We start from the raw sequence: 57,671 nt of genomic DNA, 5'->3' as shown, positions 1-57,671 counted from the left end.
ACCGCTGATTGGCGGGTTTGTAGAACGTCACCGCAAAATGATCGGCAAAACCGACCAGACATCAATTTTGCTGGTGGTGTATTCGGCATTCAGCGAAGCCGTCACGCAGGGGATCTGGCATCAGGTGGGCATCGGATCGTTGCTGTTTATCGTGGTGGTCAGCCTGGTTCTGCTGGCGCTGATTCTGGTTATCAATACTTACATGGCGCGCTGGATGGGATTCAGTAAACCGGATGAAATCACCATTGTGTTCTGCGGCTCGAAGAAAAGTCTGGCGAACGGTATTCCGATGGCCAATATTCTATTCCCGGTCAGCGCGATTGGCATGATGGTGCTGCCGCTGATGATCTTCCATCAGGTTCAGCTGATGACCTGTGCGGTGCTGGCGAAAAGGTATCAGAAGAAACAGCAGGAAATGGCGCTGGAAAAAGTGCCGGTGACAGACTTGTAGAAACAGAAAAGGCGCTGATATCAGCGCCTTTCTTCATTTTGAGGGCTGACGTTAATCGTCAGTACCACCTAAACCTGGCCCGTTGCGACGCAGCGGATTAATCAGGCTTTGCAGCCCTTCGCTTTTGATGGTCAACGTCAGCTGCATCAGCTCACCGAGTTTGCCCTGCGGAAATTCATCCTTACGGGCGAACCACAGCAAATACTCTTCCGGCAGGTCAATCAGCACCCGCCCGGCATATTTGCCAAACGGCATCACCATGTTGGCGATTTGGATAAGATCTTCTTTTTCCATCGCTTATTCACCCAGCAGGCGGATCATCTCCGCTTCGTCGATAACGGCAATTCCCAGCTCCTGCGCTTTCGCCAGTTTGGATCCGGCCGCTTCTCCGGCGATCACCAGATCGGTTTTTTTCGATACGCTGCCGGAGACTTTCGCTCCCAGCGCCGTCAGGCGGTCTTTGGCCTCATCGCGCGAGAGGACAGACAGAGAACCGGTCAGCACCACAGTTTTACCGGAGAACGGGCTGTCGATTTCCTCAGGTACAATCACTTGCACTTCGGGCCAGTGAATGTTGATTTCCGGACTGAGAAGCTCGTCGATCACCTGCTGGTTATGCTCTTCCGACAGGAAATTCACCACGTGCTTCGCCACCACGTCACCGACATCCGGCACGGTTTTAAGAGAATCAATATCCGCCGCTTTCAGCGCCTCTACAGAACCGTAATGCGCCGCCAGATTGGCCGCCGTCGCTTCACCCACTTCGCGAATACCGAGCGCATACAGGAAACGCGCGAGCGTGGTTTCTTTGGCTTTTTCCAGCGCATTCACGACGTTCTGTGCGGATTTCGGCCCCATGCGATCCAGACCGGTGAGTTTGCCGGCCGTCAGGCGGAACAGATCCGCCGGATTCTTGACGTACTCTTTTTCCACCAGCTGATCGATAATTTTATCGCCCATGCCGTCAACATCCAGTGCGCGGCGGGAAACAAAATGCTTTAACGCTTCTTTGCGTTGCGCACCGCAGATCAGACCGCCGGTACAGCGGGCCACCGCTTCGCCTTCCACACGTTCGACGTCGGAATTACATACCGGACAATGTGTCGGAAACACGACTTCACGGGCATTTTCCGGGCGTTCGTCCATTACCACCCCGACGACCTGCGGGATCACGTCACCAGCACGGCGGACAATCACCGTGTCACCAATGCGCAAACCGAGGCGTTCGATTTCATCCGCGTTGTGCAGGGTTGCATTGCTGACCATTACACCGGCGACCAGCACCGGTTCCAGACGCGCCACTGGCGTAATCGCACCAGTACGGCCAACCTGAAACTCGACGTCTTTTACCAGCGTGATTTGTTCCTGCGCCGGGAATTTAAACGCCGTCGCCCAGCGCGGCGCTCGCGCCACGAAGCCCAGCGTTTCCTGAATATCGAGCGAGTCAATTTTCACCACCACGCCGTCGATATCGAAACCGAGCGTCGGACGGTCAGCTTCCACCTGACGGTAAAATTCGAGCACGTCTTCGCTGCCGGTGCAGACCCGTACACGATCGCTGACCGGTAATCCCCAGGCTTTCAGCTGTTGCAGGCGTTCATAGTGGCTGCGGGGTAATTCACCGCCGTCCAGCACGCCGATGCCGTAGCAGAAGAAGGTCAGCGGACGTTTGGCGGTAATGCGCGGATCGAGCTGGCGCAGTGATCCGGCGGCGGCATTTCGTGGATTAGCAAATACTTTGCCCCCGGTACGGCGCGCTTCTTCGTTCATCGCTTCAAAACCCGGCTGCGGCATAAACACTTCACCACGCACTTCAAGCCTGGCCGGAATATTGTCACCCTGCAAACGCAGCGGGATGGCGCGGATGGTGCGCACGTTGGCAGTAATGTTCTCGCCGGTCGTGCCGTCACCGCGTGTCGCGGCCTGTACCAGTTCACCGTTTTCGTACAGCAGGCTGACGGCTAAACCATCGAGCTTCAGCTCACAGCAAAACCTCAGCGGCTCAGCGGTTTTTAGCCGATCCTGAACGCGCTTGTAAAATGCCAGATAGCTGTCTTCATCAAACACGTTGTCCAGCGACAACATTGGCACCTGATGTTTCACCTGGCCGAATTCAGACAGCGGTGCAGCCCCTACGCGCTGCGTCGGTGAATCGGCAGTAACCAGTTCAGGATGCGCCGTTTCCAGCTCACGCAGCTCACGCATCAGACGATCGTATTCGGCATCAGGCACTTGCGGTGCATCCAGAACGTGGTACTGATATTCGTGATGGCGCAACTGAGTGCGTAAATGATTGATTTGTTCTTCGATAGTGGCCATGACTCACCGTGGAGATAAAAAACCCCCGCAAGCGGGGGTCTTGAAAAGGGGGATGTCACAACTGCCTGAGTCAGGCAGTTGCCTCGAGGACCTCACGGATCCGCGCTTTATAGGTTTCGAGCTTCTGCGGCGTAATCATACGACGCTCATCGTCGAGCACCATCGCACCGACATCGTCTGCAATACGTTGTGCAGACTGCAAGAGCAGTTTGAAGTTCTGATGCGCATCGCCGTAGCAAGGCACCATCATGAACAACGTAATCCCAGGCGTCGAGAAGTCGGACATATTGTCAGGATCGAAAGAACCCGGTTTGACCATATTTGCCAGACTAAACAGCACAGGGCCACTGCCTGCAGGGCTGACATGACGATGGAAAATATTCATGGCACCGAACTGGAAGCCGGACTGAAGCACGCTGTTAAGCAACACTTCACCGCCAATCGCACCCCCCTGATGCGCTGCAACATGCAGCACCAGAACCGTCTCTTTCAGTTTGGCTTTTTCTGCCGGCGCTTCTGGCTCAGCAGGGGCAAACGGTGAGGGTTGAGGCTCTGCTTTTGCCGCAGGTGCTGCGTCCGCATGAATTTCCTGCGGAGGAACCGGAGCCTGCGCTCTCTGTGGCGCTGAAGGGGCGAAATCAACCGCAGGTTCACGGCGGGATCCGGTTTCAGGTTCAGCAGCAGAATACCCGCTTAACAACGGATCCTCTTGCACGGCATGATGTTGAGGCTGAGCAGGCTGCTGCACACGTGCAACAGGCGCTGGCTGCGCAGGGGGTGCCTGCGGCTGACGTGGCGGTGCAGACTGTTCTGGTTCATCGTACTGACCAAAAGTCGGCTCGTCCTGAGAATGAGCAGGACGCACGCGCACCTCTCCCACTCCATCGACAAAATCGTCAGACGGAGACGGGTCCCGTTCTTTTTTCATACGTTTAGCTGGACGATCGCGAAACAGCGAAGAGCGTTCTTTACGGCTGGTCCACAAACCGTGCAATAACAACGCTATTATGGCGATCGCGCCAACAACGATTAATATCAGACGCAAATCCTGCATCATTGCTATCTCTGTTGTTCTAATTCATTGCCACCACGGCAAACATATACATGTTTAACTCTATTTGCCCACGTAGATAAGTGCAAGTCTGGACACTACTTTCTGGTAATAAACATCATAGTTGCACCTTTTTTTGCTGCTTTTTCAGCCAATACGCGGCTAGCCAGTAGAAAATCATACCGATATGATAGTCCATGTCATTCAACTCAGAGAGAAAATTTCTTTTATGACTTCATCGCAAAACGCCGCAACCCATAACGGCGTGCATTATTTCAAACAGGGCTGGACGCTCATTTCCTTATCCGGAATACGACGTTTTGTGATTTTACCCCTCGCGGTCAACATCATTCTGATGGGCGGTGCCTTTTGGTGGTTGTTCACAAAGCTTGGGGAATGGATCCCGGCGATGATGAGCCGCGTGCCCGGCTGGCTAAGCTGGCTGGATTATCTGATCTGGCCGGTTGCGGTAATTTCTGTGGTACTGGTATTTAGCTATTTCTTCAGCACGATTGCCAACCTGATCGCCGCCCCGTTCAGCGGCTTGCTCTCAGAACAGCTCGAAGCGCGGCTGACCGGAAAAGCACCGCCGGATACCGGCATCTGGGACATCATGAAAGACCTGCCGCGCATCATGAAACGCGAATGGCAAAAGCTGGCGTATTACATTCCGCGCGCGCTGGTGCTGTTTGCGTTGTACTTCATTCCGGTGATAGGGCAAACCGCCGCGCCGGTGCTGTGGTTCCTGTTCAGCGCCTGGATGGTCGTTATCCAATACTGCGACTATCCTTTTGATAATCATAAAGTGAGTTTTGCCGACATGCGCCGGTCGCTCGGCAAAAACCGCATCGATAACATGCAGTTCGGCGCGCTGGTCAGCCTGTTTACGATGATACCGGTATTGAATCTGGTGATCCTGCCAGTGGCGGTGTGTGGCGCAACGGCGATGTGGTGCGACCGCTACCGTTCGGTGTACGTCAGAAATAATCTGGACATCAACCCGACACGGGGATAAGCGCCGCAGGCAGTTGTTTTTATTGCTTTTTATCGCCACAGCCGCGTTATGCGGCTGTTGGCTTAGCTTGACTTTTGCTTCTCAAACTTATTTCTTAATAACCTATCGATATACCAAATACCAAAAGCTTACTTCACTGGAAAAGCCGTTCGCGTATGCTTTTCTGATTCCCACTAATTTCATAGTGTTGAAAGCTTCACACCGTGGATATTTCATACAGTTAAAGGACGGGTTATGAGCAAGATCTATGAAGACAATTCATTAACAATCGGCCATACGCCACTGGTTCGCCTGAACCGCATTGGTAATGGTCGGATCCTGGCTAAGGTCGAGTCGCGTAACCCGAGCTTCAGCGTGAAGTGCCGTATCGGTGCCAACATGATTTGGGACGCCGAAAAACGCGGCATCCTGACCAAAGATATCGAACTGGTGGAACCGACCAGCGGCAACACTGGCATCGCACTGGCGTACGTCGCGGCCGCGCGCGGTTACAAGCTGACGCTGACCATGCCGGAAACCATGAGCGTTGAACGTCGTAAACTGCTCAAAGCGCTTGGCGCCAATCTGGTACTGACCGAAGGCGCGAAAGGCATGAAAGGCGCGATTGCTAAAGCTGAAGAAATTCAGGCCAGCGATCCGCAGCGTTATTTAATTCTTCAGCAGTTCAGCAATCCGGCGAACCCGGCTATCCACGAACAAACTACCGGTCCTGAAATCTGGGAAGATACCGACGGCGACGTGGACGTGCTGATCGCAGGCGTTGGCACCGGCGGTACCATCACCGGCACGGGCCGTTATCTGAAAAGCAAAAAAAGCAGCGTGACGCTGGTAGCCGTTGAGCCTACGGACTCCCCTGTTATCACCCAGACGCTGAACGGCGAAGAAGTGAAACCGAGCCCGCATAAAATTCAGGGCATCGGTGCCGGCTTTATTCCGGGTAATCTTGATTTAGACCTGCTGGACCGTGTGACGTTGATCACAAATGACGAATCCATTCAAATGGCACGCCGTCTGATGGAAGAAGAAGGGATTCTGGCCGGGATTTCTTCCGGTGCAGCAGTAGCCGCTGCGGTTAAATTGTCCGAAGAAGCGGACTTTGCTGATAAAACCATCGTCGTGATTTTACCGTCCTCTGGTGAACGCTATCTGAGTACCGCATTGTTTGCTGATTTATTCACTGAAAAAGAATTGCAACAATAATGCTACATCGCTAAAAACGCTCAAAAAAGCACCTTAACGGGTGCTTTTTTGTGGGCTACGTCAAACTTTACACCACTCTGTCATTGATTTTACCCGCCAGTTTTAGTATTTAACCGGACAATTATTTCGGTGCGCGAAATTAATCACTTCCATCCTGCCTCCCGCTGAATCGATTTACCGATTTGTTACATGAGGGAAAAAGACGGCATAATGGGGTGATAACAGGAAAGCCTAGATCTAGGGCAAAGAGTTTTGTCGCAGAGTGCGGTATTTTCTCTTTTCTGTTGCATCAGAACCAGCCCCTGAACCATAGTCAGGCGCGAATCTCTCAGGCCAAAGTGAAGCTAATACGCTAAACTTTAGCTCCACAACATTACTTTAATAAGTTGGGGAAACAACAATGTTCCAGCAAGAAGTTACTATCACTGCACCAAATGGTCTGCACACTCGCCCTGCAGCACAATTCGTGAAAGAAGCGAAAGGTTTCACTTCTGACATTACCGTGACTTCTAACGGTAAAAGCGCCAGTGCTAAAAGTCTGTTCAAACTGCAAACTTTGGGCCTGACCCAAGGTACCGTTGTGACCCTCTCAGCTGAAGGTGAAGACGAGCAGAAAGCCGTTGAACACTTGGTAAAACTGATGGCAGAGCTCGAGTAACAACAAGCCGCTCTTATATCGTTTAAACCAGTCAAGAGAAAGGTAGGGTTATGATTTCAGGCATTTTAGTATCTCCCGGTATCGCTTTCGGCAAAGCACTTCTGTTGAAAGAAGATGAAATTGTCATCAACCGGAAAAAAATCTCTCCTGATCACGTTGATCAGGAAGTTGAACGTTTCCTCACTGGCCGTGCGAAAGCGTCCGCCCAGTTGGAAGTGATCAAGACCAAAGCCGGTGAGACCTTCGGTGAAGAGAAAGAAGCCATCTTCGAAGGCCACATCATGTTGTTGGAAGACGAAGAACTTGAGCAGGAAATCATAGCCCTCATCAAAGACGAGCATGCCTCTGCTGACGCAGCTGCTTTCTCTGTCATTGAAGGCCAGGCGAAAGCCCTGGAAGAGCTTGATGATGAGTACCTGAAAGAACGTGCGGCTGACGTGCGTGATATCGGTAAGCGTCTTCTGCGCAACATTCTGGACATGGCGATTGTCGATCTGAGCTCCATCCAGGACGAAGTCATTCTGGTTGCGACAGATCTGACACCTTCAGAAACAGCACAGCTGAACCTGAACAAGGTACTCGGCTTCATTACTGATTTGGGTGGCCGTACTTCTCACACCTCAATCATGGCCCGCTCACTGGAACTGCCTGCTATCGTGGGTACCAGCGACGTGACCAAACAAGTCAAAAATGATGACTATCTGATCCTCGACGCCGTAAACAATAAAATCTACGTCAACCCGACGGCCGATATTATTGACGAGCTGAAAGCGGTTCAGAACCAGTACATCTCTGAAAAAGACGAACTGACTAAACTGAAAGACTTGCCGGCCATTACACTGGACGGTCATCAGGTTGAAGTCTGTGCCAACATCGGTACCGTGCGTGATGTCGCCGGTGCAGAGCGCAACGGCGCTGAAGGTGTCGGCCTGTATCGTACTGAATTCCTGTTCATGGATCGTGACAGCCTGCCTACCGAAGAAGAGCAATTCCAGGCCTATAAAGCCGTTGCTGAAGCGATGGGTTCACAAGCTGTTATCGTGCGTACCATGGACATCGGCGGTGATAAAGACCTGCCGTACATGAATCTGCCAAAAGAAGAAAACCCGTTCCTGGGCTGGCGTGCAATCCGTATCTGTCTGGACCGTAAAGAAATTCTTCACGACCAGCTGAAAGGGATCCTGCGTGCTTCTGCTTTCGGTAAACTGCGCATCATGTTCCCGATGATCATTTCTGTAGAAGAAGTGCGTGAACTGAAAGCAGAACTCGAGATGCTGAAAGTTCAGCTGCGCGAGAAAGGCCAGGCATTCGATGAAACTATCGAAGTTGGCGTGATGGTTGAAACACCGGCGGCTGCCGTGATTGCTCACCATCTGGCAAAAGAAGTCGATTTCTTCAGTATTGGTACAAACGATCTTACCCAGTATACTTTGGCTGTGGATCGCGGTAACGAGCTGATCTCTCATCTTTACAACCCAATGTCTCCGTCTGTGCTTGGTTTAATCAAGCAAGTTATTGACGCATCTCATGCTGCCGGTAAATGGACAGGGATGTGCGGCGAGCTAGCCGGTGACGAACGTGCTACACTTCTTCTATTGGGCATGGGATTAGACGAGTTCAGCATGAGTGCTATCTCAATTCCACGCATCAAGAAAATTATTCGCAATACAAACTTCGAAGATGTGAAAGCGCTTGCAGATGAGGCTCTGGCTCAACCTACGGCGCAAGAGTTGATGAACCTGGTTAACAAGTTCATTGAAGAAAAAACACTCTGCTAATTGCGCGATGCTGTAAAGCTGCCCAAATTAATGCTTAGGAGAAGATCATGGGTTTGTTCGATAAACTGAAATCATTGGTTTCTGATGATAAAAAAGACGTTGGCACTATTGAAATCGTAGCGCCAATCTCTGGTGAAATTGTCAACATTGAAGATGTGCCAGACGTTGTTTTCGCTGAGAAAATCGTCGGCGACGGTATTGCAATCAAGCCAACTGGCAACAAAATGGTTGCTCCGGTTGACGGCACTATCGGTAAAATCTTTGAAACTAACCATGCTTTCTCAATCGAATCCGACAGTGGCATCGAACTGTTTGTTCACTTCGGTATCGATACGGTGGAACTGAAAGGCGAAGGCTTCAAACGCATCGCTGAAGAAGGCCAACGTGTGAAGAAAGGTGATTTGATTATCGAGTTTGATCTGGCTCTGCTGGAAGAGAAAGCGAAGTCTACCCTGACTCCGGTTGTCATCTCTAACATGGACGAGATCAAAGAGCTGATTAAACTGACTGGTAGCGTGACTGTGGGCGAAACCCCAATCATCCGCATCAAGAAGTAAATCGCTCAGCGATAAAGAAAAACGGCGCTAAGGCGCCGTTTTTTATTGCCCAAAATATCTCTCCCCCAAAATAATTCGAACATCAGGAAGGTGTCAAACGCATCTGCAGCGTGAATTATGACGGGAGATCAGATTTTCCAGTGCGGAACCTGGAGACTAATCACCAGGCCGTGCGGCTGTGCATTTCGGGCATCGACTTTGCCTTCGTGCGCCACCATCACTTTACGGGTGATTGCCAGCCCCAGCCCGTAACCTTTGCCTGACAACGGCGACTTCACGCGAACGAACGGGTCAAAGATGCTCGAGAGCTTGTCTTCTTCCACACCCGGCCCCTGATCGGCTACTTCAATCTGCAAAAAGTCTTCAAGATGGGCCAGCGAAACGGTAATCGTCTGGCCGCGCGCTGAGAAACGCAACGCGTTGCGTACCACATTATCAACTGCACGACGCATCAACTCCGCGTTCCCTTTCACAGTGTAATCCGCGTCATCCGGTGTTTCAGGGTGCATAGCAATTTCCACACCCGGTAACTGCGCTTCATAACGTGCATCATTGACCACCGCTTCGACCAGCCCGAACAGATCGAAATATTCTTCGTCAGGAATTTCGCTGCTTTCTGTTCGCGAAAGCGCAAGGAGTTCACCGATCATCTTATCCAGGCGCCCTGCTTCATGCTCTATGCGGCTCAGAGACGTTTCCACGTTCGACGGATTCTGCCGCGCCAGACCAATCGCCAGCTGCAATCGGGCCAGCGGCGAACGCAACTCATGCGACACATCGTGCAGCAGTTCTTCGCGCGCTTTCACCAGCACCTGTAAACGTTCCGCCATAGAATCGAAATCACGCGCCACTTCAGAAAGCTCGTCATGACGTTTCCCCATACTGGAGAACAGCCGCACAGACAAGTCACCCTGCGCCACGCGTCCAAACGCTTTACGCATTTGCAGCATCGGCCGTGTCAGGTTCCACGCCAGCACGGCGCTGAACAGCAATCCGCCCAGCCCGCCGAGCCACAACAGCGGCGGCGGCATGTTCAGCAGATCTCTGTGACGTTTTGGCCGGTACTCATGCATCAGCCCCTGCACGTCGTAACGCAGGCGATAGCCTTGTCCGTCCGGTCCCTGAACAAATTCGACGACTTCATGGGGAATTTTGCCCGGTTCCAGATCCTGGACGCCACTCCCCTTAGCGGGCAGCAGTGAAGGGGTGACCGAGAAGAGTTTGCGATCGCTTTCCGGCCAGTTGGCCATCATGTCATTGAGCGCGGGCATTCCACCGGTGTGCAGCATCGAGACGGCCGAGTTGATTTGCAACTTAACAAAACGCCGTGCGATACCACTTTCCGGCGGTTCATGCGGATTATAGAAGGCGAATACCACCCAAAGACCCTGGGTGATGGCAACGAAAGTAAACCAAAATCCTAAGAGGATTTTCCAGAACAACCTTCCGCGCATACGTTTATCGGATCCGGTAACCAATACTGCGCACCGTCTCAATAGTCAGAATATCACCACCGTCCAGTGACCCCAGTTTTTGACGAATATTACTGATATGCACGTCAATGCTGCGGTCGTATGCTTCACGCGGACGCCCCAGACCTTTTTCGGACAATTCATCTTTGGACACAACACGCTCCGGGGAACGTAACAGCAGCTCAAGCAAGTTGAATTCGGAAGCGGTCAGATCAAAAGGCACACCGCGCCATTCGCTGCTGCGGGTGGCAGGATTGAGCGTCAGATCTCCGTAGTTGACCGATGAGGAATCTGAGTGTGATTCCTGCTGTTCTTCTACCCGGCGCAGCACGGCACGCAGACGGGCGACCAGCTCCCGTGGATAGCACGGCTTCGGCATGTAGTCATCCGCGCCCATTTCCAGACCAATAACGCGATCGATGTTGTCGCCTTTGGCGGTCAACATGATGATCGGCAGACGGCTGTTTTTACGCACCTGACGCAGTACATCAATACCGCTCATGTCCGGCAACATAATGTCGAGGATCATCGCGGTATACTCGCCAGACATGGCCCCCTCCACCCCGGCCTTCCCGGTCAGCACCAGAGAAGCGTCAAAGCCTTCGGCAATAAGGTATTCGCTGAGCATGGTGCCTAATTCGAGATCGTCATCGACTAACAAAATTTTCATTATTTTTCCGCCTGGCTAAAATTCTGGTCATTTTTACCACTAAGCCTGCATTGCGCAGCCGCTTTTACTCTAATTTTACATTCTACAGATGAATATAGGATCAGAGATCAAAAACGCCAGTCGATAGATAGCGATCGCCGCGATCGCAAATAATGGCCACGACCACGCTACCAGGGTGGTTTTTTGCCACACGTAGTGCCCCCGCCACGGCACCGCCGGAGCTGACGCCACAGAAAATACCTTCATCACGCGCCAGTGCGCGCATGGTATCTTCGGCCTCAGTTTGGCCCATGTCCATAACTTCATCGACCAGTTCAGGTTTGAAAATGCCCGGCAGATATTCCTTCGGCCAGCGGCGAATACCCGGAATACTGCTTCCCTCGGAAGGTTGCAGGCCGACAATCGTGACACCCGCACTTTGGGTGCGCAAATAACGGCTGACGCCGGTAATGGTACCGGTGGTGCCCATGCTGGAAACGAAATGCGTTACGCGCCCGTGAGTTTGCTGCCAGATTTCCGGCCCGGTGGTGGTGAAATGAGCCAAGGGATTGTCCGGGTTGTTGAACTGATCCAGCACTTTGCCCTGCCCCTGCTTTTCCATGTCCAGCGCCAGATCCCGTGCGCCTTCCATCCCCTGCGCCCGGCTCACCAACAGCAACTCTGCGCCGTAAGCCCGCATTGAAGCCTGACGTTCGAGGCTCATGTTTTCAGGCATCAGCAATTTCAGCTTGTAGCCCTTCAGCGCGGCAATCATGGCCAGTGCAATTCCCGTGTTTCCGCTGGTGGCTTCAATCAGCGTATCGCCGGGGCGAATTTCTCCGCGCTTTTCCGCCTGCTCGATCATGAACAGTGCCGCACGATCTTTTACCGATCCGGCCGGGTTATTGCCTTCCAGCTTGACCCAAATCTCGCTGTCCAGACCTTTGGTCAGGCGCTGTAATCTCACCAGAGGGGTGTTACCGATAAATTTTTCGAGCGTACTCACGGGGCTGGCCTTATATCAAAAAGAACTATTGACTGAGAAAAAACGCATAAACAGATATCAGACGAGAAAAAGGGCGGCCCGATGACCGCCCTGTAAACGTGCTGATTAAAAAATATCAGGCACTCTTCGCTAACGCAACGGGTTGCAGTTGTTGATCACCGGCATACAGGCGTCCATTAAGGCCCCCGACGTAGAATCGATCGCCGCGCTGCGGCACGTTGACGCCATAGGTTTGCGTAAGCACAACGGAAAGTGGTTCGTCATGCCAGCCTTCGGCCTGCACGATAAGCTGCCAGAAATGTCCGCGTGGGCTGACTTCCAGTACTTTCACCGGCAGCGGGCAGCGGGCATTACTTTGCGCTGTGATTTCCATCTCCCACGGGCGCAGGAACAGATCAACCGGCCCCTGATGCAGCGGCGGGTTTTCCAGCGGCCAGTGGTGCGCACCGACGTACAGCTGCGAGCCGCGGATGTCACCGCTGATTTTATTCACTTCGCCCATAAACTCGAGTACGAAACGGGTTGCCGGTTCGCGCCAGATTTCTTCCGGAGCCCCGACCTGTTCAATATTGCCCTGGCTCATCACCACCACGCGGTCGGCAACTTCCATCGCTTCTTCCTGATCGTGCGTCACGAACACGCTGGTAAATTTCAGTTCTTCATGTAACTGACGCAGCCAGCGGCGCAGCTCTTTACGCACCTGCGCATCCAGCGCACCAAAAGGCTCATCGAGCAGCAGGATTTGCGGTTCCACGGCCAGCGCACGCGCCAGTGCGACACGCTGTTTCTGGCCGCCGGAAAGCTGGGCAGGATAACGGTTGGCCAGATGCGCCAGTTGAACCATCTCCAGCAATTTAGTGACTTTTTTCTTGATCTCTTCAGCGTTCGGACGCTCGCGACGCGGCAGCACGGTCAGACCAAAAGCGATGTTGTCGAACACCGTCATATGGCGGAACAGTGCGTAATGCTGAAACACAAAACCGACCTGGCGGTCGCGGGCATGAAGACGCGTAACGTCTTTGCCGTGGAAGCTCAGATGGCCAGCACTCTGATTTTCCAGTCCGGCGATAATGCGCAGCAACGTGGTTTTCCCTGAGCCCGAGGGCCCGAGCAGCGCAACCATTTCTCCGGAAGCAATATCGAGCGAGATATCATTAAGCACTTTCGTGCGACCAAAATATTTGTTGATACCGTTAATTTCAATGCTCATGACTTTCCTCCCGCTCAAGACGGTCGTTGTGGCGCTTCAGACGCCATTGCAGGCCGCTTTTCAGAAACAGTGTAACGATGGCCATCAGGGTCAGCAGCGCTGCGGCAGTAAACGCGCCTGCGGTGTTGTAGTCCTGATGCAGTAATTCAACCTGTAATGGCAGCGTATAGGTTTCGCCGCGAATCGATCCGGACACCACCGAGACAGCGCCGAATTCCCCGATAGCGCGAGCGTTGGTCAGCACTACGCCATACAACAGTGCCCAGCGGATATTCGGTAATGTCACGCGGCGGAACATCTGCCAGCCGGAAGCACCGAGTAATACTGCGGCCTCATCTTCGTGGCTGCCCTGGCTGAGCATGACCGGCACCAGCTCACGGATTACAAACGGGCAGGTGACAAATACCGTGACCATCACCATGCCTGGCCACGAAAACATAAACTGAATATTGTGCGCGTCCAGCCAGCCGCCCAGCGGACCGTTGGTGCCGTAGAACAACAGATACAGTAAACCGGCGACCACCGGCGAGACCGCAAACGGAATGTCGATCAGCGTCAGCAACAGCTGGCGGCCGGGGAAGTTAAAGCGCGCCACCAGCCAGGCCAGTAGCGTGCCGAAAATCAGATTGACCGGCACGGTGATAAGCGCCATCAGCACGGTCAGCCAGATGGAGTGCAACATGTCGGAATCCGACAGGTTCTTCCACACAGCGGCAATACCGTCGGAAAACGCCAGCACAAAAATGCTGATCATTGGGATCACTAACAACAGGATACAAATCAGCACACCAGTGCCAATCAGCGCCCATTTCACCCAGTCGATACGCTGGCGGGATGCGCCCGCAAAAGCCGGAACATCAGACATTATTGGCCTCCCAGACGACGGCCGTAGCGGCTTTGTAATGTATTAATGGCGAACAGCAGAATCAGTGAAGCCGCGAGAATGACCGAGGCAATGGCGCTGGCCGCCGGATAATCAAATTCCTGCAAGCGGATAAAAATCATCAGCGACGTTACTTCAGTTTTCCATGCAATATTGCCGGCGATGAAAATCACTGCGCCGAATTCCCCAAGGCTGCGGGTAAACGACAACGCCGTACCCGCCATCAGCGAAGGCATCACTTCCGGCAACACCACGCGACGAAAACTCTGCCAGCGCGATGCGCCCAGTGTTTCGGCCGCTTCTTCATATTCAGGGCCTAACTCTTCCAGCACCGGCTGAACGGTACGCACCACAAACGGGATGCTGGTAAATGCCATCGCCACCGCGATACCAAGCCAGGTATAAGAAACTTTAATATCAAAATGCGCCAGCCACTGGCCGTAAAAACCGGTAGTAGAGAACAACCCCGCCAGCGTCAGTCCCGCTACCGCAGTCGGTAACGCAAACGGCAAATCCATCAGGCCATCGATCAGGCTTTTACCCGGAAACTCATAACGTGTGAGGATCCACGCCATCAGCATGCCAAACACGCAGTTGAACAGGCTGGCCACGCCCGCCGCCAGCAGCGTCACTTTGTATGCGGCGACAACCTGACCGTTAGTTATCACATCCCAATATTGCGACAGCGTCATTTGTGACAGCTGCATCACCAGCGCGCTCAGCGGTAAGAGCAGCACCAGACACACGAACAGCAGGCTGCTGCCGAGGCTCAGGGTGAATCCGGGTAATACGCGTTTGCTCGACAACAACATTACTTGTGACCTTGCTCTAACAGTTTATCCAGCTCACCGCCGGTACTAAAATGGGTGTCCATGACCTGTTTCCAGCTGCCAAACTGGTCTTCTACTTTGAAGAGTTGGGTGTCCGGAAACTGCCCTTTCGCCGCGGCCATCGCCGTTTTGTCATACACGCGGTAGTTAAAGCTGGTGATAATTTTCTGCGCCTGCGGACTCCACAGGTAATTCAGGTAATCTTTAGCCGCTTTCCCAGTGCCATTTTTCTCGACGTTTTTATCGACCCACGCCACCGGGAACTCAGCAAGAATGTCCACCGGCGGAACAATAACTTCGTATTTATCGTCGCCGTACTGTTTGCGAATGTTGTTCACTTCGGATTCGAAGCTTATCAGCACATCACCCAGACCGCGTTCCACAAACGTCGTGGTCGCGCCACGACCACCGGTATCAAAGACCTGCACGTTTTTCAGGAAGCTCGCCATTTTGGCGCGGGTTTTTGCGGTGTCTTTTTTATCTTCAATATTAAAAGCACCCCAGGCGGCCAGATAGGTATAACGGCCATTGCCGGAGGTTTTTGGATTCGGAAACACCAGTTTCACATCGGCACGGGTTAAATCATCCCAGCTGTGAATATTCTTCGGGTTGTCCTTACGCACCAGAAACGCCATGGTGGAATAGAACGGCGAGCTGTTGTTCGGGAGACGTGTTTGCCAGTCGGCGGGGATTAAATCACCACGATCGTGGAGGATCTGCACGTCCGTCACCTGATTGTAAGTGACCACATCGGCCTTCAGGCCCTGCAAAATCGCCAGTGCCTGTTTGGATGAACCGGCGTGAGATTGTTTAATCTCGAGTTTGTCGCCATTATTTTGCTCAGCCCACTGTTTCTGAAACGGAGGATTCAGCGCAGCAAACAGCTCGCGGGAGACATCATAAGAGCTGTTCAGCAATTCGGTGGCGGATGCCGCGCCGCTGGCCAGCAACATCGCCATCACGGAACCTTTCAGCACGTTGCCTCTAAACCACGCTTTACCCAACCCCGTTTCTGCAAACCCGATAGTTTTCATGCTTAGCCTTAGGTGAGTGAACCGATATGCGACGCTGATAAATGCCGCTCAATATCACACAGTGTATTTATAACTGAGGGTCAGGCTGTAACGGTTTTATATACCATTTAGTGATTTTCAAGCATGAAAAGCTATAAGGCATTAACAATCGAGGGGACAAACATGGCGGGCAATAAGGATGAAAGGAATACAGCGCGCCCGGAACGGACGCGCGGGGAGAATTTACAGCGCCAGCAAACGCGTCAGGGAAGGTGCGAAATAATAGCTGCCGGTCACCGGTCGGGTGAAGCGCAACATGGCGTCGCGTTTACCGTCCAGGTCGCCAAACATGCTCAGCAATTGTTTCTCAATGTTCCACAACCGCGCGCAATAACTGATGAAGTACAAACCATGCTCGCCGCTGACGGTGCCGTACGGCAGGCTCTGGCGCAGGATCTTCAGGCCTTTGCCCTCTTCTTTCAGATCAACGCGGCTGACGTGAGAGGTGTCCGGACGCGTTTCTGAATCCAGCTCTTCGTCGGTCAGCTTGGTACGGCCAATCACCTCTTCCTGCTGTTGCACGGAGAAGCGCTCCCACTGCACCAGATTGTGTTTCCAGCGCTGGACCATCACGTAGCTGCCACCGGCATCAACGCTGCCTTCAGGAATGATCGCCACCTGCGCACGGGCATCGGCTTTCGGATTTTCAGTCCCATCGACAAAACCGCTGAGATCGCGCTCTTCGATTCCGCGAAAACCGTGGGTTTCCTCTTCTACCACAATAGATGTCCCGAAGGCTTTCAGCGCTGCCTGCGCCAGCGCAAAGTTCACGTCATGGCGGAGAGACTGAATGTGCAACAACATATCGCGCTGCGTGGCCGGTGCCAGCCCTTTACCGAGCGGCACGAAAGATTTCAGTTCGTCCGCGCCCTGATTACCGGAAAGATCGCGCCAGACGTCGTGACCAAATGCCACCACAGCGCCGAGATGTTGATCAGGAAACTTTTGCTGCAACTCTTCGAGCGCAGCAACAAATGTCCGGCAGCCCTGCCGGAGCGCATCCAGGTCGCCCTGAGCTTTCGCTTCTATGTAAATGGCGAAACGGCAATGTTCGGGCAAAATGCCGCTCTGAACCTGAGTCATGTTTTCATCCTCGTTAATTTGACCGGCGATATCATACCGGATGTCAATAAAAATGCCTTGCGCGAAGGCAAGGCATTGAGGATTTAGTGAGGCAAAAATTCAGGCTTTACTGCGCAGTTGCCGCCGCAGGATCCGCGCGCCAGATAATTTTGCTGACCTTCCAGTCTTTGAGTGAATCATCCGCAGGCATCAGAGAATCCGGGCCGTGCCAGATGCCGCTGAACACGTAGCTGACGTGCGTGCTTTGTGGCGCTTTACACTCAATGTTTTGAGCATCATCGCCCTCACCTTTCACGCACACATCGAACGCCTTGGTGTAAAGATCGCTAAACGGCGTACCGATTTTGACACCCCATTCGCTTTCCACTTTAGGATCCACCACGTCAACACGCTGCACGGAACCCTTCGGCTCGCCGCTGATTGACATTTTCACGTCTTTATCATTCATCGCCTGAAAGAAGCTCAGCATTTTACCGTTGCTCATCGACATGCCGCTGCGCAGGGTGTAATCACCATCGAGCGCGTCTTTAATGGCCTCTTCTGTCAGCGGCGTGCTGGCGGTTATCTCGCCGACACCTTTGTCGGACACGGTCAGGCTGCTGCCGAACCAGTTAAGCGGATTGAAAGATGACCAGGACACGCTCGGCATCGACATATGTGACATTGACGAACAGCCGGTGAGGATCAGAGGCAGCGCCAGCAACATCGGGCGAACCTGTAGGCGAACAGTCATTCAGTACACTCCTTGACGGCCCGTTCCCGTTGGCCGGTGCGGCCTGACGGATAAACCGGCAGCATAAAAATGGGATATTTTTCAGTTATCAGCTTTTCAACATCAGCGCCAGTTCGAGTGCTTTCTTTATGTAAAAGTTCAAAAGCTTCACACCAGCCGTCGCGCGGCATCAAAACAGGCGCGCAGACGGCGGCTCAGCAGCCAGTACGCCAGCGCGGCGGCATCGAGCAGTGCCAGCACGATATCGACACCCGAAATCATATCAGTACTTTGCCACAGCCCGAGCGCCTGCAACGCGAACGTCACGAACATACCTGCCAGCAATAACCAGTAACCGGCCTGCCAGATTCGCGGAAATAAATGACGACGGCCGCTCAGCAGAAAAATCATCGCGGGCGGCAGGCCGAGCAAAATGCCTGACCAGAAACTGCGGGTATCAGGATAGAAAAGCGCCAGCAAATCGCTGCCCTGCTGACGCGACGCGCCTGCCATCACAAACAGTAACCAGGTCCGCGCCTGTAAAATCAAAATCGTCCAGAACCACAGCGGCAATCGCAACATACCGTGGTCGTTATAATCATCCGGGTTCATAAAAGAGGACAACGTTCCTGCATATTAAGGGAAATTAAACAATAATCAGGGCAGCTTAAGAAACCGTTAAGAAGACTCTGTTTTAATGGTTCTCAACGCAGCAACACATCGAAAAGATGCCATAGTTGCTGACACTCACCAGAAACAGTTAATTAAGGAAGACCTATTATGATGAAGAAGATCACTCTGGCAACCCTCATCGCACTTTGTTCAGCGACTGCCTTTGCACAACAGACCGGCGGCTTTAACGGACCTTCGGCGCAGGACGCTCAAACTCAGGCCGCACCGCAGGGCGGATTCACCGGAACCACCGCCCTGAGCACGGTGAAAGATGCGCAAACCATGAAAGACGATCAGTGGGTGATGCTGGAAGGTTTTATCGATCAGCGCATCGACCATGACAAATACATTTTCCGCGACAGCACCGGCACCCTCAACGTAGAGATTGATGGCAAACGCTGGCAGGGACAGAACGTATCGCCAAAAGATAAAATCCGCATCGAAGGTAAAGTCGATAAAGACTGGAACTCTGTAGAAGTGGACGTCAAAAGTGTAAAAGTGATCAAGTAATCACGCCCTGACGTAAAAAAGCCCCGACGGTGAAAGCTGTTGGGGCTTTTTACTGAATGCCTGAGGGGATCAATATTCCTGATCTTCGATCAACCGTTTTCCCAGCAATAACGTATCTGAAATCTCATAGCCGAGCTTTTCGTACATACTGACTACCGCATCGTTTTCAGCCCGCACCATCAAATTGATTTTCGGACAACCGCGCGCGATGAGTTTCTTTTCCAGACGGTTCACCAGCGCATTGGCTATGCCGCGCCCGCGATAATCCGGATGAACACCGAGATAACCCGCCGATCCGCGATGGCCGTCGTAGCCGCCCATCAGCGTGCCAACCACTTCCCCGCCGACTTCCGCTACCAGGAAAAACTCCGGGCTGTGGTTAATTTTACGCTCAATATCCAGTTCAGGATCATTCCACGGACGCAACAGATCGCAGCGCTCCCATAAGGTCAGTACTTCTTCGAAATCTTCTTGACGGTATACGCGAATTTCCATCACTGTCGCCACGGGTAATAAAGGGATAACCTAATTATCGCGTGATCTGTTTGATACGCAACATCAAAATCTAAAATTGTGTGTTTTATAACCGCAACTTATCGGTCGCTTTCATCCCCCCGGCAGAGAATTAATCATTACCCTGAGAAATATTTGCGCGGCAATATATTCATTCGCGACACAAAATTCATAAAAAGTAATAGTTCTCAGATCGAAACTATAAAAAAGATACTCTATAACATAGGGCATTCTGCACTTATTCTGACGGTAATGGACTGATGTTAAACCCTCTGAACAAATTTCTGCATTTCCAGCCTCTGCCTGCTGCCGCTACCCGTCGCCAACTGTTGTTGTCCGGCCTGGGTCTGGCCATTGCCGCTTTTGGTTCCCGCTCCGCCAGCGCCGCGCAGCAAGAACACATCACCAAATCAGCTCCGGCACCCAAACCACCCGGCGCCAAAAAGCTGGTGATGATTGATCCGGGCCACGGCGGGATTGATTCCGGTGCCGTCGGCCATGAAGGCTCGGAAGAGAAACACGTGGTGTTGGAAATCGCCAATTACGTGCGTGCAATCCTCGGTGAGCAGAGCCATATTGAAGTCAAACTGACCCGCGATTCTGATCACTTTATTCCGCTGTACCAGCGCGTCGAGCTGGCGCACCAACATCAGGCAGATCTGTTTGTGTCGATCCATGCCGATGGCTACACCAGCCCGAGCGCATCCGGCGCCTCGGTGTTTGCCCTTTCAAATCGCGGAGCCAGCAGCGCGATGGCGCGATATATGTCGAAAAAAGAGAACGACGCCGATCTGGTCGCCGGGGCGAAATATGCCAAAGAAGACAATAATTATCTGCAACAGGTTTTATTCGATCTGGTACAAACCGACACCATTAAAAACAGCCTGACGCTCGGCCACCACGTGCTCGACCGCATCCGTCCGATCCACCATCTGCACAGCCAGCAGACCGAACAGGCGGCATTCGCGGTACTGAAATCTCCGTCTATTCCGTCGATTTTGGTGGAAACGTCGTACATCACCAACCATCAGGAAGAGCAACTGCTGAGCACCACGGCGTTCCGTAAAGAGATTGCGCAGGCGATTTCACAGGGGATTATCAATTTCTTCAGTTATTTCGATGCCAACGAACGCAAACCCCGCTGATCTGCCAACCTGAGCACAAATCACGTTATACTGACCTCCTATTTTTTGATTCAGCGCCCGCAAGGCGCTGAATGTCTTTTCAGTCAACGTCTGCGAGTTTGCCCGTGAGCCAATCGATTCCCGACATCCAGCAAGTTAAAACCTTCCTGCTCAAACTGCAGGAGCACATTACTGAGCAACTGGCAGCCGCCGACGGTCAGGGCCAGTTCGCTGAAGATCAATGGGTGCGCGAAGAAGGCGGCGGCGGCCAGAGCCGGGTGTTAACCGACGGCGCAGTCTTCGAACAGGCGGGCGTCAACTTCTCGCACGTGTCAGGCGCCACGCTTCCGGCCTCCGCCACCGCACACAGGCCCGAGCTGGCAGGACGCAGCTTTCAGGCGATGGGTGTTTCGCTGGTCATTCATCCGCTGAATCCTTACGTGCCAACCAGTCATGCTAACGTGCGTTTTTTCATTGCTGAAAAAGACGGTGAGGCGCCGGTGTGGTGGTTCGGCGGTGGATTTGACCTCACGCCTTACTACGGATTTGAAGAAGACGCACGCCACTGGCACCTGACGGCGCAGCAGCTTTGCCAGCCATTTGGCGACGACGTTTATCCGAAATACAAAAAGTGGTGCGACGACTACTTCTTCATCAAACACCGCAGCGAGGCGCGCGGCATCGGCGGCCTGTTCTTTGACGATCTGAATACCCCTGATTTCGACACCTGCTTCGATTTCATGCAGGCCGTGGGCAACGGCTTTACCGACGCCTATCTGCCGATTGTTGAAAAACGCAAAGCGCTGCCGTGGGGCGAACGTGAGCGTCAGTTCCAGCTCTACCGTCGGGGCCGCTATGTGGAATTCAACCTGGTATGGGATCGCGGCACGCTGTTTGGCCTGCAAACCGGTGGCCGCACGGAATCGATTCTGATGTCGATGCCGCCGCTGGTTCGCTGGGAATACGGTTATCAGCCAGAGGCGGGAAGCCCGGAAGCCGCGCTGTACAGCGATTTCCTGCCGGTGCGCGACTGGCTGGCTGACGGAGACCAACAATAATGCAAATCTGGGTCGACGCCGACGCCTGTCCGAACGTCATAAAAGAGGTTCTGTTCCGCGCCGCCGAGCGCACCGGGATGATGGTGACATTGGTGGCTAACCAAATCATCCGAACACCGCCGTCCAAATTCCTGCGCACGCTGCGGGTCGAGGCCGGTTTTGACGTCGCCGATAATGAAATCGTCCGGCGCACAGAGCCGGGAGATTTAGTGATCACCGCCGATATCCCGCTGGCGGCTGAAGTGATCGAAAAAGGTGGCGTCGCGCTGAATCCGCGCGGCGAACGTTACACCACGGAGACCATTAAAGAGCGCCTGAACATGCGTGATTTCATGGACACCATGCGCGCCAGCGGCGTACAGACCGGCGGACCGCCTGCGCTCAATCAGCGCGACCGTCAGCAATTCGCCAATGAACTGGATAAATGGCTGCAACAGGCCAAACGCTAAATCCGGTCGGGCAAACCGATTTACCCTACACATTAAAGGAATAAGAAATGGTCAAAAAGATTATCCTCGATTGCGATCCTGGGCACGATGATGCTATTGCGATGTTGCTGGCGCACGGAAATCCGGAGATCGAGCTGCTCGCCGTCACTACGGTGGTCGGCAATCAGACACTGGAAAAAGTCACCCGCAACGCCTTAGCAGTGGCGCGGGTCATCAACCTGACCGGCGTGCCATTTGCCGCAGGCGCGACCCGCCCGCTGGTGCGTCAGGTGGAAATCGCTGATGAAATCCACGGTGACTCAGGCCTCGATGGCCCGGTTTTACCGGAAGCCGCCATTACCCTCGAACCGGTTCACGCCATTGATTTGATCATTGATTTGATCATGGCGCATCCGCCGAAAACCATCACACTGGTGCCGACCGGTGGTTTGACCAATATTGCGATGGCGGTACGCAAAGAGCCGCGCATTGCCGAACGCGTCAAAGAAGTGGTGCTGATGGGCGGTGGTTATCACGTCGGTAACTGGAGCGCCGTGGCAGAATTCAATATCAAAATTGACCCGGAGGCCGCGCACATCGTCTTTAACGAAAAATGGCCGCTGACCATGGTAGGGCTGGATTTAACCCATCAGGCGCTGGCGACGCCGGAAGTTGCGGCACGCATCGCCGCCGTCGGTACGCAACCGGCAAAATTCGTCGGCGAGCTGCTCGATTTCTTCGGTCTGAGCTACAAGGACAGGCAAGGCTTTGATTCCCCGCCGGTGCATGACCCCTGCGCCGTGGCTTATGTGATTGATCCGAACGTGATGACGGTGCGCAAAGTGCCGGTAGATATCGAGCTGACCGGTACGCTGACGCTGGGCATGACCGTGGCAGACTTCCGCGCCCCGCCGCCGCCTGATTGCCATACCCAGGTTGCGGTAAAACTCGATCATCAGCGTTTCTGGGATCTGATCGTCGATGCACTTGAGCGGATCGGCGAAGTGAAATATTGACATAATGATGTTTGAGTTAGATAAGAAACTGTCAGCAGCGGTGAAAACCGGCAGATCGTAAAGACGCCGTGAAATCATCCCTGATGGCTCGAACCGCGCCATCCATGGCGCGGACGCTTTACTCTTCTGCCTGTCTTCAACTGTGGGGATTGGACTTAGTAATCTGATAGGCTTCCTCCGGGACGCCCTTTTGCTTATTTAACAAAACTTATAGTGGCTCTGTTTGCGCCTCGACCACCGCCAGTGCCACCATATTTACAATGCGTCTGACCGAGGCAATTGGCGTCAGAATATGCACCGGTTTCGACACCCCCATCAGCACCGGCCCGACGGTCACCCCTTCTGAACTGGAAACCCGCAACAAGTTATAACTGATACGCGCCGACTCCATGTTTGGCATGATCAGGATATTGGCAGCCCCTTTCAGCGGGCTGTCTGGCATGATGTCCTGACGGATACTTTCCACCAGTGCGGCATCGCCGTGCATCTCTCCGTCGATTTCCAAATCTGGCTCACGGGCGTTCACCAGTTCCAGGGTTCTGCGCATTTTCAACGCCGCCGGACTGTCAGAGGTGCCGAAACTGGAGTGCGATAACAACGCGACTTTCGGCTCGATACCGAAGCGCCGCACCGTTTCGGCCGCCATCAACGTGATTTCCGCCAGCTGTTCCGCCGTCGGATCGTCATTGACGTAGGTATCGGCGATAAAGGTGTTCCCGCTCGGCAACAGCAGGGCATTCATCGCCCCGGCAACGTGTGCGCCTTCGCGGAAACCGAACACGTTTTCCACAATGTCATAATGCTCATGATAAGTGCCGACGGTGCCACAAATCATCGCGTCGGCTTCGCCACGCAGCAACATGATCGCGGCAATCAGCGTCGGGTTACCGATCACCGCACGGCGGGCCTGCTCCTGTGAGACGCCGCGCCGTTTCATCCGCTCATAATATTCGCGCCAGTATTCGTTAAAACGCGGATCGGATTCATTATTCACCACTTCAAAATCTCTTCCCGCCTCAAGTTGCAGACCGAGTTTTTTGATGCGCATCTCAATGACACTCGGCCGCCCTACCAGAATCGGTTTCGCCAGCCCAAGGGAAATCAGCTCCTGCGTCGCCTGCAGTACGCGCTCCTCTTCCCCTTCGGCCATCACCACGCGTTTGGCGTCTTTTTTGGCCTGTGAGAAAATTGGCTTCATAAACAGATTGGTTTTGTAGACAAACTCCGACAACTTCTCAATGTAAGCATCAAAATCGGTGATTGGACGCGTCGCTACGCCGGAATCCATCGCCGCTTTAGCGACTGCCGGGGCAATTTTCACGATAAGCCGCGGATCGAAGGGCTTAGGAATGATGTACTCAGGCCCAAAAGACAACTCTTCTTCCCCATACGCCGAAGCCACCACGTCGCTTTGTTCGGCCATCGCAAGGTCGGCGATCGCATGCACGCAGGCCAGTTTCATTTCCTCATTGATGGTGGTCGCACCAACGTCCAGCGCCCCGCGGAAAATGAACGGGAAGCACAGCACGTTATTCACCTGATTTGGATAATCCGACCGGCCGGTGCAGATAATCGCGTCCGGGCGCACAGCTTTGGCCAGGGGCGGCAGGATTTCCGGTTCAGGGTTAGCAAGCGCCAGAATCAGCGGATCTTTGGCCATGGTTTTCACCATGTCCTGCGTCAGCACGCCCGGCCCGGAACAGCCAAGGAAGATATCAGCCTGCGGGATCGCATCAGCCAGCGTGCGCTGTCCGTTATCTTCAATTGCATAGGCCGCTTTCGTTTCGGCCATATTCTCTTCGCGACCCTGATAAATCACACCGCGTGAATCGCAGGCTGTGATGTTATGGCGTTTCAGCCCCAGCGCCACCAGCAAATTCAGGCAGGCGATGGCCGAAGCCCCTGCGCCTGAAACCACCAGCCGCACATCTGAAATATTTTTCCCGACCACACGCAGGCCGTTCAGGACCGCCGCGGTACAGATAATCGCGGTGCCATGCTGATCGTCATGGAACACCGGAATGTTCATACGTTCGCGCAGTTTTTTCTCAATGTAGAAACATTCGGGCGCTTTGATGTCTTCGAGATTGATGCCGCCGAACGTCGGCTCAAGCGCAGCGATCACGTTGATCAGTTTGTCCGGATCCAGTTCATCTATTTCGATATCAAACACATCAATACCGGCGAATTTCTTAAACAGCACGCCCTTGCCTTCCATCACCGGTTTACCTGCCAGCGCCCCGATATTGCCCAGCCCGAGCACCGCCGTACCGTTAGAAATTACCGCCACCAGATTGCCTTTAGCAGTGTATTTATAGGCCGCCAGCGGGTCTTTTTGGATTTCAAGACAAGGAGCCGCCACCCCGGGAGAGTAAGCCAGCGCCAGATCGCGCTGCGTTGCAAGCGGTTTAGTGGGTGAAACCTGTATTTTTCCGGGCACGGGGAATTCGTGGAAATCAAGCGCACTTTGTTTCAGTTGTTCGTCCATCGTAGGATCCTTTTTGTGTTTCTTATTTTTTGTAGGGGTACAGACCGGGAAACCCGCAACATTTGATTCACTCACGCTTTCAGTTTTCCCGCACAACAGTATAGATAACCTGCCACGACAGAGGGCGAAGCACGACCAAAACTTGCGCGTTACATTGATTACTTTTCGTTCGCGGAAGACGTCTCGCAAATTTCGACTAAGCTTAAAGTTCCCCCTTGCGCAACACAGGTTGAAAGTTCAGCCTTGCGTAGGCTTTTGCTTTTTCATTGCTCTGACCCATTACAACAATCAGAGAAAGCGCATTCAAATTGTTAACAGAATGATGCAGGGTAGTAGCCCTGTGAAAAGAGACCACGCTTCTCTTCTCGTATCATTTTTCTTCCTAAGGAGATGTTGAAATGAACCAGTTAGACGCCCTCAAAAAGCTAACGACTGTCGTTGCCGACAGCGGTGATATCGAATCCATCCGTCATTTCGAACCGCAGGATGCCACCACCAATCCATCCTTAATTCTCAAAGCCGCCGACCTGCCTCAGTATCAAAACCTCATCAAAGACGCGCTGGATTACGCACGTAAAAAAGGCGGCAGCAAAGAGGAGCAGGTGATCAACGCCACGGACAAGCTGGCGGTGAATATTGGTGTCGAAATTCTTAAAAGCGTCCCCGGCCGCATCTCGACAGAAGTCGATGCGCGTATGTCCTTTGACAGTGAAAAGTGCCTGACCAAGGCGCGTAAATTGATTGGTTTGTATCAGGAACAGGGGATTGATAAATCCCGCATTTTGATCAAATTGGCTTCCACCTGGGAAGGCATCAAAGCAGCAGAACAGCTGGAAAAAGAAGGCATCAACTGTAACCTGACGCTGCTGTTTTCTTTTGCTCAGGCACGCGCCTGCGCCGAAGCCGGTGTATATCTGATCTCCCCGTTCGTTGGCCGTATCTATGACTGGTACAAAGCCAAAGAACCAAATGCGACGTATGACGTGGAAAAAGATCCGGGCGTTAAATCCGTTCGTGAGATCTACAAGTACTACAAAGCGCAGGGCTATGAGACCGTCATCATGGGTGCCAGCTTCCGTAAAGTGGAACAAATTCTGGCACTTGCCGGTTGTGACCGCCTGACCATCTCACCCAACCTGCTTGAAGAGCTGAAAGCCAGCGATGCGCCGGTGGAGCGCAAACTGCAACCGTCATCTGCTTCGGGCAGCAAGCAGCCTGCGCCGCTGACTCAGGCCGAATTCCTCTGGGAACATCATCAGGATGCCATGGCCGTTGATAAACTGGCCGAAGGTATCCGCCAGTTCGCCGTCGATCAGAAGAAACTCGAAGATGTACTGTCTGCTCAACTGTAATTTCACCCACTGAAATTCCAATGGCTGCTGCCTGCTGGCGCGGCCATTCATTCACCGGAGAAAAATATGCCTTCTCGTAGAGAGCTAGCGAATGCTATCCGTGCCTTAAGCATGGATGCGGTGCAGAAAGCGAATTCCGGCCACCCCGGCGCACCAATGGGGATGGCGGATATCGCTGAAGTTCTGTGGCGCGATTACATGAATCACAACCCGACTAACCCGCACTGGGCCGATCGCGACCGCTTTGTGCTGTCCAACGGTCACGGTTCGATGCTGATTTACAGCCTGCTTCATCTCACCGGCTATGACCTGCCGATGAAAGAGCTGGAGAATTTCCGCCAGCTGCATTCCAAAACGCCAGGCCACCCGGAATACGGCTATACGCCGGGCGTTGAAACCACCACCGGTCCGCTGGGTCAGGGCATCGCCAACGCCGTTGGTTTTGCTATCGCCGAACGCACGCTGGCCGCGCAGTTCAACCGCGAAGGCCACGATATCGTCAACCACCACACCTACGCTTTTATGGGTGACGGTTGCATGATGGAAGGGATTTCCCACGAAGCCTGCTCGCTTGCCGGCACCATGAAACTCGGCAAACTGACCGCGTTTTATGATGACAACGGGATCTCCATCGACGGCCACGTGGAAGGCTGGTTCACCGATGACACGGCCAAACGTTTCGAAGCGTATGGCTGGCATGTGATTCGCGGTGTTGATGGCCAGAACTCTGACGCCATCAAAGCGGCGATCGAAGAATCCCACAAAGTCACCGACCGTCCTTCCCTGCTGCTGTGTAAAACCGTCATCGGTTTCGGTTCGCCAAATAAAGCAGGCACGCACGATGCGCACGGCGCTGCTCTGGGCGTGGATGAAGTGGCTGCCACCCGCAAGGCGCTGGGCTGGAACTACCCTGCCTTTGAAATTCCGCAGGACATTTATGCCGCCTGGGATGCCAAAGAAGCGGGTAAAGCGAAAGAAAAAGCCTGGGATGATAAGTTCGCGGCTTACGCCAGCGCTTATCCTGATTTGGCGAAAGAGTTTAAGCGCCGCGTGAGCGGTGAGCTGCCGGAGAACTGGGAGGCCGACGCGCAGAAATTCATCGAAGGTTTACAGGCTAAACCGGCCAACATTGCCAGCCGTAAAGCCTCGCAAAACACGCTGGAAGAGTTCGGTAAAATACTGCCTGAATTCCTCGGCGGTTCTGCTGACCTTGCGCCAAGTAACCTGACCATGTGGTCCGGCTCTAAATCGCTGGGTGATGATCTGGCCGGTAACTACATTCACTATGGCGTGCGTGAGTTCGGCATGACGGCTATCTCCAACGGGATCGCGCTGCACGGCGGATTCCTTCCTTACTCGGCGACCTTCCTGATGTTCGTCGAATACGCCCGTAATGCGGTGCGTATGGCATCACTGATGAAGATCCGTAACGTGTTCGTCTACACTCATGACTCCATCGGTCTGGGCGAAGACGGCCCAACGCACCAGCCGGTCGAGCAAATGGCCAGCCTGCGCGTGACGCCAAACATGAGTCTGTGGCGTCCGGCGGATCAGGTTGAGTCTGCCATCGCGTGGAAATACGCCATCGAACGTAACGACGGCCCTTCCGCGCTGATCTTTTCCCGCCAGAACCTGACCCAGCAACCGCGAACTGCGGAGCAGTTGGCCAACGTGGCGCGTGGCGGTTATGTGCTGAAAGATTGCGAAGGCAAGCCTGACGTCATTCTTATTGCCACCGGTTCTGAAGTGGGTATTACCGTCGAAGCCGCCGATAAACTGGCCGCAGGCGGGACCAAAGTACGCGTGGTTTCGATGCCGTCCACTGACGTTTACGACAAACAGGACACGGCATATCGTGAATCTGTGCTGCCGAAAGGCGTCACGGCGCGACTGGCGGTGGAAGCTGGTATTGCGGATTACTGGTACAAATACGTTGGCCTCAACGGCGGCGTAGTCGGCATGACCAGCTTCGGCGAATCGGCTCCGGCAGAACAGCTGTTCAAAGAGTTCGGCTTTACTATCGATAACGTTGTCGCCAAAGCGCAGGCGTTGCTGCAATAACGTCGTCGCCTGACATACCCCCTCCCAGCCTCCCCTTTCGCAGGGGAGGAGCAAATTCAAAACCGGCTGGGTCTGCTCCCTCACCTGCTAAGGGGAGGGCCGGGCTGGGGGCATCATTGCAAACACCTTGCATTTTTCAGGGCTAAAATCCCTTCGCTTTGGTCTTGCTCTAAATCCCTCGCTCCGGTAAAGTCCCGCCCCTTCTTTGGCATGGGGATCAGTGATGTTTATTGGATTTGACTACGGTACAGCGAATTGCTCAGTTGCGGTGATGCGCGACAATAACGCCCAACTGCTGGCGTTAGAAAATAACGATCCTTATTTACCCTCCATGCTTTGTGCGCCAACTCGCGAAGCGGTCAGCGAATGGCTGAACCGTCACGGACAGGTGCCAACGGGCAGTGATGAAAATCTGGCGCTGCTGCGTCGCAGTATCAGCTTTAACCGCGAGGAAGATATTCCGGTTAACGCCAACAGCGTGCAGTTTGGTTTGCAGGCGCTCGCCACCTATATGGAAGATCCGGAAGAGGTGTACTTTGTCCGCTCACCGAAATCCTTCCTGGGCGCAAATGGCCTGAAGCCGCAACAAATTGCTCTGTTCGAAGATCTGGTCTGCGCGATGATGTATCACATCAAACGTCAGGCAGAATCCGTATTACAGCACACCATTGAGCAGACCGTTATTGGCCGCCCGATCAACTTCCAGGGTATGGGCGGCGATGACGCCAACCGTCAGGCACAGGGCATTTTGCAACGTGCCGCAGAACGCGCCGGTTTCCGCGATATCGCTTTCCAGTTCGAACCGGTAGCAGCAGGGCTGGATTTTGAGGCGACGCTGACAGACGAGAAAACAGTGCTGGTGGTAGATATCGGCGGTGGTACCACCGACTGTTCGGTATTGCTGATGGGGCCACAGTGGCGCGATAAGGCTGAACGTCAGAACAGCCTGCTCGGCCACAGCGGTTGCCGCGTGGGCGGGAACGATCTGGATATCATGACGGCGTTCAAACTGTTGACGCCACAGTTCGGCATGGGCAGCGAAACCCACAAAGGTATCGCGATCCCCGCACTGCCTTACTGGAATGCGGTAGCGACTAACGACGTCCCTGCTCAAATCGATTTTTACAGCGTCGCCAATGGCCGCATGCTGCGTGATTTGATCCGCGATGCCGCACAGCCGGACCTCATCAAACGTCTGCTGAAAGTTCAGCAACAGCGTCTGAGCTATCGTCTGGTGCGCGCGGCGGAAGAGAGTAAGATTGCGCTCTCCGAACGCGAAAGCGTCACGGCGGCAATGGACTTCATCGAGGCGGGTCTGGCAGAGACTATCAGCCAGCAGCAGCTGAGCGAAGCTATCGCACAGCCGCTGGAGCGCATTCAGGAACAGGTGAATCTGGCGCTGGCGAGCAGCGACATTAAGCCGGACGTGATTTATCTGACCGGTGGCAGCGCACGTTCTCCTCTGCTGCGGGCCGCGTTGCAGGCACAATTGCCGGGCATTCCGCTGGTCGGTGGCAACGACTTTGGCTCTGTCACCGCCGGTCTGGCGCGCTGGGCGCAAACACTGTTCCGTTAAGCGCAAGATTGCCGACACTTTAGTACTAAATAAAAACCGCCTGATTTCTCCTGGCGGTTTTTTTATTTCGGGAACGGCGTTAATTACCAGGCGCTGGCGTCATTTAGCGTCTGAATATCCGCCTCATCGAGTTTCAGCGTCGCGGCCTGCGCCAGCTCATTGAGCTGTTGCAAAGAGGTCGCGCTGACAATCGGAGAGGTAATGCTCGGGCGCGCAATCTGCCATGCTAACGCCACCTGCCCCGGCAGCACGCCGTGCTTCTCAGCTACCTGGTCCAGCCCTTTAAGCACTTTTAAACCCCGATCGTCGAGGTAGCGCTCAATCACGCTTTCGCCACGCTTACTTTTGCTGGCATCACCTTTGGTGCGGTATTTCCCGGTCAGGAAGCCGCTGGCCAACCCGTAGAAGTTGATCACACCGACACCGTGTTCCGTGACGACTTTTTCCAGCGCTTCTTCATACACTTTGCGGTCATACAGGTTGTACAGCGGTTGTAGCGTTTCGTAACGCGCCAGTCCGTTGTCCTTGCTGACTTTCAGCGCTTCAGCCAGACGCGGTGCGCTGTAGTTAGAAGCACCGATGGCCCGTACTTTACCTTCTTTGATTAACGCATCGAACGCTGCCAGCGATTCCGCCAGCGGTGTATCAGCATCGTCGTCATGGGACTGATAGAGATCGATATAGTCCGTTTGCAGACGTTTCAACGATGCTTCAACCGCCTCTTTGATATAGCGCGGCGACAGGCCGACTTTGCCTTCGCCCATAGGTTTACCGACTTTGGTCGCCAGAACTATCTGGTCGCGCTTACCCGTTTTCTTCAACCAGTTGCCGATAATCGTTTCAGATTCGCCGCCGTGATTACCATCGACCCAGCGGGAATAGACGTCGGCGGTATCGATAAAGTTCAGGTTATTATCCAGCAAGGCATCGAGCAGGCTGAAAGAGGCGGGCTGATCGACTGTCCAGCCAAATACGTTGCCACCAAAAGTCAGCAACGGTACCTGAATACCTGAACGGCCTAATTCTCTTTTACTCATCACACTCTCCCTATAACGGTCAGTTTAAACTTGCTTCGCGTGCAAACGGTTTGTGATTCAAGGTTAACCTTAGCATTTTGATATAAAATGAGTGGCTTACCGTCCGACCTTTTTGTCATAAGTCATTTCAAAAATGTTGAGAAGATTGAGAAGGACTCTCCTTATTTCCTCCATTTTCTGCCGGAGCATTCTGGCTACACTGTGGGTCTGGCCTGTTGACGGTTGCCGTCACCAGGCCGCGACAATGATTGTACTGATGCGATAACCCGATGAAATCTGAAAATACTGAGACTGTACCGCCCTCCGAGCCGCTGCCGCCTTCTGTGCGCTGGCAATTGTGGATCGTCGCGTTTGGCTTTTTTATGCAGGCGCTGGATACCACCATCGTCAACACTGCGCTGCCGTCGATGGCCCTAAGCCTCGGCGAAAACCCTCTGCACATGCATTCGGTGGTGGTCGCTTATGTTTTGACAGTCGCGGTGATGCTGCCCGCCAGCGGCTGGCTGGCGGATAAAGTTGGTGTCAAATGGGTGTTCTTCTCGGCCATCGTGCTGTTCACCCTGGGTTCGCTGCTCTGCGCACAATCTGACAGCCTGCGCGAGCTGGTGATGTCCCGCGTGGTACAAGGGATTGGCGGCGCGATGATGGTGCCGGTCGGGCGGCTGACGGTGCTGAAAATCGTGCCGCGCAGTGAATATATGGCGGCGATGACCATGGTGACATTACCCGGTCAGGTCGGCCCGCTGCTTGGCCCGGCACTCGGGGGTTTTCTGGTGCAGTACGCCAGCTGGCACTGGATATTTTTGATCAACCTGCCGGTCGGCATTGCCGGTTGTATCGCCACATTGATGATCATGCCCAATTACAAAATGCAGACACGCCGCTTTGATATCAGCGGGTTTGTGATGCTGGCGGTATGTATGGCGACCCTGACGCTGGCGCTCGACGGCAGCCGTGGCCTCGGGCTGACGCCGCTGGAATTACTGCTGCTGGTAGTGGTTGGATTTGGCGCGCTCGGTATCTACTGGATGCACGCACGCGGTAATTTGTCCGCCCTGTTTTCACTGCGTCTGTTTCACACCACGACGTTCAAAATCGGCCTGACCGGCAGTTTTCTGGGTCGCATTGGCAGCGGTATGTTGCCGTTTATGACGCCGGTCTTTCTGCAACTCGGCATGGGCTTCACACCCTTTCACGCCGGGCTGATGATGATCCCGATGGTGCTCGGTAGCATGGGAATGAAGCGCGTGGTAGTCCGGCTGGTCAATCAGCTCGGCTACCGTTCTGCGCTGGTAACCGCCACGCTGTTGCTGGCGCTGATTACGCTTATCTTCCCGCTGGTGGCGATTTACGGCGCGGTGTGGATGATCCCAATTGTGCTGTTCTTCCAGGGGATGGTGAATTCACTGCGTTTCTCGTCGATGAATACCCTGACGCTGAAAGACTTGCCGCCGCGCCTTGCCAGCAGCGGCAACAGTTTGTTGTCGATGATCATGCAGCTGTCGATGAGTCTGGGCGTCAGCGTCGCGGGTATCCTCATCGGCGTTTTCGCACATCAGCAGGTAGACGTCGGCAGCGGCGCAATGCATACCGCGTTTCTCTACTGCTATATGTCGATGGCGGTGATTATCGCCCTGCCGGCCTGGGTCTTTTCCCGCGTGCCGGCGGATGCCCAGAAAAATGCCCTTATTGACCGTCGTCGCGCGGCGGCCAGCTCTCCCGATCCAATGAGAAAATCATGAAACCAGGAATTACCGCCAAACTGTTCATGGCCATCTTCTGCACCTGTGCGCTGGTGTTAATCACCATGAACTGGGGCGTGCGGATGAGCTTCGAGCGCGGCTTTATTGATTACATCCGCCAGAGTAACGAACAGCGCGTCGAACTGCTGGCCGACACCTTGCAGGAACAATATAAACAGCACGGTAGCTGGGAGTTTTTAGAAACTAACGACCGGCTGATCTATCAGCTGATGCGCTCATTTGAACAAAACAGCAGTCCGAGAATGCCACCACAGGGATGGCGAACAAAATTCTGGATCCTCGACAGTCACGATCGGCGGATCGGCGGATACGATCAGCCGGTTCCGCCTGATTTGCAGAGACCGCGCCGCGTGATGACTGTCAACGGCGTAGTGATTGGTTCGGTGATTTCGACCCCGGCTGAACGCCTGACGCGCGACGCAGACATCAACTTCGAGCGTCAGCAAAGCCGCACCAGCTGGATGATTGTCGCCTTTACAGCACTTCTGGCCGCCGCCGTCACCTGGCTGTTATCGCGCGGTATGCTCGCGCCGGTTAAACGGCTGGTCAACGGCACCCATCAGCTGGCCGCCGGGGATTTCAGCACCCGTGTGGAGGTCGACAGTGAAGATGAGCTGGGAAAACTGGCGCAGGATTTCAACCAGCTGGCAATGACGCTGGAAAAGAACGAACAGATGCGTCGGGCGTTTATGGCCGACATCTCCCATGAGCTGCGCACCCCGCTGGCAGTGCTGCGTGGTGAACTGGAAGCGATGCAGGACGGCGTGCGAAAAATGACGCTCGGCTCGCTGGAATCATTGCAGTCGGAAGTATCGATTCTCACCAAGCTGGTGGATGATTTACACCAGCTTTCCCTTTCTGATGCCGGAGCGCTGGCGTACCGCAAAGTCGATACCGACGTCGTGCATCTGGTGCAGCTGGCGAAAGCCGGTTCGCGGGATCGTTTTCACAGCAAGCAGTTAACGCTGATCAGCAAACTGCCGGAAAGCGCGGAGGTGTTCGGTGATCCGCAACGCCTTTCGCAGCTTTTCAATAATCTGATGGAAAACAGCCTGCGCTATACTGATCCCAACGGCGGGCTGGAAATTCTGGGCGAAATTCGTGATAAATCGCTGATTCTGACTTTCCAGGACACTGCACCAGGTATCAGCGATGAACAACTGATCCGCATTTTCGAACGTTTTTATCGCACCGAAGGCTCGCGCAACCGCGCCAGTGGCGGCTCCGGTTTAGGTCTGGCGATTTGTCAGAATATCGTCGAAGCACATGGCGGGCAGATAAGCGCCAGCCACTCTCCCGCAGGCGGCGTGCGTATCACGGTCGTCCTGCCGCTTTCTGTTCCACATGGACCGAGAAACTGATGAACGATTTAGTAGCATCCGGCCGCGCGCCGTTAAAAATCTTGATTGTGGAAGATGAGCCGAAACTGGCTCAGTTGCTGATCGATTATCTCGACGCGGCGGGTTATGTCACCCAGTGGCTGCCTGACGGCCACGACGTGATAACTCAGGTCAAAACCAGCCCGCCGGCGATGATCTTGCTGGATCTGATGCTGCCGGGCAGCAGCGGACTGTCGATCTGTCGTGACATCCGCCAGTTTTCCGACGTGCCGATCATGATGGTTACGGCGAAAACCGAAGAAATTGATCGCCTGCTGGGGCTCGAAATCGGGGCGGATGATTACATTTGCAAACCGTACAGCCCGCGTGAAGTCGTGGCACGCGTCAAAGTTATCTTGCGCCGCTGCGTGCGTCCGGACGAAAACATCACCAAAAGCCACGGCCTGCATATCGATGAAGCGCGCTTTCAGGCATCTTTTCAGGGGCATGAACTGGAGCTGACGCCAGCAGAATTCCGCCTGCTGAAAACCCTGTCGGTAAAACCTGGCTATGTGTTTACCCGTGAAGTGCTGCTCAATAATCTCTACGATGATTACCGCGTAGTCACTGACCGCACCATCGACAGCCATATCAAAAATCTGCGCCGCAAGCTGGAGTCGCTGGACGGCGAGAAAGCCTTTATCCGCGCGGTCTACGGCGTCGGTTATCGGTGGGAGGCGGAGCCCTGCCACCTCGCCTGACGCGCAAAGCCGTTCTTTCCAGGCCGACAGTTCAGTTTTGTAAAGTTGCTGAAAGTCTGTCGGCCAGTTCACATTTCATGCCTTAACTTCCTCTTATCGCCGCGAAAGATTCTCCTTTAACTACACTTAGCTGTGGAAAATAACCCCCTTGCTGGAGATAACCTTTATGGCGACTGGTCACTATGATCTGAAAAAAGCGAAGAATGGACAGTTTCACTTTAACCTGAAGGCCGGGAACGGAGAGATTATTCTCACCAGTGAAATGTATGCCAGTAAAGCCTCGGCAGAAAATGGCATTACGTCTGTGCAAAACAACGCGCCACATGAAGAACAATACGAGATAAAACCGTCAAAAGACGGGCAATTTTATTTTGTGCTGAAAGCCAAAAATCATCAGGTGATTGGCGTCAGTGAAATGTACACCACTGAAAGCGCGGCCAGAAAAGGCGTACAGTCAGTGGTGAAAAACGGGGCGACAGCCGACATCCGCGATTCAACCCAACAACCCGCCTGATGCCTTTTACTGAGGTTGTCGCATTTCCTGCGGCACCCTCAGAAGCCAAAAATTGATCTGACCCCGTAAAACCCCAAATACCCACACTAACCGGCTGCTTTTGATCAACTCAGACGTTACAATTCTGGCCTTTCGTCGCCCCGCATCCGGGACGGCCCTGACTTGTGATCAGACTGAGATTGACTATGTTGACCCCCGACGCTTTTGTTCCTGAACTGCTCTCCCCAGCCGGTTCCCTGAAAAACATGCGCTATGCTTTCGCCTACGGCGCAGACGCCGTGTACGCCGGACAACCCCGCTACAGCCTGCGCGTGCGTAACAACGAATTTAACCACCAGAATCTGGAAATCGGCATCAACGAGGCTCATGCTCTGGGTAAAAAATTCTACGTGGTTGTCAATATCGCGCCGCACAACGCCAAGCTGAAAACCTTCCTGCGCGACCTGCAACCGGTTATCGACATGGGGCCGGACGCACTGATCATGTCCGATCCGGGTCTTATTATGATGGTGCGCGAAGCGTTCCCGCAGATGGATATTCATCTGTCGGTACAGGCCAACGCGGTGAACTGGGCTACAGTGAAATTCTGGAAACAAATGGGGCTGACTCGCGTGATTTTATCGCGTGAACTGTCACTCGAAGAAATCGCCGAAATCCGCTCACAGGTGCCGGATATGGAGCTGGAAATCTTCGTTCACGGCGCGCTGTGCATGGCCTATTCCGGCCGCTGCCTGCTTTCCGGTTACATCAATAAACGGGATCCGAATCAGGGCACCTGCACTAATGCCTGCCGCTGGGAATACAAAGTTCAGGAAGGTAAAGAGAACGATATCGGCAGTATTGTGCATCAGCACGAGCCGATCCCGGTGCAACAGGTGGAAGCTGTGGAACCCACTCTGGGCATCGGTCAGCCGACGGACAAAGTGTTCATGCTGGAAGAAGCGCTGCGTCCGGGCGAATACATGAGTGCGTTCGAAGATGAACATGGCACCTACATCATGAATTCCAAAGATTTGCGCGCTATCCAGCACGTCGAGAGCCTGACCAAAATGGGCGTCCATTCGCTGAAAATCGAAGGCCGTACCAAATCCTTCTACTACTGCGCCCGCACCGCGCAGGTGTATCGCCGCGCTATCGACGACGCCGTGGCCGGTAAACCTTTCGATCCAACACTACTGACCACGCTGGAAGGCCTGGCGCATCGCGGTTATACCGAAGGTTTTCTGCGCCGCCATACGCACGATGCTCAGCAGACATATGAGTACGGTTTCTCAGTCAGCGACCGTCAGCAGTTCGTCGGGGAATTTACCGGTAACCGCGTGGATGGCTGGGCAGAGATCGACGTCAAAAATAAATTCAGCGTCGGTGATAGCGTGGAAATGATGACACCACAGGGTAATATTCAGTTCACCCTAGAAGCGCTGCGTAACAAGAAAGGCCAGCCAACGGACGTCGCACCGGGTAACGGACACATTGTTTACGCCGCGTTGCCTGACGACATCAGCCTCGAGTTCGCCATTCTGTTGCGCAATCTGCAAGAAACTGACACACGCAATCCGCACGCGAAATAAGGCTTTTGTTGAAAACAAGAAACTGATCACATCTATTTCTTGCGTGGCTGGATAATATGCATTCGCAATTTACTTAGAATGCAAAATAAAGCACAGGACTACACTAGGAACCACCTCCTTGGCCGGCTCAATCTCCCTTGAGCTGGCTTTTCTTTTTGAATTCAATCCTTTCAACATGCCTCTTTGGCTGAAAAAGTTATTCTTCTCTTCCAACATATAAATCAAAATAATACATTTCTGGAAAATAATATCCCTGTAATATATTTAACAGGCACTCTTCTATTCATGGAGGATTTTCGATCATTTATCTGATAGCCAAGCATCCGTTTAATCATTTATGGTAATGATGTTTAGAGAAAAGGAGCATACATGACCACAGCACTGCTGATTTTGAATGGAAAAGGCGCAGGCAATGAGGAACTTCGCGTGGCGGTCGGTGCGCTGCGAAAAGAAGGTGTGGAACTGACAGTCCGCGTCACCTGGGAATATGGCGATGCTGCACGCTACGTCGCCGAGGCGGTAGAGCGCGGTTGTGACACCGTCATAGCCGGAGGCGGCGATGGCACCATCAATGAAATCGCCGGAGCATTGGCACAGCTTGAAGAACCGCGCCCGGCTCTGGGTATTGTCCCGCTGGGGACGGCGAATGATTTTGCGACCGCCTGTAATATTCCGCTGGCCCCTGAACAGGCGTTGCTGCTGGCGATAAAAGGCCGGGCAGAAGCCATCGATCTTGCCCGGGTGAATGATAAGCACTATTTCATCAATATGGCGACCGGTGGATTTGGTACGCGTATCACCACCGAAACGCCGGAAAAGCTGAAAGCGGCACTCGGTGGCGTCTCCTATTTTATCCACGGACTGCTACGTCTTGATACGCTGAAGGCTGACCGCTGTGAAATCAAAGGTCCGGATTTCAGCTGGGAAGGCGACGCGTTGGTTATTGGCATCGGTAACGGTCGTCAGGCCGGTGGCGGCCAACAAATCTGCCCGGAAGCGCTGATCAACGACGGGCTGTTGCAGCTACGTCTGCTGACCTCCGAAGAGCTGCTGCCTTCGTTCCTGCGCAGCCTGCTCAATAACGAAGAAAACAAAAATATCGTCTCCGCCCATCTCCCCTGGCTGGAGATCACCGCGCCGCATGACATGACCTTCAACCTCGATGGCGAACCGCTGACCGGTAAGCACTTTCGCATTGAAGTTCAGGCCGATATCATTCAGTGCCGCCTACCGCCGCATTGTGAACTACTGGGGTAAACTCCTTGCCAGTTGAAACAGCCCGCAAACTTTGCGGGCTTTGTCATTTTGAGAGGTGTGTTCCCGAGACTGGCGTCATGTAATGCAATAAAAAACTATTTTGGAAGGCGTCATCCTGAGTAAGAAATTGGCAATTTCAGAGGTTAAAAGGTGGTGATATAAAAACAACACCTATTGAAAGCAAGCTGCCATCTTATGGAATATCATCAGGTTATTAACATTTGCCATCTTTCTGATATTAGTTTTTACGATGTCCGCTTCACACTGCCACTTGAAGAGATAAAAATTTTTCGAATCCTGTTCCTGCATTTTTCAAGTGCTGCTGAAGATAGTTTTCAGATAATGGCAAAAATCATCAAACAGTCTTGTGAAGATGTTCATGGGCATATCATCACTTTTTATGATACCGCATGGGATGAAATACCGTCTGATGAGCGTAATGGCAGGACGGTTTTCGATAAGTTGTTTCCTCAAAAAATTTTGTCGCGTGTGAACTATTTAAGATTTTTTAGTGGGTTAACGGATGCAATTGAGAAATTCATCAGGGATAGAAAACCTGAAATAATTTATTTCAACGCCTTCACTACATCACATCAAAAAGCGTATGATCGACTTTTGCTTAGTTCAAAAAGCGAGCTGATTAAGTCGACTCACACAAATGGAAGAGGCCACTATGTTATTACAACGAAATACCACAAGACGCCCGACACAAAAGGACTTTGACCGAAACCGTGAAGAGAAACTAAAAACGCTTGAGATTTGCTTCAGGCTTATCGAAAAACACCAAAAACGTGACTGATCTGCACTCAGCCTCCAAACCGGAGGCTTTTTTTGTGAGAGATGCTGAGGTTCATACCTCGCTCCTCTGACCGCATGGCCTTTGTTTCCCCATCGCCTTTATTCACTTCCCTTCAGATAACTTTCGCGCAACAAAGTGTGATCCCCTCCGGCAAAAACTAATAAACATACTTGTATGGTAGTTGTCATGTGGCGTATTTATAGCCAAAGGAAATGCATCCAACTTTACTGCAGAAGGTCGTAACCGATGAAAATCGTGAATGCTGAAGTCTTTGTTACTTGCCCGGGGCGCAACTTTGTTACGTTGAAAATCACCACCGACAGCGGCCTTACTGGCATTGGTGATGCCACGCTCAATGGCCGCGAGCTGCCGGTGGCGTCATATCTGAAAGACCATGTTTGCCCGCAGCTTATCGGGCGTGATGCACACCAGATCGAAGACATCTGGCAGTTCTTCTACAAAGGGGCTTACTGGCGTCGCGGGCCGGTCACTATGTCGGCGATTTCGGCGGTGGACACGGCGCTGTGGGACATCAAAGCCAAAGCTGCCAATATGCCGCTGTATCAGCTGCTCGGCGGCGCATCTCGTACCGGCGTGATGGTTTACTGCCACACTACCGGCCATTCAGTGGATGAAGTACTGGATGATTACACCAAACACAAAGAGCTCGGCTTCAAAGCGATCCGCGCACAGTGCGGCGTGCCAGGCATGAAAACGACTTACGGGATGTCGAAAGGCAAGGGATTGGCCTACGAACCTGCGACCAAAGGTAACTGGCCGGAAGAGCAACTGTGGTCGACCGAAAAATACCTCGATTTCACGCCTAAACTGTTTGAAGCCGTACGTAACAAATTCGGTTTTGAGGAACATCTTCTTCACGATATGCATCACCGCCTGACGCCTATCGAAGCCGCACGCTTTGGTAAGAGCATCGAAGACTATCGTCTGTTCTGGATGGAGGATCCGACCCCGGCGGAGAACCAGGAATGCTTCCGTTTAATCCGCCAGCACACCGTGACGCCGATTGCGGTCGGTGAAGTCTTCAACAGCATCTGGGATTGTAAACAGCTTATCGAAGAACAGCTTATCGACTATATCCGTACCACCATCACCCACGCGGGCGGCATTACCGGTATGCGCCGGATCGCCGATTTTGCCTCTCTGTATCAGGTTCGCACCGGTTCGCACGGCCCGTCAGATCTCTCGCCGGTGTGCATGGCCGCTGCGCTGCATTTCGATCTGTGGGTGCCAAACTTTGGCGTGCAGGAATACATGGGGTATTCCGAGCAGATGCTGGAAGTGTTCCCGCATAACTGGACGTTTGATAACGGCTATATGCATCCGGGCGACAAACCGGGGCTGGGCATTGAGTTCGACGAAAAACTGGCAGCGAAATATCCGTATGAACCGGCGTATTTGCCGGTGGCCCGTCTGGAAGACGGTACTCTGTGGAACTGGTAAGGGAGCGAAAAATGAACAGCGTCGTTATACAAGAACCGGGAAAACTGGTGATCGAGCAACGTGCCTTGCCGGTACCTGCCGCCGGTGAGGTACGAGTTCGGGTCAGTCACGCAGGGATCTGCGGCTCGGATGTGCACATTTATCACGGTCACAATCCGTTCGCGAAATATCCGCGTGTAATAGGCCATGAGTTTTTCGGCCATATCGACAGCGTCGGAGAAGGCGTTGACGCATCGCGCATTGGCGAGCGCGTCGTTATCGATCCGGTGGTCAGCTGCGGACATTGTTATCCCTGCTCCATCGGGCGCCCCAACGTTTGTACCGAATTGCAGGTGATCGGTGTGCATCGCGACGGCGGCTTTAGTGATTACGCCTGCGCACCGGCTAAAAATGCGTATGTCGTGCCCGCGGCGATCCCTGACAAACTCGCCAGCATGGTCGAACCCTTTACCATTGCGGCCAATATCACGGCATTTTTAAAACCAACACCGCAGGATACCGCGCTGGTGTACGGCGCTGGCCCGATGGGGCTGACGGTGATTCAGGTACTGAAAGGCGTGTACGGTGTGCAAAAAGTGATTGTCACCGACCGCATCGAAGAACGGTTACAGATGGCACAGGAAAGCGGTGCCGACTGGACTATCAATAATACCGAACGCAGCGTGGCTGATGTGCTTGCCGCAGAAGGTGTGCGACCGACGCTGATTGTCGATGCAGCCTGCCATCCGGCGATTTTGCAGGAGGCGATTTTGCTGGCATCACCGGCAGCGCGTATCGGGATGATGGGCTTCTCCGGCGAACCGAGCGCATTCACGCAGCAAAGTATTACCAGCAAAGAAATCTCGTTGTTCTCATCGCGTCTGAACAGCCACCGCTTCCCTCAGGTGATTGAATGGATGGAACAAGGAAGAATTGCACCGGAAAAACTGGTGACGCACTGGATGCCCGCCAGCGAAGTGGAAGCCGCTTTGACGCTGTTTGAAAAGGATCAGCGTGCCTGCTGCAAAGTGTTACTGACGTTCTGATGTGATCGAAAATTTATAAGATTTGGAAATTCAGGAAGGATGCCCGCCATCCTTCCTGCCACTGAGTACCTGAGATTCAACCTACAAATAACGCAACACTATTAAAACGACACCAAGTGGAGCACTTACCTATGTTCAAGAATCTGCGCTGGATTATCGTATTCCTGCTGTTTATGGTGTACATGATCAATTACCTCGACCGCGTCGCGCTGTCGATTACTGTCCCGATGATAGAAAAAGAACTGACCATTAATCCCGAACAGTTCGGCCTGATATTTGGTAGTTTCTTCTTTGGTTATGCGATATTTAACTTCCTCGGCGGTTTAGCGGTGGATAAATTCGGCCCGACGATTGTTATGGGTTTAGCTGTCGGGCTGTGGTCCGTATTTTGTGGAATGACCGCCATCGCCACCGGTTTTTATTCCATGCTTATTTTGCGGGTATTATTCGGCATGGCCGAAGGACCCATATGCGCGTCGGCAAATAAGATGATTAACGGCTGGTTCCCGAAGAAACAGGCGGCCACCGCGATGGGGTTACTCAGCGCCGGTTCACCGCTCGGCGGCGCGGTAGCAGGGCCGATCGTCGGGTATCTGGCGATCTCCTTCGGCTGGCGTCCGGCATTCATGGTCATCGCGTCTATCGGCATTGTGTGGATGGCTATTTGGTTCTTTACGGTGGCAGATAATCCGCTGAAAAGTAAACGCGTCTCCCCAGAGGAAATGCGTCTGGTCGATGCCATGAAAAATGAGCATTTAAGTGCAGAGGAAGATCTGGCACAGGCAGCACACGGTCTGGGTTATTATTTAAAACAGCCGATCATTCTGGTCACCGCCTTTGCGTTCTTCAGCTATAACTATATTTTATTCTTCTTCCTGAGCTGGTTCCCGGCATATTTAGTGCAGGCGCACGGATTAAATATTAAAGAAATGAGTTTAACCACCGTCATTCCGTGGATTGTCGGCTTCGTTGGTCTGGCATTAGGTGGTTATATTTCGGATAAAATTTTCAATATCACCGGCCGTTTACTGCTTTCGCGTAAAATTATACTGGTTGTCAGCCTGTTAGCGGCAGCCGTTTGCGTGGCGCTCGCCGGTATCGTCACCAGCGTAGTGCCCGCTGTAGTGCTAATGTCAGTTTCTATTTTCTTCCTGTATACCACCGGTGCAATTTACTGGGCGATTATTCAAGATGTGGTGCATAAATCCCGCGTCGGCGGCACCAGCGGATTTATTCATCTGGTCGGCAGCGTGTCCGGGATCATCGGGCCGATCGTCACTGGCTTCATCGTGCAGAATACAGGCCGTTTCGACAGCGCCTTTATGCTCGCAGGCGGCGTCGCCGCGCTGGGTGCCATTCTGGTGTTCTTTGTGATTAAACCCCCAAAGCAATCAGTCGAACCAAAACTCTCTCATAGCTAAAATCCAAATATTAATATGAAAAACCCGGCCAACTGCGCCGGGTTTTCTTTTATCACGAACGGATATTATTTCTATGCTTCATCAATCCATACCCGCATCTCCCCTTCCCCACGGTTTGCCCAGGTAAAGTACGGCACAAAGGTCATGGTTTGCGCGACGGTCTCTTCAACTGATGGATTGAAGCGGTAGAGCGGCTGCTCACCGGCCTGAGCCGATACACGCCGTTGTCCCTGCGTTTGCAGCAGCGTTTTACCGGCGAAAAGTCCGCTTCCGGCGATCAACCGGAACTGCGCATCGTATGGCAACCGGACGTTGTGCAGTTCGCTGCCGTTATCCGCCTGTTCGAGGCAATAAACCAGCGGACCGCGCTGGATTGCCACTTTTCCGGCAACATGGCGCAGCAACGCATTCCCCTTCACACGCATCACCGGCATCGGTAATGTCATTTCAATGCGATCGCCCTGCTGCCATTGCTGCGTAAGACGCAAATATCCGCGCCGGGTCAGACCGGCCAGCTCCAGCGGCTTGCCGTTCAGCATCACCTGCGGGCTGGCACACCAGTCTGGTAAACGCAGCGCCAGCGTGGCCTCAAGCTTCTCATCGGTGCTGACGTCAATCAGCACCTGTTCGGTCCACGGATAGCCGCCGGACTGTTTGAGACGCAGCGGTTTGCCCCCTACCGTCGCTTCCACATCGCTGCCGATATAAAGATTGATGTCCACGCCGTCAGGCCGTTGGGTGTAAATATAATGGCCGAGTGACGCCAGCAGACGTGCGATATTCGGCGGACAACAGGCACAACCAAACCAGCGCTGACGCACCGTTTTAACGTGATCGTAAATATGGTTGAACGGGATACTTTTCGGATGCACTTCCAGCGGATTAACGTAGAAGAAATGTTTTCCGTCGAGCGCCATACCGGCCAGGACGGTGTTGTAAAGCGCGCGCTCCATGACGTCGCTGTAACGGCTGTCGGCCTCGAGTTGCAACATGCGGTTGGCAAACATCATCAGGCCAATTGAGGCACAGGTTTCGGTATAAGCGGTGTCATTGGGTAAATCGTAATCTGATGAAAACGCTTCGCCACTGCTTTGCGAGCCAATCGAACCGGTAATGTACATCTGCCGCTGAGTCATGTTTTCCCACAGCCGCTGGCAGACTTCACGTTTTTCCTGATCCTGACTCAGCCTTGCCAGATGCGCGACGCCGGCGTACAGATACACAAATCGCACCGCGTGGCCGATAGCCGTGGTCTGCAACGCTATCGGCAAATGCGCCTGGCTGTAGGCTTTGTCTTTCACCATCCACGCCGGACCGTATGTATTCCAGTGTGACGTTTTACCGCGTTTTTCATATTCACTATCGTAGAAATGCGGCTCTGCACCACGCTGTTCGACGAAGTAACGCGTCAGTTCCAGATAACGGGCTTCGCCGGTCGCTTCATATAAACGCATCAGCGCCAGTTCGATTTGCGGATGACCGGGATAACCGTGCAACTGCTGTTGGCCTGGGCCAAATACCTGCGCGATATGGTCCGCCAGCTTGCAAACGATCTCCAGCAAACGGGCTTTTCCGGTGGCCTGAGCGTAAGCCACGCCGGCTTCGATCAAATGTCCGGCGCAGTAAAGCTCGTGGCACTCTGCCAGATTCGTCCAACGTTGCTGCGGTTCTTTGACAGTGAAATAGGTATTGAGATAACCATCAGGTTGCTGCACCGCGCCGACCAGCTCAATGACCGCATCAGCCGTTTTTTCCAGTTCAGCATCCGGCGTTTTAGCCAGCAAATACCCGACCGCCTCCAGCCATTTAGCGACATCGCTGTCCTGAAATACCATGCCATAGAACTCCCCCTCGCTCTGCCCGGCAGCAATTCTGAAATTCTCAATCGCATGGCTCGGCTCGGCGTCTGCCACGTCGTCGTTCAGTGCTTTCCATTGATAAGGCACCACCACATCCCTCACCAGACGCTGATATTCCAGCCAGAACGCATCGGAAATATTCACTTTTTGCAAAGGGACTTCTAAAGATTCAACCGGAGAAAATGACATACAACCTCCTTAAATAATGACCGTCGTTAAATTTTTGCCGCCAGATCGTGCGACATCCGCGTTAGCAGTGTGTTATCGAGCTTGCAGAACATCAGCGTTCCCGCCAGCAGGAGATGCATTGCCGCAGGCAGCAGTGTTTCAAGCAACGTGATGCCGCCGAGCGACGCCGGGGTCTGGTGTTCAGCACCCGCCTGATAAGAAACCCAAATGAATACCAGGCTGATGATCCCTGCACTTGACGCCCAGGCCAGCTTGATGAAGAACAGATTGAAGGCGAAGTTCATGCCCGAGGAACGGATACCATTTTTCCAGTGCCCGTAGTCGTCTGCGAACGCCATGATGGAAAAGTGCAACGGCAGCGTAAATCCGAGGATCACGCAATGCACAAAGATGACACACAGCCACAGCGTCTGGAATTGCTCTCCCACCGGCACAAACCACAGCAGCAGAGAAAATACCGCCAGCACCAGATTGGTGAGCAAATAGAGACGGACGCTGTCGATAAATTTGGTCAGCTGATTGACGATGACCGCCCCCAGAATCGACGCCAGCGTCACCATGCCGAAGAACATGGAGGCGTATCCGGCTCCGCCTTTGAGCACGTAAGTGATGAAATACATATAGCCGCCGCCGCGCAGATTGAACACATTGATCAGCAGAAAGGACATCAGCAATACCAGCAGCAGCTGATCGTTTTTCAGCATTCCGCGTATATGTTCACGAATGCTGAACTGGCCGAGCAACGCCAGCGGCAGACGTTCGCGTACGGTAAAGAAGCACCAGAGGAACATCACTACGGCGATGGCACACAGCAAGCCGACGCCTTGCTGATAGCCGAGCACCGCATCGCCTTTGCCGAAAATCTGCACCAGCCACGGCAGCCCGACGGATACCATAAAGCCCGCCACGCCGCATAGAACAAAGCGCCATGACTGGCAGGAAATGACCTCACGATGATCGGTGGTCATGGTGTTTATCAGCGCGCAATACGGCACATTGATCGCGGTGTAAGACACCGAGAGCAAAAAATACGTAAAGAAGGCATAGGCAATTTTGGCATCACCGCTTAAACCTGGCACGGTAAACGTCAGAAAACCAACCACGCCAATCGGCAGCGCGATCCACAGTTGCCACGGGCGAAAACGGCCCCAACGGCTTTGCGTACGGTCGGCCAGGATACCCATCAGCGGATCGGAAATCGCATCGATAACGCGCAGGGAAATAAATAATGTACCGACAATCGCCGGCGTCAGGCCGAATACATCGGTATAGAAGAAGGTCAGGAAACTGGTGATCAGGCAGGTAATGATCGTGCCACCGGCATCCCCTAATCCATAACCTATTTTCTCACTGACAGAAAGTTTGGCGTTCGCAGAAATTATTTTCTCTGCTTTCTCTCCCGGTATTGAACCGGTATTAATAGAATCTGTTGGCATTATATTTCCTCGCTTTTATATGGGTATCAATAAGCCGTCAGGAATGCAGGGATATCAGGCCGGGTGTAATATCAGCCTTTTTTATAGGGTGCGTATTTAATCTGGCACGGGAAAAAGATGCCAACAAGAGGAGGATAAAGTAGTTAAACGGGACAATTCCGACTCATGCATAGAATATGTGAGGCAGATCAAAACGTCTTCCGGCAGGACTGGTACCCGCTGCGCGCTGTGCTATTGTCACGCTTTATTCGCTGCTGGCAAGACGGCTAAATGACTGATGTACTCTCTTTTCCTGTGAATTATCCGGTTAATGTGCAGAACGGCGGACTCTTTATCTCGCGAGGAATTGGCACACATCCGACACGCAGACTTAACTCGTATGAATTGATGTATGTCGTACGCGGCAGCCTGTCATTGCAGGAAAAGAATACGCGTTTTGATCTGCGTGAAGGGGAAAGTTTACTGTTATTTCCCGGCAGGGAACATAAAGGGTTAACGACGTTTGATCCTGAATTAAAATTTTACTGGTTACACTTCGATATTGAGAGCAATCGCACGTTAATAGATTCTCGGCAAAATAATCCCTCTTTACAGCTGAATATTCCACAGCATTGTAAAGTCAGGGATCGTGAAACACTCTTAACGCTATTCAGACTATTTTTATATGAGCAGGAAAGAGGTGGCAATTCGCTGGAGTTGTATCTGATTTTGCTGTTGCAGGAAGTTGCGCGCGCCTGGCCGGAAAATGTGGAACCCGGCGGGCCCGGCGTCGCGCTGGCCTACAAGGCGCGGCAACTCATCACTACCCAGTTTCATCTGCCGCTGGGGGCTTCTGAGCTGGCGGAAAGGCTGCATTGTAATGCCGATTATCTCGGACGCGTGTTTCGTCTGACGTTCCAGATGACCCTGACAGATGCGCTGCATAAACACCGCGTCGCCGCCGCCGAGAAACTGCTGCTGGCCAATACCGGGAACGTCGCTGATGTCGCGCGGCTGACCGGTTTTAACGACGCAGCGTATTTTCGTCGGGTGTTTCGCAAACTGCTGGGCATTACCCCGGCAGCCTATAAAAAACTTTACTGCCGTGAGCATATCAATTCGGATTAGTTTCTATGATATATCCCAAATTTCTGTCACAACCTTGCGCTAACAATCTCAAAACCCTGAGAAAACTCATGGTAGTATTGTGAACTCCCGACTTTGAAGACAACTTTTGCCCATGACAGACGCCTTTGAATTTCTCAGTAATGTGCCGGTGAATCAGCAGATTTACCGCACCTTGCGTCAGGACATCGTCACCTGTGCCATTGCGCCGGGAGCGTTCCTGTCGGAGAAAGAAATTTCCACACGCTTTAACGTATCGCGCCAGCCGGTTCGCGAAGCCTTTATCAAACTGGCCGAAGCCGGGCTGGTTCAGGTCTTACCGCAGCGCGGTACATATGTGATGAAGATTTCATCCAAGCGCGTCGCCGATGGCCGTTTCATTCGTGAAGCCGTAGAAACCGCCGTCGTTCGTCGTGCTGCTATGGTTGCCACGGATAAAGATCTGGCGCTGCTGGAACACAATCTTGAGCGTCAGCGGCTTGCGGCAAAAAGCCAGCAAACACAGGAATTTTTGTTGCTCGACGATGATTTTCACCGCACGATCGCGCAAATTATCGATTGCCGCCTGGCCTGGGAAACCGTCGAACATATCAAAGCGACGATGGATCGCGTACGTTTCCTGACACTGAGCAAAGTCTCCCCGCCGGAAAATCTTATCGCGCAGCACTACGCCATTTTCGACGCTCTTAAAGCGCATGATCCGGACGCCGCTGAAAATGCCATCCGCATTCATTTGCAGGAAATGATATCTACCATTACCCCGATAGCCGAGCAAAACAGCGACTGGTTTGATGCGGAGTAAAAGGCATTATTCCCAATAAATCTGCTGTCAGACCGTTTTAGGTTAATTTTGCGGGTTAACCCCAAAATTTGTATGACAACTTGAGGTAAGCTGTAAACCACATCGATACCGTGGAAATTTTTATGCCTGCTACTGCCCCCCTGAAGAAAAGCTTTTACAGTGCTGAAGAGTCACTGTCCCTCGCCCAGCTGGATGAAGAAAAAATCAGCCAGATTGCCCGCGATCTCGACGTGGCGGAAAGCGAGAAAGAACATTACCTTACCGGATGGATGGGTCAGAACAGCGTGGTGCTGGTGCGCAATTATCAGGACAAACGCGGTACCGCGAACGGCCTGGTAATGTCTCGCGGTAATCGTTACAAGCTGACCATTCAGGCCATTACTTTTCGTATCCCAAAAATCCTGCTTTGGGTCACTTTTCGCCGCACGCCTCGTACCATGACGGTGGTCGCCTATAACAAGCTGGGCGAACAGGCCAGCGGTCTGCAGCAGTTTATGCACGTGCAGGACCCCGAGCTGAAAGAGCGGCTGGAAAATGACTGGCGCGAGCTGAATGATTATCTTGGGATGGCCTGCTGGCAGATGGACAATAACCGTCCTATGTGGCGACAGCTGCATGAAGAAATCACACCGCAGGCGCTGTGGATGCTGGCAGATTCGCCGTGGTTTAGCGGCAAAAAATTGCAACATGATGGCGATCTGGAAGGTCTGTGGCTGAACGAGCAGTTTATTGGCCGTCGCAGCGGTGAGCATGCTGCACTGGTGCTGTCCTGGAAGGATGAAGAGAATCAGGACATCGCCAGCTATCTTTATGAAAGGATGTCAGCCAATAAAATCCGCGTGATGCTGCGCCCGCGCAAAGACGAAAAATTCTATCCGCTGAATCCGTTCGACGCCCTGCACTTACAACGGGCGCTGGCGATGTTTCCTCAGGCTGAGCAGGCGCTGGGAGAAGCTCAACGCCGCGCCTGATGGATTTCAAACCGCCCTACCACCACCGGTGAAAATGATGCACCGGGCCGATGCCGTGCCCGACTTCAAGAGAGTCGGCCTGCATCAGCGCCTGTTGCAAATACGCTTTGGCTTCGCGCACCGTATCCGCCCAGTTGTTGTGACGCGGGCGCAGTGCTGCCAACGCCGCAGACAATGTACAGCCGGTGCCGTGGGTATGGCGGGTATTGACACGCGGCGCGGTAAAACGCTCACGGGAACCGGCCACAAACAGCCAGTCAGGACTTTCTTCATCGCTCAGATGACCGCCCTTCATCAACACCGCGCCACACCCCATCGCCAGCAAGGTTTCACCCTGCTCACGCATTTCCGCTTCGCTGGTCGCTATCGGACATTCGAGTAACGCTGCGGCTTCAGGCAGGTTTGGCGTGATGATCGAGACCTGCGGGATCAGCAACCGGCGCACTGCATCCACCGCCTCCGGCAATAATAACGGATCGCCACTTTTCGCCAGCATAACGGTATCGAGCACCACAAACGGCGGCTGATAGTGCCGGAGCCGTTCCGCGACCGCTTCCACAATCTGACTGTTTGCCAGCATACCGATTTTCGCGCTGTCGATGCGGACGTCGCTGAGCACTGAATCCAGCTGTGCCGCCACAAATTCGGGTTCGATATTATAAACCGACTGAACGCCGCAGGTGTTTTGCGCCACCAGCGCGGTGATCACGCTGGTGCCGTAGGCCCCGAGCGCCGAGAACGTTTTGAGATCGGCCTGGATCCCGGCACCGCCGCTCGGATCGGTGCCTGCAATGGTCAGCGCATTAATCCGTTTCATGGCTGCGCCTCACCGTTTAACCATTCCCCGTTAATCAGGTACAAATTATCGAGTAACTCTGGCGTGAAGCTGCCCGGCCCTTTCACCGTTGCGCAGGCGCGTTCTCCGGCACAGGACATGACGCGACAAGCTGCTGCGACGTTATCCAGCCGGTCGCCCGGTAAGGTAATGAAAGCAGCCACCACCGCCGACAGCGCACAGCCGGTGCCGACCACGCGGGTCATCATCGGATGGCCGCCCGCGACGGCCCAACAGCGATCGCCGTCGGTCACATAATCTGTCTCACCGGTGACCGCGACAATCGCACCGGTTTCACGCGCCAGTTGCTGCGCGGCGGGCAAGGCAGAAAGAGAGTTGTCACCGCTGTCGACACCACGACCGGACGCACTCAGACCGCTGAGCGCGCGAATTTCCGAGGCGTTACCGCGAATGGCGGCGGGTTGGAGTTTGATGATGTCGAGACAGAATTCAGTTCGCCAGCGCAGGCCGCCCACGGCCACCGGATCCAGCACCCAGGGTTTTCCGGCCTGATTCGCCGCCTCAATAGCCGCCAGCATCGCCTCGGCGTGAGAATGCGTCAGCGTACCGACGTTGACCAGTAAGGCATCAGCAATGGCGCTAAACTGCGCCGCTTCGGCAGGATCAACCACCATCGCCGGAGACGCTCCCAGCGCTAGCAAAACATTGGCAGTAAAAGATTGCACCACGTCGTTGGTCAGGCAGTGGACCAGCGGTGATGAATGGCGGAGTTGTTGCAAAGAACCGGCGGCAATCGCACCGGGAAATACGGAAGGTCGGACGTTCATAAGTCTCCCAACCGGCTTTCAGGAAGGCGGCATCGGGAGAGATACCTGACTTCCCTACGCTGGCATAATCCAGATCAGGTAATACGGGTAAAATCTCAGCCTTTCTTTTGCAAGAGCGGCACCCCGAGTCAAGGGAGCATTATTGGTGCGGACGGCGGGAAGATCAATCAGCATTTGATACCAAAAAGCCCCGTCCATTGACAGGGCTGATGAGATAACCGTGATTTACACCGTCGCCGCCACATCCTCCAGTACGCCGCCTTCACTGCGCGCCTGCCACAGTTTTATCCAGCGCAGGACTGATGCCACCATAATTACTGCGCCGAGCGCGACCATAATGATGGAAATTGTGCCGTTGAACAGATTGAAGCCTTTGGCCAGTGGATTGAAATAGACGTGAGCCACCATCCAGTACGCTGCGTAGTTCACAGTGACGTACAGATACGCCAGCGGTATCAGGCAGGTCAGCATGTAGCGGCGCTTATCCGCCAGACGCAGAATAATGGTCGCGCCGATCATCAGACCGATTGAAGCCATCAGCTGGTTGGAGACGCCAAACAGCGCCCAGACCGAATTGATATCGCCGGAGTTCAGCAGATATCCCCAGAGCAGGCAGGCGACGATGCTGCACGCCACCGCGCCCGGCCACCAGTCGGTACGTTTCAGCGGTGCCCACAGGTCACCGAAGAAATCCTGCAACAAATAGCGTGCCACGCGGGTGCCCGAATCGACCGCCGTCAGGATGAATACCGCCTCGAACATCACCACGAACTGGAAGAAGTAAGAGGACAAATGGCTGAACCACGGAATGCGCGTAAAGATATCGGCCATGCCGACCGCCAGCGTCACGGCACCGCCGGTGCGCCCGCTAAGATCTAGACCGATTTCCTGGCTAAGCGCCGGCAGATTCACCACCTGCATGCCCAGACCGGCAAACACTTCCGGCGCGGAGTTAATGGCAAAATAATCCGCCGGATGCAACGCGGTGGCAGCAATCAGAGCCATCACGCCGACCACACATTCCGCTAACATCGCCCCAAAACCGACCGGCAAAATATCACTCCATTTGTCTATCTGCTTAGGCGTGGTGCCGGAACCGATAAATGCGTGAAAACCTGATATCGCGCCACAGGCGATAGTGATCGAGATAAACGGCCAGACCGGACCGGCCAGCACCGGGCCGCCACCGTGGATAAACTGCGTGATCGCCGGGAACTGAATTTCCGGGTTGATGAACACCACGCCGACGATCAGCGCACCGAACACGCCGATTTTCATGAAGCTGGAGAGATAACCGCGCGGCGTCAGTAACATCCATACCGGCAGAGCGGTGGCGAAGAAGGCGTAGACAGGTAAAACCAGACTGACGGTCGAGGCGCGCAGGCTGAGCCATTCGCCAAACGCCGAGGCCTGTATGTACGGCCCGATCACCACGCAGGCCATAATCGCAATAATACCCACCCACGAAGCGGCTTTCATGCTACCGGTCAGACGCTCCCACAGGCCGACGCAAATCGCCACCGGGATAGTCATAAAGACGGCAAACGTGCCCCACGGGTTACGCTCAAGGGCATGTACCACCACCATCGACAAACCAGCCATGGTAATGGTGATGATAAATAACATCGCCAGCCCGGTACACCAGCCGGCTACCGGCCCGAGTTCGCGCTTAGCCACTTCCGACAGGGATTTACCCCGGTGTTTCATCGAGGCGAACAACACCACGGTGTCGTGTACCGCGCCGCCGACCACGCAACCGATCAGCAGCCATAACATACCGGGCAGATAACCGTACTGCGCCGCCAGCACAGGGCCGACCAGAGGCCCCGCCGCCGCAATTGCCGCAAAGTGGCTGCCAAAGTTCACCCATTTTTTCGTCGGGACATAGTCTTTCCCGTCTTCCAGTAAATGCGACGGCGTGACCTGAGCATCATCGGCTTTCAGCACTTTACGGACAAAAAACACGCCGTAAAACCGGTAGCAGATAGTCAGGATACACAGAGTCGCGATGACAAAAGTCAGTGCGTGTTGCATCTTATTGTTCTCCGGATAAGGAATAATCAGGTGCAACGTAGCAAAGCTCTGTAGAAAGCGCGTCCGCTGTTTAGGTCAGCGGCGGTATAGCGATTTAAGCGGCAAAAACGCAGGGATGAACGGCTGGTTCAAAGCCCGAGTTGAGATTTCAAGGATTTCAGATAACGGCGGCTGACCGGTACGCGCACCTCGTTTTTCATCACCAGCTCCGCCAGCCCGCTGTCGTCAAAACGGATTTCCCGCAGATGGCTTATGTTGATTAAAAACTGCCGGTGGCAACGCAGCAGCTGCGTCCGATTTTCCAGGGTGCGCAGCGTCAGTTCCGTAAAACATTCACTGCCGTCGGCGCGGTTTACGAAGACTCCGCTGACCCGCGAGCTGACAAAAATCACCTCATCGAAGGCAAGCAGATAAATGCGATTCTGGCCGCAGCAGGGGATCAGCGCCAGATCCGGTTCGCCGGCCATCAGCGCAGTAATATTTTGTTCCGGCAGATGCTTGCGCAGACGGCAGAGGGTTTTGTCCAGCCGCGATGCCTGTACCGGCTTTAGCAGATAATCAAACACGTTCTCTTCGAACGCCTGCAAGGCATATTCGTCATAGGCGGTGAGAAAAACAATGTGCGGCATACGCTCAGCGTCAATCATCCCGACCAGCTCCAGCCCGCTGATGCGTGGCATATGGATATCGAGAAAAACCACGTCGGGTTGCAGCCGGTTGATAGCACCCAGCGCTTGCACCGCGTTTTCACACTCGCCGATCACGCTGATATCCGCCGCATCCTGCAGCAGAAAACGCAGATTTTCACGCGCAAGCGGCTCGTCATCAACAATCAATATTTTCAGCATGCTGACTCCTTAACGGCAACCGTAAAATGACGCGGGTAAACTGTTCCGGTTCGCATTCCACATGCAGACCAAATTCATCGCCGTAACGCCCGCGCAGACGGCGATCGACCAGACTCATGCCCAGACCATTTCCGCAAGCCGACGGCGCATACAGCCCGGCGTTATCTTCAACGGTCAGCATCAGACAATCGTCCTGCCCGATGGCGGAAAGACGGATGTGCCCCGCGCCCAGCAGTTGCGACGTCCCGTGCTTGATGGCGTTTTCCACCAGCGGTTGCAGCGTAAAAGCGGGTAAAAACAGCTGTTGCAGCGCGTCGGGAAAATCAAACGTGACGCTCAGCCGGTCGCTGAACCGCGCGCGTTCGATATGCAGATAGGCTTCCACGTGTTCAATTTCGTCGGCCAGTGTCACCACTTCCTGCGGGCGTTTTAGATTTTTGCGAAAAAAAGTCGAAAGATGCTGCACCAGTTCGCCCGCCTGCTGGCTGTCGCGACGGATCACCGCCACCAGAGTATTCAGCGCATTAAACAGAAAGTGAGGATTCACCTGCGCGTGCAGCAGTTTGATTTCCGACTGGATCAGCAGTTGCTTGTGGCGTTCATACTGCCCGGCGAGGATCTGCGCCGACAATAAACTGGCGATCCCCTCGCCCAGCGTCCGGTTGATCGAACTGAACAGCCGGTTGCGGGCTTCGTAAAGTTTGATCGTGCCGATCACTTCCTGATTCTCGCCGCGCAGCGGGATCACCAGCGTCGACCCGAGCTTGCACGACGGGCTTTGCGTGCAGCGATACGGCACCTCATTGCCATCGGCGTAGACCACTTCGTTATGTTCGATAGCGCGGTGAGAATGCTCGGACAAAATCGGCGAGCCTGGCAGATGGTGATCGTCGCCGATCCCGACAAACGCCAGCAGCTTCTCGCGATCGGTGATCGCCACCGCGCCGATATCCAGTTCCTGATAGATGATCTGCGCTACCCGCGCGGTGTTTTCCTGATTAAACCCCTGGCGCAGCACCCCTTCGGTACAGGCCGCAATATTCAGTGCCCGGGCGCTGAACGCCGTGGTGTAGCGCTCAAACATCGCCCGCCGGTCGAGCAGAATGCGCATGAACATCGCCGCGCCAATGGTGTTGGTCACCATCATCGGCGTGGCAATACTTTTTACCAGCCTAAGGGCTTCGTCATAAGGACGTGCGACCATCAAAATGATCGCCATCTGCAATACTTCGGCAAACAGCGTGACGCCTGCAACCGTCAGCGGATTAAACAGCCGGTCAATGCGTCCCCGCCGCATCAGCACCCGGTGAACCATACCGCCGAGCAGCCCTTCCATCACCGTCGAAATCATGCAACTCAGCGCCGTCATTCCGCCCAGCGAATACCGGTGCAACCCACCGGTCAGCCCGACCAGCACCCCGACCACCGGCCCACCGAGTAAACCGCCGAGCACCGCACCGATAGCGCGGGTATTGGCGATAGAGTCCTGAATATGCAGGCCAAAATAGGTGCCCATGATGCAGAACATCGAGAACATGAAATAGCACAACAGTTTGTGCGGCAACCGAACGGTGACGTGCATCAGCGGAATAAACAGCGGAGTTTTACTGAGTAAGTAAGCGATAACTAAATAAACGCACATTTGCTGCAACAGCAACAAAACCAAATTGAACTCATACATAGTCGCTGGCAGTATCATTAAGTGAGACGCGCACTATAGTCGACAATATCCACACAATCTTTGAGGGGGTTCACTCTTTGGTATCACCACTACACATTCGCCCTTACGAAGAAGCCGATCGCCCTTTTTTACGCACGCTGTATCTGGCCGCACGCAAAGACACCTGGACCTGGCTGGAAAATGCTGACTATAAGCTGGAGGATTTCGACCGTGCGGTGATTGGCGAGACGATTCTGGTTGCCGAGCGCGACGGATTTTTGCTGGGGTTTGCCTCGATTTTTACTCAGGAAAACTTCCTGCATAATCTGTTTATCGATCCAAAGTTTCAGGGAACGGGTGCTGGCAGTGCATTGCTACATGCCGCCGAAAAAACTTTTACACGTACCGGTTCGCTGAAATGTTTAGTAAAGAGTAAAAAATCGGTGGGATTCTATTTATCAAAGGGCTGGACCGTTGTCGCCACGGGGGATAGTCCGAAAGGTGAATATTATCTCTTTCATTCATCTGCTAAATAAAACAAGGGTGAGTTATTAGCAACTCATCTCACAAATATCAATATTCTGTTCTTCATCAAATTTTCTTTGTTGTTAAGAGGTTAAATTTCCCAGCAGTGCTATACATACGTTGTCTTCTTTAAACTTTTTGAGGGTACGAATGAAAAAAATAAAACTGCTGCAGGCCGCGCTGATCACCGGTGCCCTGCTTTTAGCGGGGTGTACGAACCACGTTACCCAGGCTGATAAATACTCCGGCTTCCTTGGCGATTATTCCAACCTGAAAGAGACCAAAACTGCGTCAGGCACGCCTGTGCTGCGCTGGATTGATCCTTCTTTTAAAACATCAAACTATTCTTACCTGATGTTTGAACCGATCAAATTCTATCCGGAACCACAACCTACGGCGCAAATCAGTAAAGAAACGCTGCAGGGCGTGCTGGATTACGCCAACAGCCGCCTGAAACCGGCCATGGGCGAGCGTCTGCAACTGACCGATCACGCAGGCCCGCGCACGCTTATCTTTAAAGGCGCGATCACTGGCGTAAATACGTCAGCAGAAGGTCTGCAATTCTATGAGGTGATCCCGGTTGCCCTGGTGATTGCAGGTACCGAAACGGCTACCGGCCACCGTACCCGTGATACCGAAGTGTATTTCGAAGGCGAACTGATCGACGCCAGCACCGGCAAACCGGTCTTCAAAGTTGTGCGTAAGGGCTTCGGTAAACAAGTGTCCAACGACACCCAGAAAGTCACCGCGAACGATCTGAAAGTCGTGGTCGATGGTCTGGCGAACGACACCAAGTCGTTCCAGGCGAACTAAACCTGACGCGTGAGTGAGTATTTTATGAGGCAGCCAGAGGGCTAATGCCGATCGTTTAAGGATCAGTTGACCGATCCAGTGGCTCGTGTAAAAAGGGTTCATGCTCAACATGGACCCTTTTTAAATGGAACTTT

The 57,671-nt window shown here is 53.5% G+C and carries 52 protein-coding genes and 1 riboswitch (1 of these 53 running past the window's edge); of the genes, 29 read left to right on the top strand and 23 right to left on the bottom strand.

Features of this window, described 5'->3' with window-relative positions; all coding sequences use genetic code 11:
- Positions 1-451: the 3' end of a bile acid:sodium symporter family protein gene (locus AC0Z7K_RS20220; protein ID WP_485615661.1), read on the top strand. 542 nt of this gene lie to the left of the window's left edge; 451 of the gene's 993 nt are visible here — the last part of the coding sequence; its start codon lies beyond the left edge, outside the window; it ends in the stop codon at positions 449-451.
- A 51-nt stretch (positions 452-502) separates the two neighbouring features.
- Here AC0Z7K_RS20220 and AC0Z7K_RS20215 read toward each other — a convergent pair whose 3' ends face one another.
- From AC0Z7K_RS20215 to zipA, 3 genes are all read right to left on the bottom strand, one after another.
- Positions 503-745 (bottom strand): DUF3820 family protein, encoded by a 243-nt coding sequence (locus AC0Z7K_RS20215; RefSeq protein ID WP_056774102.1) that lies wholly within the window; start codon positions 743-745, stop codon positions 503-505.
- Positions 746-748: 3 nt separating this feature from the next.
- Positions 749-2,770: an NAD-dependent DNA ligase LigA gene (gene ligA / locus AC0Z7K_RS20210; protein ID WP_485615659.1), complete on the bottom strand. Its 2,022-nt coding sequence runs from the start codon at positions 2,768-2,770 to the stop codon at positions 749-751.
- Positions 2,771-2,840: 70 nt separating this feature from the next.
- Positions 2,841-3,827: a cell division protein ZipA gene (gene zipA / locus AC0Z7K_RS20205; RefSeq protein WP_485615657.1), complete on the bottom strand. Its 987-nt coding sequence runs from the start codon at positions 3,825-3,827 to the stop codon at positions 2,841-2,843.
- A 223-nt stretch (positions 3,828-4,050) separates the two neighbouring features.
- On the opposite strand from zipA, the gene cysZ reads away from it, so the two are divergent.
- The 5 genes from cysZ to crr all read left to right on the top strand — a co-directional run bounded on the left by cysZ (position 4,051) and on the right by crr (position 9,029).
- A complete protein-coding gene (gene cysZ / locus AC0Z7K_RS20200; protein ID WP_485615656.1) occupies positions 4,051-4,836 on the top strand; it encodes a sulfate transporter CysZ in 786 nt (261 codons plus the stop codon).
- A gap of 234 nt (positions 4,837-5,070) precedes the next feature.
- A complete protein-coding gene (gene cysK / locus AC0Z7K_RS20195; protein WP_485615654.1) occupies positions 5,071-6,036 on the top strand; it encodes a cysteine synthase A in 966 nt (321 codons plus the stop codon).
- Positions 6,037-6,436: 400 nt separating this feature from the next.
- On the top strand, positions 6,437-6,694 hold the full coding sequence (ptsH, locus tag AC0Z7K_RS20190; RefSeq protein ID WP_003038086.1) for a phosphocarrier protein Hpr: 258 nt from the start codon (positions 6,437-6,439) through the stop codon (positions 6,692-6,694).
- A gap of 50 nt (positions 6,695-6,744) precedes the next feature.
- Positions 6,745-8,472 carry a phosphoenolpyruvate-protein phosphotransferase PtsI gene (gene ptsI, locus AC0Z7K_RS20185; protein WP_413529174.1) on the top strand — a complete coding sequence of 576 codons (1,728 nt, stop codon included), beginning with the start codon at positions 6,745-6,747 and terminating at the stop codon, positions 8,470-8,472.
- A gap of 47 nt (positions 8,473-8,519) precedes the next feature.
- Positions 8,520-9,029: a PTS glucose transporter subunit IIA gene (gene crr / locus AC0Z7K_RS20180; protein ID WP_056774079.1), complete on the top strand. Its 510-nt coding sequence runs from the start codon at positions 8,520-8,522 to the stop codon at positions 9,027-9,029.
- A 128-nt stretch (positions 9,030-9,157) separates the two neighbouring features.
- On the opposite strand, the gene AC0Z7K_RS20175 is transcribed toward crr, so the two are convergent.
- The 10 genes from AC0Z7K_RS20175 to AC0Z7K_RS20130 form a co-directional block, all read right to left on the bottom strand.
- On the bottom strand, positions 9,158-10,483 hold the full coding sequence (locus AC0Z7K_RS20175) for a HAMP domain-containing sensor histidine kinase (RefSeq protein WP_485615686.1): 1,326 nt from the start codon (positions 10,481-10,483) through the stop codon (positions 9,158-9,160).
- A gap of 4 nt (positions 10,484-10,487) precedes the next feature.
- Positions 10,488-11,171, bottom strand: a complete 684-nt coding sequence (locus tag AC0Z7K_RS20170; RefSeq protein WP_112164964.1) for a response regulator transcription factor — start codon at positions 11,169-11,171, stop codon at positions 10,488-10,490.
- Between the two features lie 100 nt (positions 11,172-11,271).
- Positions 11,272-12,156, bottom strand: a complete 885-nt coding sequence (gene cysM, locus AC0Z7K_RS20165) for a cysteine synthase CysM (RefSeq protein WP_485615653.1) — start codon at positions 12,154-12,156, stop codon at positions 11,272-11,274.
- A gap of 115 nt (positions 12,157-12,271) precedes the next feature.
- Positions 12,272-13,366: a sulfate/thiosulfate ABC transporter ATP-binding protein CysA gene (gene cysA, locus AC0Z7K_RS20160; RefSeq protein WP_413529172.1), complete on the bottom strand. Its 1,095-nt coding sequence runs from the start codon at positions 13,364-13,366 to the stop codon at positions 12,272-12,274.
- Positions 13,356-14,231, bottom strand: a complete 876-nt coding sequence (cysW, locus tag AC0Z7K_RS20155) for a sulfate/thiosulfate ABC transporter permease CysW (protein ID WP_413529171.1) — start codon at positions 14,229-14,231, stop codon at positions 13,356-13,358. The genes cysA and cysW overlap by 11 nt, the downstream gene beginning before the upstream one ends.
- Positions 14,231-15,061, bottom strand: coding sequence for a sulfate/thiosulfate ABC transporter permease CysT (cysT, locus tag AC0Z7K_RS20150; protein WP_112164931.1), 831 nt, complete (start codon positions 15,059-15,061; stop codon positions 14,231-14,233). Before cysT ends, cysW begins: the two co-directional genes overlap by 1 nt.
- Positions 15,061-16,038: a sulfate ABC transporter substrate-binding protein gene (locus tag AC0Z7K_RS20145; protein WP_413529521.1), complete on the bottom strand. Its 978-nt coding sequence runs from the start codon at positions 16,036-16,038 to the stop codon at positions 15,061-15,063. The genes cysT and AC0Z7K_RS20145 overlap by 1 nt, the downstream gene beginning before the upstream one ends.
- A 297-nt stretch (positions 16,039-16,335) precedes the next feature.
- Positions 16,336-17,235 carry a Dyp-type peroxidase gene (locus AC0Z7K_RS20140; RefSeq protein ID WP_485615652.1) on the bottom strand — a complete coding sequence of 300 codons (900 nt, stop codon included), beginning with the start codon at positions 17,233-17,235 and terminating at the stop codon, positions 16,336-16,338.
- Positions 17,236-17,341: 106 nt separating this feature from the next.
- Positions 17,342-17,968, bottom strand: a complete 627-nt coding sequence (locus AC0Z7K_RS20135; protein ID WP_485615650.1) for an RpoE-regulated lipoprotein — start codon at positions 17,966-17,968, stop codon at positions 17,342-17,344.
- A 147-nt stretch (positions 17,969-18,115) separates the two neighbouring features.
- On the bottom strand, positions 18,116-18,559 hold the full coding sequence (locus AC0Z7K_RS20130; protein WP_485615649.1) for a DUF2919 domain-containing protein: 444 nt from the start codon (positions 18,557-18,559) through the stop codon (positions 18,116-18,118).
- A 171-nt stretch (positions 18,560-18,730) separates the two neighbouring features.
- Between AC0Z7K_RS20130 and AC0Z7K_RS20125 the strand changes: the two genes are divergently transcribed.
- Complete coding sequence (locus AC0Z7K_RS20125; protein ID WP_413529520.1) at positions 18,731-19,129, top strand: YgiW/YdeI family stress tolerance OB fold protein; 399 nt, start codon at positions 18,731-18,733, stop codon at positions 19,127-19,129.
- 69 nt (positions 19,130-19,198) lie between these two features.
- Here AC0Z7K_RS20125 and AC0Z7K_RS20120 read toward each other — a convergent pair whose 3' ends face one another.
- On the bottom strand, positions 19,199-19,624 hold the full coding sequence (locus AC0Z7K_RS20120; RefSeq protein WP_112164920.1) for a GNAT family acetyltransferase: 426 nt from the start codon (positions 19,622-19,624) through the stop codon (positions 19,199-19,201).
- A 278-nt stretch (positions 19,625-19,902) separates the two neighbouring features.
- Here AC0Z7K_RS20120 and amiA point away from each other — a divergent pair, with 278 nt between their 5' ends.
- The 4 genes from amiA to uriH all read left to right on the top strand — a co-directional run bounded on the left by amiA (position 19,903) and on the right by uriH (position 23,268).
- Complete coding sequence (amiA, locus tag AC0Z7K_RS20115) at positions 19,903-20,787, top strand: N-acetylmuramoyl-L-alanine amidase AmiA (protein ID WP_485615647.1); 885 nt, start codon at positions 19,903-19,905, stop codon at positions 20,785-20,787.
- A gap of 71 nt (positions 20,788-20,858) precedes the next feature.
- Positions 20,859-21,824, top strand: a complete 966-nt coding sequence (gene hemF, locus AC0Z7K_RS20110; protein ID WP_413529167.1) for an oxygen-dependent coproporphyrinogen oxidase — start codon at positions 20,859-20,861, stop codon at positions 21,822-21,824.
- Positions 21,824-22,273 (top strand): YaiI/YqxD family protein, encoded by a 450-nt coding sequence (locus tag AC0Z7K_RS20105; RefSeq protein ID WP_413529166.1) that lies wholly within the window; start codon positions 21,824-21,826, stop codon positions 22,271-22,273. Before hemF ends, AC0Z7K_RS20105 begins: the two co-directional genes overlap by 1 nt.
- A 47-nt stretch (positions 22,274-22,320) precedes the next feature.
- A complete protein-coding gene (gene uriH, locus AC0Z7K_RS20100; RefSeq protein WP_485615646.1) occupies positions 22,321-23,268 on the top strand; it encodes a uridine-preferring nucleoside hydrolase UriH in 948 nt (315 codons plus the stop codon).
- Between the two features lie 208 nt (positions 23,269-23,476).
- On the opposite strand, the gene maeB is transcribed toward uriH, so the two are convergent.
- A complete protein-coding gene (maeB, locus tag AC0Z7K_RS20095; protein ID WP_485615645.1) occupies positions 23,477-25,756 on the bottom strand; it encodes an NADP-dependent oxaloacetate-decarboxylating malate dehydrogenase in 2,280 nt (759 codons plus the stop codon).
- A gap of 398 nt (positions 25,757-26,154) precedes the next feature.
- Between maeB and tal the strand changes: the two genes are divergently transcribed.
- The 3 genes from tal (at position 26,155) to yegD (ending at position 30,745) form a co-directional block, all read left to right on the top strand.
- Entirely contained in the window at positions 26,155-27,108 is a 954-nt protein-coding gene (tal, locus tag AC0Z7K_RS20090) for a transaldolase (protein WP_485615644.1), read from the top strand.
- 66 nt (positions 27,109-27,174) lie between these two features.
- Complete coding sequence (gene tkt, locus AC0Z7K_RS20085; RefSeq protein WP_485615643.1) at positions 27,175-29,169, top strand: transketolase; 1,995 nt, start codon at positions 27,175-27,177, stop codon at positions 29,167-29,169.
- Between the two features lie 223 nt (positions 29,170-29,392).
- Positions 29,393-30,745 (top strand): molecular chaperone, encoded by a 1,353-nt coding sequence (yegD, locus tag AC0Z7K_RS20080; RefSeq protein WP_485615642.1) that lies wholly within the window; start codon positions 29,393-29,395, stop codon positions 30,743-30,745.
- Between the two features lie 83 nt (positions 30,746-30,828).
- Here yegD and AC0Z7K_RS20075 read toward each other — a convergent pair whose 3' ends face one another.
- Positions 30,829-31,782 (bottom strand): aldo/keto reductase, encoded by a 954-nt coding sequence (locus AC0Z7K_RS20075; RefSeq protein WP_485615641.1) that lies wholly within the window; start codon positions 31,780-31,782, stop codon positions 30,829-30,831.
- Between the two features lie 269 nt (positions 31,783-32,051).
- On the opposite strand from AC0Z7K_RS20075, the gene mdtD reads away from it, so the two are divergent.
- The 10 genes from mdtD to AC0Z7K_RS20025 all read left to right on the top strand — a co-directional run bounded on the left by mdtD (position 32,052) and on the right by AC0Z7K_RS20025 (position 43,673).
- A complete protein-coding gene (gene mdtD / locus AC0Z7K_RS20070) occupies positions 32,052-33,524 on the top strand; it encodes a multidrug transporter subunit MdtD (protein WP_485615640.1) in 1,473 nt (490 codons plus the stop codon).
- A complete protein-coding gene (baeS, locus tag AC0Z7K_RS20065) occupies positions 33,521-34,906 on the top strand; it encodes an envelope stress sensor histidine kinase BaeS (protein ID WP_485615639.1) in 1,386 nt (461 codons plus the stop codon). The genes mdtD and baeS overlap by 4 nt, the downstream gene beginning before the upstream one ends.
- Complete coding sequence (gene baeR / locus AC0Z7K_RS20060; protein WP_413529157.1) at positions 34,906-35,625, top strand: envelope stress response regulator BaeR; 720 nt, start codon at positions 34,906-34,908, stop codon at positions 35,623-35,625. Before baeS ends, baeR begins: the two co-directional genes overlap by 1 nt.
- A 166-nt stretch (positions 35,626-35,791) precedes the next feature.
- Positions 35,792-36,139, top strand: a complete 348-nt coding sequence (locus AC0Z7K_RS20055) for a YegP family protein (RefSeq protein ID WP_485615638.1) — start codon at positions 35,792-35,794, stop codon at positions 36,137-36,139.
- A 185-nt stretch (positions 36,140-36,324) separates the two neighbouring features.
- Entirely contained in the window at positions 36,325-37,710 is a 1,386-nt protein-coding gene (trhP, locus tag AC0Z7K_RS20050) for a prephenate-dependent tRNA uridine(34) hydroxylase TrhP (RefSeq protein ID WP_485615637.1), read from the top strand.
- A gap of 369 nt (positions 37,711-38,079) precedes the next feature.
- The gene (yegS, locus tag AC0Z7K_RS20045) at positions 38,080-38,967 is read left to right on the top strand and encodes a lipid kinase YegS (protein WP_485615636.1); all 888 of its coding nucleotides are present in this window, start codon (positions 38,080-38,082) and stop codon (positions 38,965-38,967) included.
- 195 nt (positions 38,968-39,162) lie between these two features.
- A complete protein-coding gene (locus tag AC0Z7K_RS20040; protein WP_485615635.1) occupies positions 39,163-39,690 on the top strand; it encodes a hypothetical protein in 528 nt (175 codons plus the stop codon).
- 322 nt (positions 39,691-40,012) lie between these two features.
- Positions 40,013-41,227, top strand: a complete 1,215-nt coding sequence (gene rspA, locus AC0Z7K_RS20035; protein ID WP_485615634.1) for a starvation-sensing protein RspA — start codon at positions 40,013-40,015, stop codon at positions 41,225-41,227.
- Positions 41,228-41,238: 11 nt separating this feature from the next.
- Positions 41,239-42,252, top strand: coding sequence for a Zn-dependent oxidoreductase (locus AC0Z7K_RS20030; RefSeq protein WP_413529152.1), 1,014 nt, complete (start codon positions 41,239-41,241; stop codon positions 42,250-42,252).
- A 131-nt stretch (positions 42,253-42,383) separates the two neighbouring features.
- Positions 42,384-43,673, top strand: coding sequence for an MFS transporter (locus tag AC0Z7K_RS20025; RefSeq protein WP_485615632.1), 1,290 nt, complete (start codon positions 42,384-42,386; stop codon positions 43,671-43,673).
- A gap of 71 nt (positions 43,674-43,744) precedes the next feature.
- On the opposite strand, the gene AC0Z7K_RS20020 is transcribed toward AC0Z7K_RS20025, so the two are convergent.
- A complete protein-coding gene (locus AC0Z7K_RS20020; protein WP_485615631.1) occupies positions 43,745-45,721 on the bottom strand; it encodes a glycoside hydrolase family 127 protein in 1,977 nt (658 codons plus the stop codon).
- Between the two features lie 26 nt (positions 45,722-45,747).
- Entirely contained in the window at positions 45,748-47,157 is a 1,410-nt protein-coding gene (locus AC0Z7K_RS20015; RefSeq protein ID WP_485615630.1) for an MFS transporter, read from the bottom strand.
- A 270-nt stretch (positions 47,158-47,427) separates the two neighbouring features.
- Here AC0Z7K_RS20015 and AC0Z7K_RS20010 point away from each other — a divergent pair, with 270 nt between their 5' ends.
- The 3 genes from AC0Z7K_RS20010 (at position 47,428) to AC0Z7K_RS20000 (ending at position 50,034) form a co-directional block, all read left to right on the top strand.
- Positions 47,428-48,264 carry an AraC family transcriptional regulator gene (locus AC0Z7K_RS20010; RefSeq protein ID WP_485615628.1) on the top strand — a complete coding sequence of 279 codons (837 nt, stop codon included), beginning with the start codon at positions 47,428-47,430 and terminating at the stop codon, positions 48,262-48,264.
- A gap of 112 nt (positions 48,265-48,376) precedes the next feature.
- Positions 48,377-49,063, top strand: coding sequence for a GntR family transcriptional regulator (locus AC0Z7K_RS20005; RefSeq protein ID WP_413529147.1), 687 nt, complete (start codon positions 48,377-48,379; stop codon positions 49,061-49,063).
- A 122-nt stretch (positions 49,064-49,185) separates the two neighbouring features.
- On the top strand, positions 49,186-50,034 hold the full coding sequence (locus AC0Z7K_RS20000; protein WP_485615627.1) for a hypothetical protein: 849 nt from the start codon (positions 49,186-49,188) through the stop codon (positions 50,032-50,034).
- A 16-nt stretch (positions 50,035-50,050) separates the two neighbouring features.
- Here AC0Z7K_RS20000 and thiD read toward each other — a convergent pair whose 3' ends face one another.
- From thiD to AC0Z7K_RS19975, 5 genes are all read right to left on the bottom strand, one after another.
- A complete protein-coding gene (gene thiD / locus AC0Z7K_RS19995) occupies positions 50,051-50,851 on the bottom strand; it encodes a bifunctional hydroxymethylpyrimidine kinase/phosphomethylpyrimidine kinase (RefSeq protein ID WP_485615626.1) in 801 nt (266 codons plus the stop codon).
- Positions 50,848-51,657, bottom strand: coding sequence for a hydroxyethylthiazole kinase (gene thiM / locus AC0Z7K_RS19990; protein ID WP_485615625.1), 810 nt, complete (start codon positions 51,655-51,657; stop codon positions 50,848-50,850). The genes thiD and thiM overlap by 4 nt, the downstream gene beginning before the upstream one ends.
- Positions 51,658-51,691: 34 nt before the next feature.
- A riboswitch (TPP riboswitch) is annotated at positions 51,692-51,793 on the bottom strand.
- Between the two features lie 89 nt (positions 51,794-51,882).
- Positions 51,883-53,691, bottom strand: a complete 1,809-nt coding sequence (locus AC0Z7K_RS19985) for a carbon starvation CstA family protein (RefSeq protein WP_413529143.1) — start codon at positions 53,689-53,691, stop codon at positions 51,883-51,885.
- Between the two features lie 128 nt (positions 53,692-53,819).
- On the bottom strand, positions 53,820-54,539 hold the full coding sequence (btsR, locus tag AC0Z7K_RS19980; protein ID WP_413529142.1) for a two-component system response regulator BtsR: 720 nt from the start codon (positions 54,537-54,539) through the stop codon (positions 53,820-53,822).
- Positions 54,517-56,220 (bottom strand): LytS/YhcK type 5TM receptor domain-containing protein, encoded by a 1,704-nt coding sequence (locus AC0Z7K_RS19975; RefSeq protein ID WP_485615624.1) that lies wholly within the window; start codon positions 56,218-56,220, stop codon positions 54,517-54,519. The genes btsR and AC0Z7K_RS19975 overlap by 23 nt, the downstream gene beginning before the upstream one ends.
- Before the next feature lie 77 nt (positions 56,221-56,297).
- Between AC0Z7K_RS19975 and AC0Z7K_RS19970 the strand changes: the two genes are divergently transcribed.
- Together AC0Z7K_RS19970 and AC0Z7K_RS19965 are read left to right on the top strand one after the other, a co-directional pair.
- The gene (locus AC0Z7K_RS19970) at positions 56,298-56,735 is read left to right on the top strand and encodes a GNAT family N-acetyltransferase (protein ID WP_485615623.1); all 438 of its coding nucleotides are present in this window, start codon (positions 56,298-56,300) and stop codon (positions 56,733-56,735) included.
- A 139-nt stretch (positions 56,736-56,874) separates the two neighbouring features.
- On the top strand, positions 56,875-57,537 hold the full coding sequence (locus tag AC0Z7K_RS19965) for a DUF3313 domain-containing protein (protein WP_485615622.1): 663 nt from the start codon (positions 56,875-56,877) through the stop codon (positions 57,535-57,537).
- Positions 57,538-57,671 lie beyond the last annotated feature (134 nt).

It is taken from the genome of Rahnella sp. 1L-D-7-B-C2 (assembly GCF_057290995.1).
The sequence above is the reverse complement of the archived record's forward strand: the minus strand, read 5'-3'. Positions and strand labels throughout refer to the sequence as shown.

Excerpts from the sequence above, each read along its gene's own strand:
- maeB (WP_485615645.1), bottom strand. The coding sequence starts at position 25,756 with ATGGACGAACAACTGAAACAAAGTGCGCTTGATTTCCACGAATTCCCC.
- AC0Z7K_RS20020 (WP_485615631.1), bottom strand. The coding sequence starts at position 45,721 with ATGTCATTTTCTCCGGTTGAATCTTTAGAAGTCCCTTTGCAAAAAGTG.
- tkt (WP_485615643.1), top strand. The coding sequence starts at position 27,175 with ATGCCTTCTCGTAGAGAGCTAGCGAATGCTATCCGTGCCTTAAGCATG.
- AC0Z7K_RS20040 (WP_485615635.1), top strand. The coding sequence starts at position 39,163 with ATGGAATATCATCAGGTTATTAACATTTGCCATCTTTCTGATATTAGT.
- AC0Z7K_RS20075 (WP_485615641.1), bottom strand. The coding sequence starts at position 31,782 with ATGAGTAAAAGAGAATTAGGCCGTTCAGGTATTCAGGTACCGTTGCTG.
- AC0Z7K_RS20000 (WP_485615627.1), top strand. The coding sequence starts at position 49,186 with ATGCCTGCTACTGCCCCCCTGAAGAAAAGCTTTTACAGTGCTGAAGAG.
- AC0Z7K_RS20130 (WP_485615649.1), bottom strand. The coding sequence starts at position 18,559 with ATGAACCCGGATGATTATAACGACCACGGTATGTTGCGATTGCCGCTG.
- cysW (WP_413529171.1), bottom strand. The coding sequence starts at position 14,231 with ATGTCTGATGTTCCGGCTTTTGCGGGCGCATCCCGCCAGCGTATCGAC.
- AC0Z7K_RS20120 (WP_112164920.1), bottom strand. The coding sequence starts at position 19,624 with ATGGAAATTCGCGTATACCGTCAAGAAGATTTCGAAGAAGTACTGACC.
- AC0Z7K_RS19965 (WP_485615622.1), top strand. The coding sequence starts at position 56,875 with ATGAAAAAAATAAAACTGCTGCAGGCCGCGCTGATCACCGGTGCCCTG.
- AC0Z7K_RS20005 (WP_413529147.1), top strand. The coding sequence starts at position 48,377 with ATGACAGACGCCTTTGAATTTCTCAGTAATGTGCCGGTGAATCAGCAG.
- baeR (WP_413529157.1), top strand. The coding sequence starts at position 34,906 with ATGAACGATTTAGTAGCATCCGGCCGCGCGCCGTTAAAAATCTTGATT.
- AC0Z7K_RS20010 (WP_485615628.1), top strand. The coding sequence starts at position 47,428 with ATGACTGATGTACTCTCTTTTCCTGTGAATTATCCGGTTAATGTGCAG.
- yegD (WP_485615642.1), top strand. The coding sequence starts at position 29,393 with ATGTTTATTGGATTTGACTACGGTACAGCGAATTGCTCAGTTGCGGTG.
- AC0Z7K_RS20215 (WP_056774102.1), bottom strand. The coding sequence starts at position 745 with ATGGAAAAAGAAGATCTTATCCAAATCGCCAACATGGTGATGCCGTTT.
- thiD (WP_485615626.1), bottom strand. The coding sequence starts at position 50,851 with ATGAAACGGATTAATGCGCTGACCATTGCAGGCACCGATCCGAGCGGC.
- hemF (WP_413529167.1), top strand. The coding sequence starts at position 20,859 with ATGTCTTTTCAGTCAACGTCTGCGAGTTTGCCCGTGAGCCAATCGATT.
- AC0Z7K_RS20025 (WP_485615632.1), top strand. The coding sequence starts at position 42,384 with ATGTTCAAGAATCTGCGCTGGATTATCGTATTCCTGCTGTTTATGGTG.
- AC0Z7K_RS20055 (WP_485615638.1), top strand. The coding sequence starts at position 35,792 with ATGGCGACTGGTCACTATGATCTGAAAAAAGCGAAGAATGGACAGTTT.
- cysT (WP_112164931.1), bottom strand. The coding sequence starts at position 15,061 with ATGTTGTTGTCGAGCAAACGCGTATTACCCGGATTCACCCTGAGCCTC.
- rspA (WP_485615634.1), top strand. The coding sequence starts at position 40,013 with ATGAAAATCGTGAATGCTGAAGTCTTTGTTACTTGCCCGGGGCGCAAC.
- AC0Z7K_RS20135 (WP_485615650.1), bottom strand. The coding sequence starts at position 17,968 with ATGACTGTTCGCCTACAGGTTCGCCCGATGTTGCTGGCGCTGCCTCTG.
- ligA (WP_485615659.1), bottom strand. The coding sequence starts at position 2,770 with ATGGCCACTATCGAAGAACAAATCAATCATTTACGCACTCAGTTGCGC.
- AC0Z7K_RS20125 (WP_413529520.1), top strand. The coding sequence starts at position 18,731 with ATGAAGAAGATCACTCTGGCAACCCTCATCGCACTTTGTTCAGCGACT.
- AC0Z7K_RS20175 (WP_485615686.1), bottom strand. The coding sequence starts at position 10,483 with ATGCGCGGAAGGTTGTTCTGGAAAATCCTCTTAGGATTTTGGTTTACT.
- AC0Z7K_RS20030 (WP_413529152.1), top strand. The coding sequence starts at position 41,239 with ATGAACAGCGTCGTTATACAAGAACCGGGAAAACTGGTGATCGAGCAA.
- crr (WP_056774079.1), top strand. The coding sequence starts at position 8,520 with ATGGGTTTGTTCGATAAACTGAAATCATTGGTTTCTGATGATAAAAAA.
- AC0Z7K_RS19975 (WP_485615624.1), bottom strand. The coding sequence starts at position 56,220 with ATGTATGAGTTCAATTTGGTTTTGTTGCTGTTGCAGCAAATGTGCGTT.
- mdtD (WP_485615640.1), top strand. The coding sequence starts at position 32,052 with ATGAAATCTGAAAATACTGAGACTGTACCGCCCTCCGAGCCGCTGCCG.
- baeS (WP_485615639.1), top strand. The coding sequence starts at position 33,521 with ATGAAACCAGGAATTACCGCCAAACTGTTCATGGCCATCTTCTGCACC.
- tal (WP_485615644.1), top strand. The coding sequence starts at position 26,155 with ATGAACCAGTTAGACGCCCTCAAAAAGCTAACGACTGTCGTTGCCGAC.
- ptsI (WP_413529174.1), top strand. The coding sequence starts at position 6,745 with ATGATTTCAGGCATTTTAGTATCTCCCGGTATCGCTTTCGGCAAAGCA.
- thiM (WP_485615625.1), bottom strand. The coding sequence starts at position 51,657 with ATGAACGTCCGACCTTCCGTATTTCCCGGTGCGATTGCCGCCGGTTCT.
- amiA (WP_485615647.1), top strand. The coding sequence starts at position 19,903 with ATGTTAAACCCTCTGAACAAATTTCTGCATTTCCAGCCTCTGCCTGCT.
- AC0Z7K_RS19985 (WP_413529143.1), bottom strand. The coding sequence starts at position 53,691 with ATGCAACACGCACTGACTTTTGTCATCGCGACTCTGTGTATCCTGACT.
- cysK (WP_485615654.1), top strand. The coding sequence starts at position 5,071 with ATGAGCAAGATCTATGAAGACAATTCATTAACAATCGGCCATACGCCA.
- AC0Z7K_RS20145 (WP_413529521.1), bottom strand. The coding sequence starts at position 16,038 with ATGGCGATGTTGCTGGCCAGCGGCGCGGCATCCGCCACCGAATTGCTG.
- cysA (WP_413529172.1), bottom strand. The coding sequence starts at position 13,366 with ATGAGCATTGAAATTAACGGTATCAACAAATATTTTGGTCGCACGAAA.
- btsR (WP_413529142.1), bottom strand. The coding sequence starts at position 54,539 with ATGCTGAAAATATTGATTGTTGATGACGAGCCGCTTGCGCGTGAAAAT.
- AC0Z7K_RS20105 (WP_413529166.1), top strand. The coding sequence starts at position 21,824 with ATGCAAATCTGGGTCGACGCCGACGCCTGTCCGAACGTCATAAAAGAG.
- AC0Z7K_RS20140 (WP_485615652.1), bottom strand. The coding sequence starts at position 17,235 with ATGACTCAGGTTCAGAGCGGCATTTTGCCCGAACATTGCCGTTTCGCC.
- zipA (WP_485615657.1), bottom strand. The coding sequence starts at position 3,827 with ATGATGCAGGATTTGCGTCTGATATTAATCGTTGTTGGCGCGATCGCC.
- AC0Z7K_RS20015 (WP_485615630.1), bottom strand. The coding sequence starts at position 47,157 with ATGCCAACAGATTCTATTAATACCGGTTCAATACCGGGAGAGAAAGCA.
- uriH (WP_485615646.1), top strand. The coding sequence starts at position 22,321 with ATGGTCAAAAAGATTATCCTCGATTGCGATCCTGGGCACGATGATGCT.
- cysZ (WP_485615656.1), top strand. The coding sequence starts at position 4,051 with ATGACTTCATCGCAAAACGCCGCAACCCATAACGGCGTGCATTATTTC.
- AC0Z7K_RS20170 (WP_112164964.1), bottom strand. The coding sequence starts at position 11,171 with ATGAAAATTTTGTTAGTCGATGACGATCTCGAATTAGGCACCATGCTC.
- yegS (WP_485615636.1), top strand. The coding sequence starts at position 38,080 with ATGACCACAGCACTGCTGATTTTGAATGGAAAAGGCGCAGGCAATGAG.
- trhP (WP_485615637.1), top strand. The coding sequence starts at position 36,325 with ATGTTGACCCCCGACGCTTTTGTTCCTGAACTGCTCTCCCCAGCCGGT.
- ptsH (WP_003038086.1), top strand. The coding sequence starts at position 6,437 with ATGTTCCAGCAAGAAGTTACTATCACTGCACCAAATGGTCTGCACACT.